This window comes from Candidatus Bathyarchaeota archaeon (assembly GCA_029882535.1).
Lineage (GTDB): Archaea > Thermoproteota > Bathyarchaeia > Bathyarchaeales > SOJC01 > JAOUKM01.
Genome location: JAOUKM010000001.1, coordinates 114,346 through 167,878, shown reverse-complemented (window position 1 = coordinate 167,878; position 53,533 = coordinate 114,346). Strand labels below are relative to the sequence as shown.

Annotated in this window: 59 protein-coding genes, 2 tRNA genes and 2 pseudogenes (1 of these 63 cut by a window edge); 27 read left to right on the top strand and 36 right to left on the bottom strand. The window is 43.2% G+C overall.

Annotation, left to right across the window (positions count from 1 at the left end; genetic code table 11):
• Positions 1 to 27: 27 nt before the first annotated feature.
• Positions 28 to 459, top strand: coding sequence for an NUDIX hydrolase (locus OEX01_00965; GenBank protein ID MDH5447563.1), 432 nt, complete (start codon positions 28 to 30; stop codon positions 457 to 459).
• A gap of 52 nt (positions 460 to 511) precedes the next feature.
• On the opposite strand, the gene OEX01_00960 is transcribed toward OEX01_00965, so the two are convergent.
• Both OEX01_00960 and OEX01_00955 read right to left on the bottom strand, forming a co-directional pair.
• The gene (locus OEX01_00960; protein ID MDH5447562.1) at positions 512 to 673 is read right to left on the bottom strand and encodes a hypothetical protein; all 162 of its coding nucleotides are present in this window, start codon (positions 671 to 673) and stop codon (positions 512 to 514) included.
• Between the two features lie 381 nt (positions 674 to 1,054).
• Positions 1,055 to 1,246: a hypothetical protein gene (locus OEX01_00955; protein ID MDH5447561.1), complete on the bottom strand. Its 192-nt coding sequence runs from the start codon at positions 1,244 to 1,246 to the stop codon at positions 1,055 to 1,057.
• Between the two features lie 191 nt (positions 1,247 to 1,437).
• Between OEX01_00955 and OEX01_00950 the strand changes: the two genes are divergently transcribed.
• Positions 1,438 to 1,938 carry a hypothetical protein gene (locus OEX01_00950; protein MDH5447560.1) on the top strand — a complete coding sequence of 167 codons (501 nt, stop codon included), beginning with the start codon at positions 1,438 to 1,440 and terminating at the stop codon, positions 1,936 to 1,938.
• Between the two features lie 116 nt (positions 1,939 to 2,054).
• Positions 2,055 to 2,750, top strand: a complete 696-nt coding sequence (locus OEX01_00945) for a TIGR00266 family protein (protein MDH5447559.1) — start codon at positions 2,055 to 2,057, stop codon at positions 2,748 to 2,750.
• A gap of 58 nt (positions 2,751 to 2,808) precedes the next feature.
• Here the strand turns inward: OEX01_00945 and OEX01_00940 are convergent, their stop codons facing one another.
• The 8 genes from OEX01_00940 to OEX01_00905 all read right to left on the bottom strand — a co-directional run bounded on the left by OEX01_00940 (position 2,809) and on the right by OEX01_00905 (position 10,029).
• On the bottom strand, positions 2,809 to 3,972 hold the full coding sequence (locus OEX01_00940; protein MDH5447558.1) for an SIS domain-containing protein: 1,164 nt from the start codon (positions 3,970 to 3,972) through the stop codon (positions 2,809 to 2,811).
• Between the two features lie 185 nt (positions 3,973 to 4,157).
• On the bottom strand, positions 4,158 to 5,186 hold the full coding sequence (locus OEX01_00935; protein ID MDH5447557.1) for a 6-phosphofructokinase: 1,029 nt from the start codon (positions 5,184 to 5,186) through the stop codon (positions 4,158 to 4,160).
• A gap of 20 nt (positions 5,187 to 5,206) precedes the next feature.
• Positions 5,207 to 6,127 carry a class II fructose-1,6-bisphosphate aldolase gene (gene fba, locus OEX01_00930; GenBank protein ID MDH5447556.1) on the bottom strand — a complete coding sequence of 307 codons (921 nt, stop codon included), beginning with the start codon at positions 6,125 to 6,127 and terminating at the stop codon, positions 5,207 to 5,209.
• Between the two features lie 304 nt (positions 6,128 to 6,431).
• Entirely contained in the window at positions 6,432 to 7,310 is an 879-nt protein-coding gene (locus OEX01_00925; protein ID MDH5447555.1) for an Mrp/NBP35 family ATP-binding protein, read from the bottom strand.
• 89 nt (positions 7,311 to 7,399) lie between these two features.
• On the bottom strand, positions 7,400 to 7,930 hold the full coding sequence (locus OEX01_00920; protein ID MDH5447554.1) for a flavin reductase family protein: 531 nt from the start codon (positions 7,928 to 7,930) through the stop codon (positions 7,400 to 7,402).
• 85 nt (positions 7,931 to 8,015) lie between these two features.
• Entirely contained in the window at positions 8,016 to 8,504 is a 489-nt protein-coding gene (locus OEX01_00915) for a GNAT family N-acetyltransferase (protein ID MDH5447553.1), read from the bottom strand.
• A gap of 89 nt (positions 8,505 to 8,593) precedes the next feature.
• A complete protein-coding gene (locus OEX01_00910) occupies positions 8,594 to 9,853 on the bottom strand; it encodes an MFS transporter (protein MDH5447552.1) in 1,260 nt (419 codons plus the stop codon).
• A gap of 88 nt (positions 9,854 to 9,941) precedes the next feature.
• Positions 9,942 to 10,029, bottom strand: a tRNA-Leu gene (locus tag OEX01_00905).
• An 86-nt stretch (positions 10,030 to 10,115) separates the two neighbouring features.
• On the opposite strand from OEX01_00905, the pseudogene OEX01_00900 reads away from it, so the two are divergent.
• The 5 genes and pseudogenes from OEX01_00900 to OEX01_00880 all read left to right on the top strand — a co-directional run bounded on the left by OEX01_00900 (position 10,116) and on the right by OEX01_00880 (position 13,346).
• A pseudogene (locus tag OEX01_00900) lies at positions 10,116 to 10,411 on the top strand (hypothetical protein).
• 138 nt (positions 10,412 to 10,549) lie between these two features.
• Entirely contained in the window at positions 10,550 to 11,359 is an 810-nt protein-coding gene (locus tag OEX01_00895; GenBank protein MDH5447551.1) for a hypothetical protein, read from the top strand.
• Between the two features lie 6 nt (positions 11,360 to 11,365).
• Positions 11,366 to 12,196 carry a metallophosphoesterase gene (locus OEX01_00890; GenBank protein MDH5447550.1) on the top strand — a complete coding sequence of 277 codons (831 nt, stop codon included), beginning with the start codon at positions 11,366 to 11,368 and terminating at the stop codon, positions 12,194 to 12,196.
• 65 nt (positions 12,197 to 12,261) lie between these two features.
• On the top strand, positions 12,262 to 12,858 hold the full coding sequence (locus OEX01_00885) for an Hsp20/alpha crystallin family protein (protein MDH5447549.1): 597 nt from the start codon (positions 12,262 to 12,264) through the stop codon (positions 12,856 to 12,858).
• Between the two features lie 77 nt (positions 12,859 to 12,935).
• A complete protein-coding gene (locus tag OEX01_00880; GenBank protein ID MDH5447548.1) occupies positions 12,936 to 13,346 on the top strand; it encodes a hypothetical protein in 411 nt (136 codons plus the stop codon).
• A 198-nt stretch (positions 13,347 to 13,544) separates the two neighbouring features.
• On the opposite strand, the gene OEX01_00875 is transcribed toward OEX01_00880, so the two are convergent.
• Positions 13,545 to 13,787 carry a DUF131 domain-containing protein gene (locus tag OEX01_00875; protein MDH5447547.1) on the bottom strand — a complete coding sequence of 81 codons (243 nt, stop codon included), beginning with the start codon at positions 13,785 to 13,787 and terminating at the stop codon, positions 13,545 to 13,547.
• A gap of 21 nt (positions 13,788 to 13,808) precedes the next feature.
• The gene (locus OEX01_00870; GenBank protein ID MDH5447546.1) at positions 13,809 to 14,069 is read right to left on the bottom strand and encodes a DUF131 domain-containing protein; all 261 of its coding nucleotides are present in this window, start codon (positions 14,067 to 14,069) and stop codon (positions 13,809 to 13,811) included.
• An 89-nt stretch (positions 14,070 to 14,158) separates the two neighbouring features.
• On the opposite strand from OEX01_00870, the gene OEX01_00865 reads away from it, so the two are divergent.
• Positions 14,159 to 15,307, top strand: a complete 1,149-nt coding sequence (locus OEX01_00865; GenBank protein ID MDH5447545.1) for an OB-fold nucleic acid binding domain-containing protein — start codon at positions 14,159 to 14,161, stop codon at positions 15,305 to 15,307.
• Positions 15,308 to 15,372: 65 nt separating this feature from the next.
• On the top strand, positions 15,373 to 16,674 hold the full coding sequence (locus tag OEX01_00860; protein ID MDH5447544.1) for a TrpB-like pyridoxal phosphate-dependent enzyme: 1,302 nt from the start codon (positions 15,373 to 15,375) through the stop codon (positions 16,672 to 16,674).
• 153 nt (positions 16,675 to 16,827) lie between these two features.
• Here OEX01_00860 and OEX01_00855 read toward each other — a convergent pair whose 3' ends face one another.
• Both OEX01_00855 and OEX01_00850 read right to left on the bottom strand, forming a co-directional pair.
• Positions 16,828 to 17,409, bottom strand: coding sequence for a potassium channel protein (locus OEX01_00855; protein MDH5447543.1), 582 nt, complete (start codon positions 17,407 to 17,409; stop codon positions 16,828 to 16,830).
• Between the two features lie 2 nt (positions 17,410 to 17,411).
• Positions 17,412 to 18,080: a potassium channel protein gene (locus OEX01_00850; protein ID MDH5447542.1), complete on the bottom strand. Its 669-nt coding sequence runs from the start codon at positions 18,078 to 18,080 to the stop codon at positions 17,412 to 17,414.
• Between the two features lie 43 nt (positions 18,081 to 18,123).
• On the opposite strand from OEX01_00850, the gene OEX01_00845 reads away from it, so the two are divergent.
• Positions 18,124 to 19,041: a hypothetical protein gene (locus OEX01_00845; GenBank protein ID MDH5447541.1), complete on the top strand. Its 918-nt coding sequence runs from the start codon at positions 18,124 to 18,126 to the stop codon at positions 19,039 to 19,041.
• A 501-nt stretch (positions 19,042 to 19,542) separates the two neighbouring features.
• Here OEX01_00845 and OEX01_00840 read toward each other — a convergent pair.
• The 7 genes from OEX01_00840 to OEX01_00810 all read right to left on the bottom strand — a co-directional run bounded on the left by OEX01_00840 (position 19,543) and on the right by OEX01_00810 (position 25,593).
• Entirely contained in the window at positions 19,543 to 20,754 is a 1,212-nt protein-coding gene (locus OEX01_00840; GenBank protein MDH5447540.1) for a magnesium transporter, read from the bottom strand.
• 199 nt (positions 20,755 to 20,953) lie between these two features.
• On the bottom strand, positions 20,954 to 22,291 hold the full coding sequence (locus OEX01_00835) for an acetyl ornithine aminotransferase family protein (GenBank protein ID MDH5447539.1): 1,338 nt from the start codon (positions 22,289 to 22,291) through the stop codon (positions 20,954 to 20,956).
• Positions 22,292 to 22,458: 167 nt separating this feature from the next.
• A complete protein-coding gene (gene albA, locus OEX01_00830; protein ID MDH5447538.1) occupies positions 22,459 to 22,740 on the bottom strand; it encodes a DNA-binding protein Alba in 282 nt (93 codons plus the stop codon).
• Between the two features lie 238 nt (positions 22,741 to 22,978).
• Positions 22,979 to 23,542 (bottom strand): 2-oxoacid:acceptor oxidoreductase family protein, encoded by a 564-nt coding sequence (locus OEX01_00825; protein MDH5447537.1) that lies wholly within the window; start codon positions 23,540 to 23,542, stop codon positions 22,979 to 22,981.
• Positions 23,543 to 24,298 carry a thiamine pyrophosphate-dependent enzyme gene (locus tag OEX01_00820; GenBank protein ID MDH5447536.1) on the bottom strand — a complete coding sequence of 252 codons (756 nt, stop codon included), beginning with the start codon at positions 24,296 to 24,298 and terminating at the stop codon, positions 23,543 to 23,545. It abuts the gene before it with no gap.
• A gap of 3 nt (positions 24,299 to 24,301) precedes the next feature.
• Positions 24,302 to 25,360, bottom strand: a complete 1,059-nt coding sequence (locus OEX01_00815; protein ID MDH5447535.1) for a 3-methyl-2-oxobutanoate dehydrogenase subunit VorB — start codon at positions 25,358 to 25,360, stop codon at positions 24,302 to 24,304.
• Positions 25,360 to 25,593 carry a ferredoxin family protein gene (locus OEX01_00810; GenBank protein MDH5447534.1) on the bottom strand — a complete coding sequence of 78 codons (234 nt, stop codon included), beginning with the start codon at positions 25,591 to 25,593 and terminating at the stop codon, positions 25,360 to 25,362. Before OEX01_00810 ends, OEX01_00815 begins: the two co-directional genes overlap by 1 nt.
• A gap of 247 nt (positions 25,594 to 25,840) precedes the next feature.
• Between OEX01_00810 and OEX01_00805 the strand changes: the two genes are divergently transcribed.
• From OEX01_00805 to porB, 4 genes are read left to right on the top strand one after another with little or no spacing between them, the layout of a single operon-like run.
• Complete coding sequence (locus OEX01_00805; GenBank protein ID MDH5447533.1) at positions 25,841 to 26,392, top strand: 2-oxoacid:acceptor oxidoreductase family protein; 552 nt, start codon at positions 25,841 to 25,843, stop codon at positions 26,390 to 26,392.
• Positions 26,389 to 26,676 carry a 4Fe-4S binding protein gene (locus OEX01_00800; protein ID MDH5447532.1) on the top strand — a complete coding sequence of 96 codons (288 nt, stop codon included), beginning with the start codon at positions 26,389 to 26,391 and terminating at the stop codon, positions 26,674 to 26,676. Before OEX01_00805 ends, OEX01_00800 begins: the two co-directional genes overlap by 4 nt.
• Before the next feature lie 3 nt (positions 26,677 to 26,679).
• Complete coding sequence (gene porA, locus OEX01_00795) at positions 26,680 to 27,906, top strand: pyruvate ferredoxin oxidoreductase (GenBank protein ID MDH5447531.1); 1,227 nt, start codon at positions 26,680 to 26,682, stop codon at positions 27,904 to 27,906.
• A gap of 15 nt (positions 27,907 to 27,921) precedes the next feature.
• Positions 27,922 to 28,887 carry a pyruvate synthase subunit PorB gene (gene porB, locus OEX01_00790; protein ID MDH5447530.1) on the top strand — a complete coding sequence of 322 codons (966 nt, stop codon included), beginning with the start codon at positions 27,922 to 27,924 and terminating at the stop codon, positions 28,885 to 28,887.
• 6 nt (positions 28,888 to 28,893) lie between these two features.
• Here porB and OEX01_00785 read toward each other — a convergent pair whose 3' ends face one another.
• The gene (locus tag OEX01_00785) at positions 28,894 to 30,645 is read right to left on the bottom strand and encodes a DUF2070 family protein (protein ID MDH5447529.1); all 1,752 of its coding nucleotides are present in this window, start codon (positions 30,643 to 30,645) and stop codon (positions 28,894 to 28,896) included.
• A gap of 248 nt (positions 30,646 to 30,893) precedes the next feature.
• Here OEX01_00785 and OEX01_00780 point away from each other — a divergent pair, with 248 nt between their 5' ends.
• Positions 30,894 to 31,178, top strand: a complete 285-nt coding sequence (locus OEX01_00780; protein ID MDH5447528.1) for a hypothetical protein — start codon at positions 30,894 to 30,896, stop codon at positions 31,176 to 31,178.
• Positions 31,179 to 31,187: 9 nt separating this feature from the next.
• Here OEX01_00780 and OEX01_00775 read toward each other — a convergent pair whose 3' ends face one another.
• The gene (locus OEX01_00775; GenBank protein MDH5447527.1) at positions 31,188 to 31,355 is read right to left on the bottom strand and encodes a preprotein translocase subunit Sec61beta; all 168 of its coding nucleotides are present in this window, start codon (positions 31,353 to 31,355) and stop codon (positions 31,188 to 31,190) included.
• A 118-nt stretch (positions 31,356 to 31,473) separates the two neighbouring features.
• Here OEX01_00775 and OEX01_00770 point away from each other — a divergent pair, with 118 nt between their 5' ends.
• Together OEX01_00770 and OEX01_00765 are read left to right on the top strand one after the other, a co-directional pair.
• On the top strand, positions 31,474 to 32,787 hold the full coding sequence (locus OEX01_00770) for a serine hydroxymethyltransferase (protein ID MDH5447526.1): 1,314 nt from the start codon (positions 31,474 to 31,476) through the stop codon (positions 32,785 to 32,787).
• Positions 32,788 to 32,917: 130 nt separating this feature from the next.
• The gene (locus tag OEX01_00765) at positions 32,918 to 33,220 is read left to right on the top strand and encodes a nucleotide pyrophosphohydrolase (GenBank protein MDH5447525.1); all 303 of its coding nucleotides are present in this window, start codon (positions 32,918 to 32,920) and stop codon (positions 33,218 to 33,220) included.
• Here OEX01_00765 and OEX01_00760 read toward each other — a convergent pair.
• The 6 genes and pseudogenes from OEX01_00760 to OEX01_00735 all read right to left on the bottom strand — a co-directional run bounded on the left by OEX01_00760 (position 33,217) and on the right by OEX01_00735 (position 39,216).
• The gene (locus OEX01_00760) at positions 33,217 to 33,489 is read right to left on the bottom strand and encodes a hypothetical protein (GenBank protein MDH5447524.1); all 273 of its coding nucleotides are present in this window, start codon (positions 33,487 to 33,489) and stop codon (positions 33,217 to 33,219) included. The genes OEX01_00765 and OEX01_00760 overlap by 4 nt on opposite strands.
• Positions 33,490 to 33,528: 39 nt before the next feature.
• Positions 33,529 to 35,676 (bottom strand): annotated as a pseudogene (gene polC / locus OEX01_00755) (DNA polymerase II large subunit).
• Positions 35,664 to 36,938, bottom strand: a complete 1,275-nt coding sequence (locus OEX01_00750; protein MDH5447523.1) for a hypothetical protein — start codon at positions 36,936 to 36,938, stop codon at positions 35,664 to 35,666. Before OEX01_00750 ends, polC begins: the two are co-directional and overlap by 13 nt.
• A 198-nt stretch (positions 36,939 to 37,136) precedes the next feature.
• Positions 37,137 to 37,886, bottom strand: a complete 750-nt coding sequence (locus tag OEX01_00745; GenBank protein MDH5447522.1) for a geranylgeranylglyceryl/heptaprenylglyceryl phosphate synthase — start codon at positions 37,884 to 37,886, stop codon at positions 37,137 to 37,139.
• 9 nt (positions 37,887 to 37,895) lie between these two features.
• Positions 37,896 to 38,159 (bottom strand): hypothetical protein, encoded by a 264-nt coding sequence (locus OEX01_00740; protein ID MDH5447521.1) that lies wholly within the window; start codon positions 38,157 to 38,159, stop codon positions 37,896 to 37,898.
• 76 nt (positions 38,160 to 38,235) lie between these two features.
• Positions 38,236 to 39,216, bottom strand: a complete 981-nt coding sequence (locus tag OEX01_00735) for a hypothetical protein (GenBank protein ID MDH5447520.1) — start codon at positions 39,214 to 39,216, stop codon at positions 38,236 to 38,238.
• Positions 39,217 to 39,284: 68 nt separating this feature from the next.
• Here OEX01_00735 and OEX01_00730 point away from each other — a divergent pair, with 68 nt between their 5' ends.
• Both OEX01_00730 and OEX01_00725 read left to right on the top strand, forming a co-directional pair.
• The gene (locus tag OEX01_00730; protein MDH5447519.1) at positions 39,285 to 39,875 is read left to right on the top strand and encodes a DUF429 domain-containing protein; all 591 of its coding nucleotides are present in this window, start codon (positions 39,285 to 39,287) and stop codon (positions 39,873 to 39,875) included.
• Complete coding sequence (locus OEX01_00725) at positions 39,872 to 41,419, top strand: DNA-directed DNA polymerase II small subunit (GenBank protein MDH5447518.1); 1,548 nt, start codon at positions 39,872 to 39,874, stop codon at positions 41,417 to 41,419. The genes OEX01_00730 and OEX01_00725 overlap by 4 nt, the downstream gene beginning before the upstream one ends.
• On the opposite strand, the gene OEX01_00720 is transcribed toward OEX01_00725, so the two are convergent.
• Positions 41,416 to 42,666 carry an ORC1-type DNA replication protein gene (locus OEX01_00720; GenBank protein MDH5447517.1) on the bottom strand — a complete coding sequence of 417 codons (1,251 nt, stop codon included), beginning with the start codon at positions 42,664 to 42,666 and terminating at the stop codon, positions 41,416 to 41,418. The two genes, OEX01_00725 and OEX01_00720, sit on opposite strands and share 4 nt — an antisense overlap.
• Positions 42,667 to 43,408: 742 nt before the next feature.
• Here OEX01_00720 and OEX01_00715 point away from each other — a divergent pair.
• The 3 genes from OEX01_00715 to OEX01_00705 all read left to right on the top strand — a co-directional run bounded on the left by OEX01_00715 (position 43,409) and on the right by OEX01_00705 (position 46,417).
• Positions 43,409 to 43,828, top strand: a complete 420-nt coding sequence (locus OEX01_00715; protein MDH5447516.1) for a hypothetical protein — start codon at positions 43,409 to 43,411, stop codon at positions 43,826 to 43,828.
• 71 nt (positions 43,829 to 43,899) lie between these two features.
• Positions 43,900 to 44,886 carry a DNA double-strand break repair nuclease NurA gene (locus tag OEX01_00710; protein MDH5447515.1) on the top strand — a complete coding sequence of 329 codons (987 nt, stop codon included), beginning with the start codon at positions 43,900 to 43,902 and terminating at the stop codon, positions 44,884 to 44,886.
• The gene (locus OEX01_00705) at positions 44,879 to 46,417 is read left to right on the top strand and encodes an ATP-binding protein (GenBank protein ID MDH5447514.1); all 1,539 of its coding nucleotides are present in this window, start codon (positions 44,879 to 44,881) and stop codon (positions 46,415 to 46,417) included. Before OEX01_00710 ends, OEX01_00705 begins: the two co-directional genes overlap by 8 nt.
• On the opposite strand, the gene OEX01_00700 is transcribed toward OEX01_00705, so the two are convergent.
• Positions 46,414 to 47,094, bottom strand: a complete 681-nt coding sequence (locus OEX01_00700) for a MarR family transcriptional regulator (GenBank protein MDH5447513.1) — start codon at positions 47,092 to 47,094, stop codon at positions 46,414 to 46,416. The two genes, OEX01_00705 and OEX01_00700, sit on opposite strands and share 4 nt — an antisense overlap.
• 309 nt (positions 47,095 to 47,403) lie before the next feature.
• Positions 47,404 to 47,886 (bottom strand): hypothetical protein, encoded by a 483-nt coding sequence (locus tag OEX01_00695; GenBank protein ID MDH5447512.1) that lies wholly within the window; start codon positions 47,884 to 47,886, stop codon positions 47,404 to 47,406.
• Positions 47,887 to 48,006: 120 nt separating this feature from the next.
• Between OEX01_00695 and OEX01_00690 the strand changes: the two genes are divergently transcribed.
• Entirely contained in the window at positions 48,007 to 49,218 is a 1,212-nt protein-coding gene (locus OEX01_00690) for a pyridoxal phosphate-dependent aminotransferase (GenBank protein MDH5447511.1), read from the top strand.
• Between the two features lie 100 nt (positions 49,219 to 49,318).
• Here the strand turns inward: OEX01_00690 and OEX01_00685 are convergent, their stop codons facing one another.
• Both OEX01_00685 and OEX01_00680 read right to left on the bottom strand, forming a co-directional pair.
• A complete protein-coding gene (locus tag OEX01_00685) occupies positions 49,319 to 50,152 on the bottom strand; it encodes a carbon-nitrogen hydrolase family protein (protein MDH5447510.1) in 834 nt (277 codons plus the stop codon).
• A 1-nt stretch (position 50,153) separates the two neighbouring features.
• Positions 50,154 to 51,002 carry an NAD+ synthase gene (locus OEX01_00680; protein MDH5447509.1) on the bottom strand — a complete coding sequence of 283 codons (849 nt, stop codon included), beginning with the start codon at positions 51,000 to 51,002 and terminating at the stop codon, positions 50,154 to 50,156.
• Positions 51,003 to 51,167: 165 nt separating this feature from the next.
• Here OEX01_00680 and OEX01_00675 point away from each other — a divergent pair.
• Positions 51,168 to 51,282 (top strand) — tRNA-Ser (locus tag OEX01_00675).
• Positions 51,283 to 51,336: 54 nt separating this feature from the next.
• Positions 51,337 to 51,921 (top strand): HD domain-containing protein, encoded by a 585-nt coding sequence (locus tag OEX01_00670; GenBank protein MDH5447508.1) that lies wholly within the window; start codon positions 51,337 to 51,339, stop codon positions 51,919 to 51,921.
• Positions 51,922 to 51,945: 24 nt separating this feature from the next.
• Here OEX01_00670 and OEX01_00665 read toward each other — a convergent pair whose 3' ends face one another.
• Both OEX01_00665 and OEX01_00660 read right to left on the bottom strand, forming a co-directional pair.
• Complete coding sequence (locus tag OEX01_00665; protein MDH5447507.1) at positions 51,946 to 52,644, bottom strand: hypothetical protein; 699 nt, start codon at positions 52,642 to 52,644, stop codon at positions 51,946 to 51,948.
• A gap of 29 nt (positions 52,645 to 52,673) precedes the next feature.
• Positions 52,674 to 52,946: a hypothetical protein gene (locus OEX01_00660; GenBank protein MDH5447506.1), complete on the bottom strand. Its 273-nt coding sequence runs from the start codon at positions 52,944 to 52,946 to the stop codon at positions 52,674 to 52,676.
• A gap of 155 nt (positions 52,947 to 53,101) precedes the next feature.
• On the opposite strand from OEX01_00660, the gene OEX01_00655 reads away from it, so the two are divergent.
• A protein-coding gene (locus OEX01_00655; GenBank protein MDH5447505.1) for a trypsin-like peptidase domain-containing protein crosses the window boundary here: on the top strand, positions 53,102 to 53,533 show its start. The gene runs 708 nt beyond the window's last position; 432 of the gene's 1,140 nt are visible here — the first part of the coding sequence; the start codon lies at positions 53,102 to 53,104; the stop codon falls past the right edge of the window.

Sequence of the window (53,533 nt, the reverse complement as noted above, 5' to 3'; positions counted from 1 at the left end):
CTATCTTAATCTTTTTGGTGCTATGACATGAAGTTTAGCGGCAGAACAGTAACAGCCATAATAGAATTTCCAAACAACAAAATCTTGTTAGTCAAAAGGGGAACTGTGGTTTTCAAAGGCTATTGGGCTTTGCCTGGTGGAAGAGTGAAGGCTAGAGAAACTGTTGAACAAACGGTCGTGCGGGAAGTACAAGAAGAAACGGGACTTCATGTTAAGATAGTGAGAAAGATAGGTGAATACCACGAGAGCGGAGTTCAAGATGAAATGGAATACGACTATTACCCCACTTGTTTTCTTGTGAAACCCACTGGAGGAAAGATTAAGAGACAAGAGAAGGAGATCGAAGAGATTAGGCTGGTTGACCTCAAAGACATTCCAGAAAAACTTGCATTTGAACATTCAAGCATGATAAGAGACTACATAGGAACTCTCAAAAAAAAACTAAATGCACACGCGTAAGTTTAAGGTCCTAATCCCGTCCTACATTCACCCAAAGTTTTTCACCCACCCTTCAGTAGTCAATTTTCTCGTAAACCTTAATCGCTGGGTAGTTGTCTGATTTCACGAGGAAAGCTGCTGTTTCCGCATTTCTTAACACATCCTCCGTCACAACTGATGTGGCTAAAGTTGCATAAACCCTTGCCTCTATAATTCGGATGCGTATGCACCCCACCTATCATCCAAATTTATGGCAGATGAAGAAATGAACCAGCGTAAGAAGCCAGCTCATCATTTACGAAAACGCCGTAAACTGGCATTTTGTCTATCCATTCTATGTATTTCTTTGTTATTCCTCTAGGACGGCTTTCTGGGTTGATAGAAGCATGGAAAACTTGGAGGTGTCGTCTTCAGAGCGTAATCTACGCCCAAATTCTGACTGAAAAGAGTTAGCTTGACCCTTTTTTACTAACATCCAATTTTCAACGTAATGCTTCGCATCTGGGAATCTTCTCTTTATAACTGGTAGGAGAATTGGCGGAGCGTGCATAATAAAGCGGTTTTCAGGTGCCTTGTTTGACTTCTCATCCATCTCGCTTTCACACTCAAACCACACTTAAAACTCCAAAACCGTGTAGATAAGAATGTATCCTCTCAAATCTTCATCTTTAAAAGCTGCATACACAGTTGTGTGTTCAGGCTCATGTTGAGTATCATGGAAAGCGAAAACATGTCTAACAATGTTTGATTTTAAGAAACCGATTACGCGTTGCTTGTTGTTCTCATCAACTTTCTCCACCTTTAACATCAAGTTTCGCCCCTTTCTTCACTACTCTCCTTATGAAACGCGCAATTTATAAAAAGAAATAGAGAGACGTCTATATGTATAGACGTAGTGTTGATTTTCAATATCTATTCCTTGTTCATAAGACATTTTCACCTCTTTCCGAATCCTGTTAATGAAGCCTGTTCATAAGCGTCTAGACGAGGTGAAAGATGTTGACAGCCTCATTACCGTTTCAGGAAGCCATTGAAATGTATCGAAGAATAAGCGAAATACTCATAGATCCTTCTTTGCTGCATCGACTCGGTGAATTCTTTAAGAAAAGGCAAACTTTGCCAGAAATGCTCGAATGGATTCACACTAGAGTCAAGTTCAACAAAGGCGATATTATTCGGCATAATGACCCATTTGAAATAATTAAGTATGGCCAAGGCAAATGTAGGGAGTTCTCTGTCTTGTTCACAGCTCTCTGCTTAGCGAACGGTTACCGCGCTAGAATAATCCTTGACATGTCTGACCACGCGTGGACAGAGGTTTGGGATGCAACACTAAACAAGTGGATTCACGTTGACCCTTCGGAAAAGAAGATAAATGATCCCGAAATGTACGAGAGGGACTGGAAGAAGAACCTAATAGAAGTATACGCTTTCGAAAAGGGCAAACTTGAAGACGTGACTAAAACCTACAAAACTGCAAAACAAAACCTACCAAAATAGTAAAACGCGAGTTTCCGGAGTGTTGGCAAAGAACGTTACTACAGTGTCATAATGTATTTTATTAATAAGTTAATTAATAGAAATTGGAGTTATGCACGTTCGAAGAGGGAAAAGAAGTGGAATATGAAATTAAATACAAGCCGTCTTATTCGATGCTCGTTGTCAAGCTGAAGCCTAGCGAAATTATAACTGCAGAATCTGGAGCCATGACCTATATGGACCCAAACATAGATGTCCACACAAGAAAGCGTGAAAAAAGCCTTCTTGGAAGCATTGGCTTAAAGTTGCTCGGACGCCAATCTTTCTGGGTCAATGATTACAAAGCAACACAAAGCGAAGGGGAAGTCGCCTTCGTTTCTGCTCCAGTGGGCGACATTGAGACTTTAGAAGTTAAACCAAACCAAGGCTACATAATACAAAAAGCCGCCTACATTGCATCTACACAAAGCGTAGAATTAGACGTCAAATGGCAAGGCTTCACGAAAGGGCTTTTTGGACAAGGATTATTCATGATAAAAATTACAGGCAACGGAATCCTGTTCATAAACACTTTCGGCGCCATAGACAAACACACGTTGAAGCCAGATCAAACCTTGATTGTTGATAACTTTCACCTTGTTGCCTTCAGTGACATTTGCAACTACAAAGTCAGAAAATTCGGAGGATTAAAAGAAACTCTGCTAGGTGGAGAAGGACTAGTTACAGAAATTAAGGGCCCAGGCGACGTATATATACAAACTAAGAACTTGAGAGAATTTGTGGAATGGCTTTGGACGTTGATTGAACCAAGAGTTAAGGCAAGAGCGAGATAAAAAACTGTCATGTCATACGACTAACGGTTGCAATTTATGTCGCCACGCACAATAGTTTCTATTGTGTAACGGAGTGATACCAACTGATTATGTATTCTGGCAGCTTCAGCCCTCTTTCACTCAATCTTTCAGCAATTTTGACTGGTAACGGGCTTAAAACGTATGCTGCTCTCATGTAAAACCTTCTAGGTTGGCCTGGCTTGACTGTTTCTTTTAAGATTATTTTGAAGTCCGACTTTTTGGCTAGAGTTGATTTTTCTGTTTCCGTGATTGACAGGACAGTTCCGTTCAGTTTTTTGAAGACGTCACACCAGTTGACAACAGGCTTGGTTTCTCCAGAAAACGATACTAAGATCTCAAGATCTCCAGCTCTAGGATGTGGAGTATTCACACCTCTAGCTATGTAGATATTGTCCCCCAAGAAACCCTTGATGTGAAAAAGTCTTACACCAGCCATTTTAACAATTTCGTTAGCTGTGCCTTTCCCTCCTAGAAATACGTTTGTCCGTCTTTCCAGCAAATCAACTAGGTGAGTGTAAGTTTCCGACTCTACATTTAAGTCGATTATAGACCCTAGTTTAGCAAATTCTTGCTCACAAAGCTGAAACACTCCGCCTACCTGTAGATTTCGAAAGATTGCTTCAGTCATCATGTACAGAAGAAGGAGACTTCCAAGCTCGAACATGTCGCCCATGATGCCTACCTCGCTGTACTCAAAGGAAGGCTTTGATTTTCCTCGGCCTTTCAGCTCAATCACGTGCCCGTTTTTGCGAACTAGCTGTGCTAACGGAGAGTTCAAGTTAGAGGTTACAAGTCCTATGGAGAACTTAGAGGATTTTTTGTCTTCAACATACCTTACCAAATCTTGTACCATCGCCAAGGGATCTTCAGAAATTCCGCTCCCAGAGTTAATCAAGAGCAGAGTTTTTTTGTAACGTCTTTCGAGTTCAGCTGCGGCATCGTACATGTTTTTCCCAGGAAAACCTGGATCGTCAGGAGTCAACACAACTTTGTTTCTCCAGCCTATCTGGCTCATTGCGATTTGGCTCATCGCAGCGTTCAAGGAATACAGTGATCTACCTGACCCGCTGCAGACCACGCAGTTAGCAGATTTTAGATCTTCATACAGAGGCAACAGTTTTTTTGGTTTCAGGCTGAGAATGTTGTCTCTGATTCTGTTGACGTATCCTATGTTGCTGATCTTGGTTCTGATCTCACTCACACCACGTTCAAGAAGTGCCTTTGCCGCTTTTAAATCTTAGACTACGCACTAATGGCATGTGGAATTTTTGGTTTGTGTCGGCTTTGCTTGATCCTTTGTGCAGGTTTAGACTTACAATGAAAAGCAAGCCCATAATTCGCAGCTGTCCGGAGAGATTTAGCGTCAGCGCAGTAAGGCAAGTCTCTCTAGCCGAAGAACACTTTTGCTATTTCATATATCTTCAAGTCAACAGTCTTTCGCTTGCCAACGACATCTTTCAACGAAATAAAAACAATCTCATTTCCTCGAAGAGCAACCATCTGCCCAAACTTGCCTTTGTGAACAAGGTTTATGGCTGCGATTCCATATCGGGTAGCTAAAATTCTGTCAAAAGCTATGGGTGAGCCACCGCGTTGAAGGTGACCAAGGTCCACAACTCTCGTCTCAATATCCATTCTCTTTTCAATTTCTTTTCCAAGATAATAGCCTATGCCGCCGAGTCTGACGTTTCCAAACTCGTCAACTCCGCTACTGTAAACAATTTCTTTGCCTCCTTTAGGCTTAGCACCTTCAGCGGCAACAACTAGGCTGAAGTTTCTACCGCGCTTTTGCCTTCGTCTAATGTATTCACAAACCTCGTCAACATCGAATGGTTTCTCTGGAATCAAAATGGTATCTGCCCCTCCGGCAAGTCCTGCCCATAACGCAATCCAACCGGTATATCTCCCCATTACTTCAAGAATTATTACTCTGTGATGCGATTCGGCTGTTGTGTGAAGCCTGTCAAGAGCTTCGCAAGCGATTGAAACTGCTGTTTGGAAGCCAAAGGTGTAGTCAGTGCCAGCTAGGTCGTTGTCAATTGTCTTGGGAACCCCGACGCAGGGAAGCCCCATTTCATAAAGCTTGTAAGCCACACCTAAAGTATCGTCTCCACCAATAACAACCACTGCTTCAATCCCGTATTTCTCAACGTTTTTCAAAATACGTTGTGGTCCGTCTTTGCGCTTAAAGGGATTAGTTCTCGAAGTTCCCAGAATGGAACCTCCTCGAGGAAGCATCCCTGATGTTTTCTTCAAGTCTAATGGGATAAATTCGTCGTCAATTAGCCCACGCCACCCATCTTTAATTCCAACAGTTTCATAACTATAATCCTGAATTGCCTTCCTAACAACAGCCCTGATTACAGCGTTGATTCCCGGAGCATCCCCCCCTCCACTTAAGATTCCAACTTTCATTCTTTTTCCTCGCCCTCTTTCTAGGGTGATTTGCCTGAGCTTCCAAATAACCGCGTTTTTCCTTTAACAACCTCTTTCATGGCCTCTTTTGCTGGACCCAAAATCTTTCTCGGGTCATACTGATTTGGCGAAGTGGCTAAGACTTCGCGGACTGCACCTGTGAAAGCCAGCCGTAAGTCGGTGTCGATGTTTATTTTTGATATTCCCAAGGACACGGCTTTTTTAATGTGGTCCTCTGGGATTCCTTTAGCTCCAGCTAATTCTGCTCCATACTTTGTGGCTTTCTCAACTATCCAAGATGGAACACTGGAAGCACCGTGCAAAACCAGCAAGACATTCGCTTTTTCTCTGATAGCTTTCAACCTTTCAAAATCCAGTTTTGGTTCCTCTTTGAATTTATAGGCTCCGTGAGAGGTGCCGATTGCAATCGCCAGAGCATCCACCCCAGTGCGTTTCACGAATTCTTTGGCTGCATCTGGATCTGTCAACACCGCGTCTTTTTCTTCAACTGTTGACTCTTCAACGCCGGCTAGTTTTCCCAGCTCTGCTTCGACGGACACGCCTTTCGGGTGAGCCAAATCTACAACCTGTTTTGTTACAGCTATGTTCTCTTCAAAACTGAGGTGAGATGCATCGATCATCACAGAAGTAAAACCCGCATTGATACATCTTGCTACCGTTTCTATGTCTTTTCCATGGTCGAGATGGAGAGACATGGGTTGTAGAACGGCTTTCGCCGCGACTTTCACTATCGCAGCCAAATTGTCCAGTCCAGCATATTTAATGGCACTAGGAGTAGCTGCGACGATTACTGGAGATTCTTCTTCAACGGTTGCTTCAGTGATAGCTAATAGGGTCTCTAGGTTGTTTATGTTAAAAGCGCCAACAGCGTAGTTTTTGGCTACGGCGGCTGACATTATTTCTTTATTTGTAACAAACATTTTTTGGCCCTGGAGATATGTATTAAACTACGACTATTAAAAATGATAACTGGTCAAATGCTGATTTACTGAGGATTTATGTTTTCTTTGCTGTGAAGCCAAAAAAAGATTTCTCTAACATTTACCTTCTTGCGGCAGCAGCCATGTTTGGAATTGCCTCAGCCATCATAGTTTCGGAGTCTACGATCAAAGTATGGGCATCTTCCAAATCTTCTATCTACTTGAGCGTCTAAAGTGTTTCCAGCAACGGACACAGCTATCTTCATTTATTCACCTCCTCTCCAGAGTCTGCTGTGTGTTTTTTTTAAATTGCCTTCTGCTTTAAAAACTCCTCAACTTTTTCAACAATTTCCATAAACGCCTTCGACGCTGGAGAATCTGGATGTTCAATTATAAAGGGCATACCCTTGTCCGAATCCTCACATATTACCGGGTCAATTGGAATAATCCCGAGAAAAGGAATCGCCAAATCTTTCGCTATCGTTTCTCCACCCCCAACTTTGAAAATGGCGACTTTTTCACCGCACTTGGGACAAATGAACCCACTCATATTCTCTATAATACCAATGACGGGGATATTCAACTTCCTAGCAAAAGTTACAGCCTTCTTAACAACAATCTGGGAGACTCCCGAGGGAATCGTTACAATAACCACGCCGTCCATGTTAGGGAGAAGCTGCATGACGCTAAGAGACTCATCACCTGTGCCTGGAGGGAGGTCTATGAAAAGAAAATCAAGTTCTCCCCATACAATGTCGGAGAGAAACTGTTGAATTGCCATCATCTTAAGCGGTCCCCGCCAAATAACCGGCGCCTCGTCGCTTGGAAGCAGAAAATCCATAGAAACAACCTTTATCCCTAAAGGACCTGTCGCTGGAAAGATGCCGGGAGGACCGGCTTGAAGCTTTTGGCCTTTTGTTCCCAGGATTTTTGGTACGCAAGGTCCGGTGATGTCTGCGTCTAAGATGCCTACGCTGTTGACGTGGTCGTGAGTGGCGAAGGCCATCGCCAAGTTCACCGCCACTGTGCTTTTGCCCACTCCGCCTTTACCGCTTATTATGGCAATTTTGTGTTTAATCTTGCCCATCTTGAGATTGATACTTCTTAATCCTTCTTCATAGCCTCGTTTTCTTGGATCGGCAGAGCCTTTGAAATTCTTACAGGGATCACGTTTTTCGGTCATGAATATTCACTTTCTTTGGTTTCTAACACTATCACCTTTTGATTGCCAGTTTGTCTCAAAAGTCTATTTTGTACCATTCGCGCGCATATTCAGTACTTCCCCAGCTGTTTTCCCACTTTGTAGTAGAACCCGTCTTTTCCTATCCACTTGAATAGTATACCTTGCTTCCAATCATAATCTTTGTTGACATTGGCAGCTTGTACTTCGCCAATGAACCATACATGGTCACCTATGTCAACTTCTTGAACGACTTTGCATTCGATGTTAACTGGAGATTCTTGAATGTATGGAGCGTTAACCTTAACCCCCTTTACAGGGGTAAGCCTTGCCAACTTGAATTTATCTGCATCTCTACCTGAATGTTCTCCGCAAATTCGTACTGCTTCCATTAGTTTTTCGTCAACTACGTTGACAATGTATTCTCGGCTTTTTCGTATCAAGTCGTAGGAGTGCCTTTTTGGTGCAACACCAACTCCGACTAGAGTAGGATTTCCTGAGAAGAAAGCAAACATACCTATGGTAATAATGTTTTTCTTTCCGTTATGTTCCATTGAGACCAAGTAGACTGGTCTAATAGGTAGTTGTCTTAATCCTTCACGAATCGATTGTTGTGTTTTCATAACAACCCAAATTCCTTATGCGCATTCAATGGAAACTAGTTCCATAAAGGTTTTTTCTCCTTTTTTATCAGCATGCACTAAAGTCTTAGAAGTTGAAGTTGCACTCAAAGATTTGAGGCCCTTGCTTCCATGAATATTCACAGAAGTCTAAGCATAGTTCAATGTGTCCAAGGTTCTTGAACCCTTTTTCATAAAAGAATTTTATTGCTTGGATATTTCGTGCCACAGGTTTAACATTGAGGAACCTTACGCCCAAGTTGCACGCTTCGGAAACAACCGTTCTGATTAATTGTTTCCCTATTCCCTTGTGGCGGTAGACTTTGCTGACTATTAGTGGCTCAATTTCAGCTTCTTTGCCTTTGACGATCAGTCCTACAAGTCCAACTGCTTTAGAGTCTTGAATAGCAACCCAAAGTCGGTCAGATCCAACCTCCGCCAAATGTTCATCAAAATAGTCTTCCGGATACTCTCCACCAATAGTCGAGTCTCCATAGATCTCACGATGCCACTCGGCAAGCTCCCTCCATAAACCACGACATTGTTCTCTGTCAGTGGGTTGATATTTTCGAATCATAAGAGTAGCGTCATCCTTTTATCATCATTGAGAGTTCAAATCCTTATTGCCGATTTAAGTGATTTGCTTTGAGCTGGTCTGTCTCTCAATTATCTTCGTCTTGGTTCTTCTACTAATGCAAGTAATAGAAACAGCGAAAACAGTCCGATGGCGCTGCTGACAAGGAATGGGATGCCAGCTCCCCTTACAACCAAGTTGCCAAGCCATGGAATTTCGAAAGCTTGAAACCTGTAAGCGTCATAAATCCATGTGGACAGAACGGGCCCCAAGATTGCGCCGAGACTGAAAAAAGCTGCCAGTCTTCCAAAGAGTTTTCCCCTCACCCTTTCAGGTATTAAATCAGCTCTCAAAGCTCGAGTTGCTGGCATAGCCACATTGTGGCCAAAAGATCGAAAGATGGTTATTCCAGCTGCAGAGAAAAGGTCTGGGGCGAAGGGAAAAGCTATGGTGGCTAATCTTGAAGGGAGGCTGCCCAGCGCTATGATGGGTTTCCTACCAACCCTGTCTGAAATTCTTCCAGCGTAAAGGTTGCACGTTAAACCAACGAACCCCGATATGGATAGTATGATGCCAATTTGGAGTGACGTCGCATTAAAGATGTCTCCAAAGTAGAGTACACTTATGGGGATGATGAAACCGACAGCGAACCCTGTTGCCAGTGAAGAGACGTATAGTATCTTGAGGGAGAACTTCAATTTCTTGCTTAGTACAACATTTCTTTCTTGTTGGGTCACTCCCTTGGATGAACCTTTTCCCTTCGTTTCTTCGACACCCCACCACACCAATAAGAAAGCTATGAAGGCGAGGAGGGAGTCAACGAAGAAAGGGACTCTATAGCTCCACTCAAGCCCAATTCCAAGTATATCATTGCATAGAAATTGGATAGCTCCTCCGAAGACCGGCCCCATGTTAAATCCTATCATGCTTAGGGTCAAATAGAATCCCAAGGCCTCCCCCTTTCTATCTTTGGGAACTTGGTCTACCAAGGAAGCTTCAGCGGGGGCAGCCACAGCCGCGGTAGCCACTCCGTTCAATACTCTTACTATTAATAGCGGGGCCCAGTTCCAGATAATGCCAGTTAAAGTTCCTAGAACAACGTCGGCAAGTAAACCAGCTTGGATTAGTCTTTTTCTGCCAATTCTGTCCGATAAACTCCCGAATTTTTGGGAGAGGGTTGCATTGGCTGCGGTGAAAGCGGCGGTAAACAGGCCGATGTAGACGACTGATGCCCCTAAAAGTTGAACATAATTTGGAAAATAAGACATGGGTAAAGCGTACGCTAGGTTTTCCACTAACGAGGATAGGGAAAGAATTACAACGCTGGACGTATAGAGCTTCGAAGTTCGCATATACCTCATGCCTGAGTAAAGCTTCAGATAAACTCTAAGAAGATAGGGATATAACTTACCTTTCCACGCCTGCAAATCTTACGCAAAGTGGTGCAGGGAGTGGGATTTGAACCCACGAAGGCCTACGCCATGAGGACCTGAACCTCACCCCTTTGACCTAGCTTGGGAACCCCTGCCTAAACAACTACACAAAACACATTACACAAAATTAACTCTTACCTACAAACAAACACTCAGACACACTCCTAGCACGAATTGCGCGGGAGAACAACAAAGAGTTGCCATCGCATGAGCATTAGCAAACTACCCAGCCATAATCCTGTCAAACGAACCTACAGGCAACTTGGACGCAAAAACCAAATACGAAATCGTTAGCTATTAGCTAAATTAAATATTGACCAAGGAACCACAATCATCATAGTGACCCACGACCGCCAAGCAGCTTCCTGCACAGACAGAACGCTATTTCTCAACTACGGAAGACTAACAAAGGAAAAGCGAGGAACACACCTCACAAAAGACGCGCTCAAATGTCCCAATTGTGGCAAAAAACTATGAACCAAAAAAAAGAAAATAACACAATGTCCAGACGCCACACCAAGATCAAAGAGACATTCACACTCAAAACCTAATAGAACAATCTAACCACCATGCCTAAGACACACTCTTAAAAGCCACAACACACCAGCAATAACCATGGACTGGCTAGAAATCCTCACCGAAACCACCCAACACATAAAAGCAGTAGTAACCCCCCTCATCAAAACCCCCATCGCCCAAAAAACCTATGGCATGGGAGCAGGCGGCGACCCCAAAAAATACATAGACCTCCAAGCAGAAAAAGCACTAATAGAAACACTAAACGAACACAACCTAAACTTCACCCTCATCAGCGAAGAAACAGGCACAAAACACTACGGCCCAAATCCCACTTACTATGTCACAACAGATCCCATAGATGGAACCACCAACACACTAAGAGGTATACCCTTCGCCTGCACAAGCATTGCAATCAGCAAAACACCCCGCCTTGACGCCATCCAAGCAGCGGCAGTCGCAGACCTCTTCCACGACGCCACTTACCTAGCCCAAAAAAACCTCGGCGCCTACCGCAACTACCAAAAAATCACCCCAACACAAACAACCAGTCTAGCCGAAGCAGTCATAGGCATAGACCTCAACACTTACAAAGTTGCAGAACTGTCAACAAAACTCAACCAATTACTAACACAAACCAAACACACTCGCCACCTCGGAGCCAACGCGTTGGAACTCTGTTACGTAGCCGACGGTACCACAGATGCCTTCATAGATATCCGAGGCAAACTCCGCACCACAGACATAGCTGCAGCCACCTTCATAATCCGAGAAGCAGGCGCCACCATTACTACACCTCAAAACACACCCTTAACAAATCCCCTAAGCCCCACAGAAAAAGTATCGTTTATCGCCACAGGAAACACCAGCCTCCACCAAACTATACTAAAAACCCTAAAAAAGGCATAACAACCCATGCTAACACCCGTAAAAAACTATCCCGCCTTCCTCCACAAACAAAAACAACACAAAACCCTCATCATCACAGACCTTCACCTCGGCTGGGAAATAAACCTCGCCCGAAAAGGCATCCACGTCCCATCACAAATGTCAAAAATCTGTCAAAAGCTCCTCAAACTAATAAACGTAACAAAACCAAACGCTCTCATAATTCTAGGAGACGTAAAACACACCATAGCAAAAGCAGAATCAGGCGAGTGGCGAGACATACCAGAATTCTTCAAAACCATAGAAACCAACATCGAAGACATCCAAATAATCCGCGGAAACCACGACGGAAACCTTGAACCACTACTTCCCCCAACCGTACAACTCCACCCCTCAACAGGCATAACCCTAAACACCGTAGGTCTCTTCCATGGACACACATGGCCAGCAAAAAAAACCTTAAAATGCTCCACCCTCGTAATGGGCCATGTCCACCCAACTGTAGCCTTCCGCGATCCCTTTGGATTCCGAATAACAACACCAGTTTGGATAAAAGCCAAATGCATCACCGAAAAGCTTGCAGCCGCAATTTTGAAAAGCAAACATATCAAAACAGCCAGAAACTCTTTCACGACTATTGAAAAACACTTTAACGTAAAACCAAAAGTCAAGCAACTATTCATAATGCCTTGCTTCAACGATTTTCTTGGAGGACGCCCAGTCAACAGAAAAAGAGAGCAAAGACACTACATTGGTCCGGTTCTCCGCTCCGAAGCCGTAAACATCAATAGTGCAGAGGTGTACCTTCTCGACGGAACGTTCTTAGGAACAGTAGAACAACTCAAAGCGTTAAACTAAACACATAAAAGGAAAAATTCTTATTAAATTCATTCTGCAGTTTTAAACGGAGGTGAGACAAAACATTGTCTTGGGACGACGATTTTGAAAGATGGTTTAGAAGAAAAATGAGGCGACCATTCTCCAGCGGATGGTTTTTCCAAGATATAGATGAAATGCTTCGCGATATAGAAGAAATGATGAATAAAGAACTGAAAGAATTCACTTCTCGTATACCAAAAGACTATGTACGAGAGCGCAAATTGCCGAACGGTAGTAAGATTCGTGAATTGGGGCCTTTCGTCTACGGTTACTCTGTGAGAGTTGGTCCTGATGGAAAACCAGTGGTAAGAGAGTTTGGAAACGTCCAGCCTACCAGACGTGGCCCAAAAATAAAAGAAGAACGTGAACCCCTCGTTGATGTAATAAGCACGGATGGTGAGGTAAAAGTAGTTGCTGAATTACCAGGAGTAGACAAGAAAGACATCAAACTCAACATTTTGGACGATATGTTAACAGTTTCTGTTGATACACAAGACCGTAAATACTACAAAGAAATTAAGCTGCCAACTGGGGTTGAACCCAAAGGCGTGAAGACATCCTATAAAAACGGAGTTTTGGAAGTAACGCTGCGGAAGGCTAAGAAACACAAACCAAAAGGAAAACCGATAAAAATAGAGTAAGCCGCCCAGCTTATCTTCCTTTTTATAACCATCCTTTTATGTCATCTTTGTAAATAGCAGTTAGCGGCGAAAAGCAGTTGGCAAAAACTTCAGAGCTTGAAACGCTTAGACAGGTCTGCAAAAAAGCGGTAACAGCAAAGAGAATTGAAGATGCTGATTTAGACAAGCTTTCAGTTGCTTATGGTCAACGTTTCACAAAGGCTTGGAAGGCGGTTGAAGGTAAACTCGTAAAGAAGTACGTTTTCAAGCCCAGCAAACGTGTCGTCTGGATTGTTGTAGGGAAAGGGCGGGACTATCTTATAATGCCTGCTGCCGATTTTTGCACTTGCGACGACTTCTACTTCCGAGTAATGGATAGGCAAATACACTTGTGTTATCATTTGATAGCGCAGAAGCTTGCAGAAACATTAGAAAGCTATGATCTATATGAAGAGGAAGATGAACTCTACGATGTTTTAATGAAGGAATGGAGAAAGGCGATAGCTTAAATAACCAATTCTATTTACTATGGAAAACGGTGAAAACTCAGATTGGGCATAAACGAGTTCTTTCAAACGCTGACTTACATCTTGATGGTTACCGCGTTTATAGCTTTAGTGATAATTTTTCTCCTAATGCTTCGTGGCCGAGAAGAGAAAACTGAATAACAAAATGAATTTTCACATTATTTTATTATTTTATCTATTCTATTTGTGTCTTATGAAAAAGAATAAAATTAAGCATAAAACCGTCAAAACTGCAGCAAGAAAGATGGTGAAGAAAGCATGAGGCCCTGTTCCAATTATTATGGGAATAGGGCCGACCAGTATTATTATGCCCGTGCTAACATTGTTATCTGAAGCAAAAGAAGAAGCTATGATCAAAATGATCCCCATGAAAATTAGGAATAGCCCAACCAGAAACAGTTTGAATCCAATTGACTGAGACACTGCCATGTTTCCATCTCTTCTCTACAGATAATTAAAAGCAATATTGGCAAGAAGGACAAACACCATTAAAATAATAGATAAAATCAAAAGTATCTTTACAGATTTCCTGTCGGTTCCAAACACTATGGGAAAAGGCCCAATTATTATTGCGCTCCCACCTTTGACTCTCTTTTCATCATTTGCCGATGAAAAAAGCAGAAGGATTATCGCGACAAAAACTACTATGAATCCCATCAGAATAAGCGCGAATCCCAGTGTAGCCAAAAATGCAGAATCACTCATTTGGGCTCATCAGTTTCTACAGTAAAAGGGTTAAAATAAGGTTATTGCAGACTATCTATGTTCGCTTCAGATATTGTCGTGAAAGAAGAATGAACGTAGAAGAGATAGTGCAGTATGTTCTTTCGCACAGTCACGGTTTGACTCGTGAAGAAGTAGTGATTGCTATAGAGAAGAAGAAAGCAGCTAGCGGAGGATTCTTGACAGATGAAGCTGCTGCACGGCTAGTTGCTGCAGAGCGTGGAGTGGAAATTCAAATCAAAAAACAGCTTCCAAAAATTTACATACGGCAGCTAGTTTCTGGCCTAAATGATGTAACTGTTTCCGGTCGCGTGCTGCTTGTTACAACGCCGCGAGTATTCCCACGGCCAGATGGAAATGGTCAAGTAGCATGGCTGCTAATTGCAGACAGGACAGGAACTATAAAGGTTGTTTTATGGAATGACAAAACAGAACTTGCTAGAAAAATTCAGCTAAGACAGATAGTGAAAGTCTTGCATGGATATGTTCGACAGGGTAGAGACGGTGAGATGGAACTACATATTGGACAGCGAGGCGATGTTCAAATTGCTCTTTCTGGCGTAAAAGAAAAAAACTTTCCTTCGATCAAGGATTTCTGCGAAAAAATTGCGAATATAACTAAAGTGCATAGAAAGGTCAATGTGGAAGGAGTGATTAAAACTATATGTTCAGCGTCCACATTCCAGCGGCGTGATGGAGCACAAGGCAAAGTTATTCGGATAGTGCTTGAGGACGAAACTGGGCGGATTCCAGTTGTGTTTTGGAACGAAAAGACAGAAGAAGTAGCTAAAGCGAAAGAAGGGATGGCAGTTTTGTTGATGAATGCAAAGGTGAGGAAAAATCATCAGAATGAACTGTTAGAGTTGCACGTAGAAGGTTTCACTAATGTAGAAATTCTGACTCCCCTTGAAAGTTCTTCGTACATAAAAGATTTGAAGGCAGGAATGAGAATAGCATTTATTGAAGGAACAGTAGCAACGAAACCTATGCTTACAGAAGTTACTACTAGAAAGGGTGAAAACGTGTCTGTGGCATCTTTTGAATTAAGGGATGATAGTGGGAAGGTTTGGGTGTCTGCTTGGAGAAAGCATGCCGAGAAAGTGGAAAAATTAGCTGAAGGCGTTAAAGTTAGGTTGAAGAATGTTTATGTGCAAAAAGGGTTTGGAAGTCGGCTTGAAATCACTAGTAATGCTTCTACAGAGATAGAAGCTGAGCAGTAATTGTGGAAACATTTATTTCAAGAAGCTATGCACAATATAACCTCTCTCAAAGTTGGTAAGTTAGCATGAAAACAACTCAGATTTCTCTTCCTGTTGACGCTTTGCCCAAAAAATGGTATAATATTGCGCCTGATTTGCCGGCGCCATTACCTCCTCCTAAAGAACCCGAAAGTGGACCGTCACGAATGGAGTTCTTAGGAAAGACTATGGTTCATGAATGTTTAGGACAAGAGGCTTCTACTGACCGTTGGATTCCTATTCCTGAGGAAATCAGGGAACTATACATTCAAGCCGGAAGACCTAGGCCTTTGTATAGAGCAATAAGGCTTGAGAAACATCTTGGACTGAAGAAAGTGAGGCTGTATTATAAACGCGAAGACTTGTCGCCAACTGGGTCCCATAAGGTAAACACTGCCTTGGCTCAGGCACATTTTGCGGCGAAAGAGGGGAAGACAGCGCTAGTGACAGAGACTGGTGCTGGACAGTGGGGTAGTGCGTTGTCTTATGCAGCAAGTTTGATGGGATTAGATTGTGTAGTTTTTTGGGTTAGAGCTGTTTATAGTTGGAAGACTGATCGGAAGACGTTTATGAAGCTTTTAGGTGCAACGGTTCATGCTTCTCCAAGTAAAGAGACAAAAATTGGCAGAGAGTTGTTGGCAAAGAATTCGAATCATCAAGGTTCATTGGGAATTGCGGTTTCTGAAGGATTGGAACATGCGAGTTCGCACGAGGGCTCTGTTTATTGTCTAGGATCCGTGCTTAATCATGTTCTTATTCATCAGTCGATAATCGGCTTAGAAACTATTGAGCAATTCAAGCTGGTGGATAATGAACCTGACTTGATTGTGGGCTGTTTAGGTGGAGGTTCGAATTTTGGAGGAATCGCGTTGCCTTTTGCAGGTGAAGTGTTGCAAGGCAAGCGTGAGTGTGAGTTTTTGGCAGCGCAATCTGAGGCAGCACCCAACCTTGTAAAGGGAGAGTACAGATATGACTTTGGAGATGTCGCTGAGCATACTCCGTTACTTAAGATGTTTACGTTGGGTCATCGCGTGGAAATGGTGCCGATTAGAGCTGATGGATTGCGGTATCATGGAGCTGCGCCGTTGGTGAGCGCGTTGCGGAATCATAACATTGTTAAGGCAGTTGCGTATGCTGCAGATGAGAGGGTGTGTTTTGAAGCGGCGAGGGTGTTTTTGCAGAGTGAGGGATGGTTGATTGCGCCGGAGTCGGCGTATGCGGTGAGGGCTAGTATTGATGAGGCTTTGAAGGCTGAGAAGGCGGGTGAAGAGAAAGTTATTTGTATGAATATTAGTGGGCATGGGTTTTTGGATATTGAGGCGTATCGGGACAAGCTTGGTGTTGGCTAGTGCTGTGTGTGTTCTCTGCGCAGAGACTAGACCGTTCTATTAGGCTCCAAATAGGTTGTGGTGTGGAGTAACTGTGTGGTTTTTGGGGAGAATGGGGTTTAGACACAAAAATGTGTAATTCGATGCGCGATGACAGAGTTTTGAAGGTGCTGCTCATTCTTTTGGAGACGCCAGTTTCTCCAAATCCTCTTCTCCTTCTGCGTATCCCGAGGTGATTAAGATATCGTTTTGTTCTATTGTTGTGCTGGGTTTTGGGCGTAGCCAGACGCTGCCTCTTCGTATGGCTAGGATCCACAGTCCGGTTTCTTCGTGTATTTGGGCTTGGCGGAGAGTTTTTCCTACTAGTGGGGAGTTGGGGGATACTTGGACTCTAACGACTGTTTCTTCTGCCTCTTCGATTACAAGCTTCAGAATGCGATGTGGCTTTAATCCTCTCAAAACTACCTCCGCTATCTCGGCTCCAGCATCGGCAATTTGTTCTGTAGCGACCCCCAATCTGATTAGTCCTAGGAAGTCTTTGGATTCTTCAGGTTTGAAGCCGCTTGACAGTACAAGTTGTTCGAATTTTGTGTGAAGGTCGTCCATGCGTTCTTCTAGGGCTTGCACTTCTTCAGCTAAGTGGCGGTTGTTCAATAAGAGGGAGGAGTAAGCCAAGTCAATCATTAATTCAGAGGTGTCCTTCAACTCTGCAAGCTTGTCAACTATCACCTTAAACTGTTCTTTCCTTTTAGCCAATGCTAGTCCTCCAACTTTCTAATAGCCCCTTCGGCAAGCTTCTTTAGCTCATCGATACCGTGAGGCGCCCCGCGGGCAATCAAAATGTCGTCTTTCTCAAGTTTTTCCGTTTCTTTCGGGTTTATAATCCATTCTTTGTTTCTTCTAATTGCTATTATGTCCACGCCGATTCTTGCAGCTAACTCCAATTCATCAAGTAAAGTGCCTACTAAGATTGAGGTGGGGCTCATTTTTACGCGAATAAGGTGTTCTTCAACTTTTTCAAAGGCTTGACGAACTATAGGGTGTATACCTATGTTTTTTATTACTATGGTTGCGATGTCTGCCGCTGCGTCAGAGATTTTGTCTGCAGCGGATGCTACTGCGGAAGCGGCTATGAGAAGCTCAGCGTCTTGGGCGTCTCTGACTGCAATCATAATATTCATGTTTAAAAGATACGCAAGCGTGTCTACGCGTTCTTCGAGTTCCAAAACTTCTTCTGCCAACTCTTTGCTGTCGAAAAGCGCTGCGGAGTAAGCCAAGTCAATCATTAACTCGGATAAGTCTTTGATTTCAACGAGCAAGTCTCTGACTGGTATGGGTTTGTATTCAATCTTCTCCAACTTCACCATGTGGCGAAGGACACTCCAATGTGGGGTGGAAGCCACCACAATAACATACCGGACAAGCATAGATAATTCTTGCTGTTTTCAAAATTAACCTATTAAACCTAACATGACAAACAGCGAAACTGTGACTATTGCTCGGCTAAGAAAACTCCAAAAGGAATTAAAAAATTGTCCACGTGTACTAATAACACTAATCTTAAATTCTTGGTCGGTGCTTGATGCAATTATGGTCATATACGTAGTGTACTTGGCTTCAAAAAACATCAAAGACAGAAGTCTGACACCTCGTCGCTTGCATGCTCTTGGATGCAGAAAAATACATAAATGCTTCTGGGAGATAAACGAGAAGAACCTTTCAAAAGTTACGCAACTACTTCAAGGAAAGCAGCCAGTCCTTCTAAAAAAGGCAAGAGAAATCAGAAGACCCCTCTCAGTGCGCACTTTAAAGGAAAAAAAATTTCGTGAACTTGGAAGCCTAGTTATTGTCATACATAATATTGATAAAGAAACTAAAAGAGAGAAAGCAAGCCATTTCCTGAAAAAAGCGCCATATATCCGCTTACGTCGTTCAGTATATGCATTTCTTCAGAGGCATTCACTCTTCGACAAGAAGAATGAATTAGTTGACTGGCAAAAATTCGTTACATTCCTCAGAGAAAATGGAGAGGATTTTAAAGTCATTACACGAGTAGTGATTCTAAACCAAAGTTGCATTGTAAGACTTCTGGAAGAAACGAAGCAACGTGTTGAGGCAGAACTCCTCAATATTGCAGAGTCGTGTAAGCGATTTCAGGTGAAATTTTCCAAGGAAGGATGCGACCCACAATTCGCTAAAGATGCACTTTCTAAACTCAAGAGAAGGTTTACAATTATTAAAAACGTAGCTTCTTTCTATGAAAAGTGGATGGAAGTCGATTTTTCGAAGAGCCTAATGAAGTCTTACAGAGCAATCAAAAAGATGCAATCCTTTATTGATAGCAATCGGGCAAATGCCAATGTGTATCTCGAGTTAGTTGTTTCATAAGTAATTCTTTCCGAAATGGAGATTTTGCCTTTTTCCCGTTGAAAAAGGTAGAAATACAGTTATTATCGACATAAAGCCGTAAAACCCGTTTCATATGGTTTTTAAGGTATTCTAAGTTCCTAATTCTGTTAGAAAACCCTTATTTTCCATTCTTCTTTCCTCTACAAAGTCTTAAGTGAATCCATATTATGCTATGGTTTTCTAGGAGGGCTTCGTGTGCGTTTCGAAGAGGAAGAGGAAGAAGAAGAGGAATGGACTGAAGAAGGCTGGTAAAAACGGTAGGTAGCAACGCTTTCAAATCACCACAAGGGAGGTGACAACAGTGACAGAGAAAAAGAAGAAGGGCAAAGGCAAGAAGAAGAAAGAGGAAGAAAAGGAATATTAGTCCTTTAGCTTATCATGACATACTCGTTTAATTCTCCTTTCTTATTTTTGGCTTATTTAATAGTTTGAACAATATACTATAGATGTCTATGCAGTGTCGTTTACACGCAGTTGTTTCTATCCAATCAAACTCAACATGGTTAGCAGAGAAATAGTTGTTATTGTATCAGCCAATGAGCTTTCTATAGGAATGACAAAATTATCGGGATCAAGCCCTTTCTGAAAAGTGATGATGGCCGCATTGAAAGCTATCCAAGTCATGAAAACTGAGGCAGGAATGTTTGTAACTATAAGCAAGCCAATAAATCGCAATATTGCAAAAAAGCTTATAGGAGCTTGAAAAATTGATGAAATGAGCGCAAAAATCACATACATTGTCACTGAAGCAAGCCACGCTCCAACTATCTGGTTTCTGTGGTTTTTTATTGATTTGAAGGAGGAACTAATGGTGCCTAAAGCAAGTTTTGTTGTAGCCGTTGACCCCACAATAGCTCCAAAATCCCCCATCGTATCAATAAGGGCTGGATAGACAACATAAATCTCCGGTCTGCGACTCACAACTTCGCTAATTCGAGAAAGCACAGACCCTGTAACGTTCACTATGAATGCCACGATAACCATAGTGTACATAGCTTCTTTAATGGTTCTTGCAAAACCTACATTGGACATATTTTTGTAGAAAATAATTAAGGCAATACACGTAAAAACGACACAAATCAAAAACACAACAAACTGACCTGCCCCACCCATCAAGAAAAGCATATTCAACACCAAAACATAGCATAAAGTGACTAAAATGTCAGCTGTTGTTGACGTGATTGGGTAGACTATGATGTCGGGGTCTAAGCCTTTCTTGAACGAGGAAAAGGCAATAGCTATCGTCAAAGGGGAGATCACAAGTAGCGATATGCCCATGGTTGCAATGAGAACTCCAAGGATACCCAATCCAGTAAAGACGTTTATTCCCCAAAAAATTGCGCCGAAAAGTAACGCTACAACGCCCAACAAAATACTGCTTGCAAACGTCAATACCGCAATGGCCCCCCACAATATATGGATGCTCTTCGTGTTTTCTCCAAGGATGTTTGTTTTAATGGTACCCAAGTGTAAGCCTGTGCTTAAACGACCAGAAAAGAGACCACCTATAACGCCTCTCATGCTAAGAATACCTGGGTAAAGAGCAAATATCCAAAGCTCACGTGAAAAAATACCTAAAGAAGCAGCTACAGTTAAACCTGCAAAAATGCCGCCTAGGTTAAAAACAAGGGACAGTAGTGATTGCCCAGTTGTTTTGGCGAGACTAAGTTGTTTAATGTTGTCTGCGCCCACGCTAGCTCCCTCTCTGCTCTCTTACGCTCCGGATCGCCATCACTTTCACCTTCCATCCTCAAACTCCTCCAAGGCAGAGCGGCGTCATACTGCCAAACGTCTCGCCAATGCTGCAACTATGCACTACTCTGTCTTCTTAGTCTGCAAAAATTAGACACTACGGTTTAAATAGGTTTCCAGTAAAAAAGGAAAAAAGGTTTTAGCCTTGCTTTTCCACTTGCTTGATTGCATCTTCTACGATATCCAACCCGGCGTCTACAAGTTCCCGCGTTATAATTAGTGGGGGAACTATCCGTACTGTTGACTTGCCACAAGTTATCACTGCAACGCCGCGTTTCCAGCTTCGCGTCATAACCTCTTCTGCCTTTTTTGGTGCAGGTTTTTTGCTCGCCTTGTCTTCAACCAGTTCTACGCCAATCATTAAGCCCTTTCCACGCACGTCGCCGACAATCTCGCTTTCTTCCTTAAGCTCCAAGAGCCGCTTCATAATGTAAACGCCCTGTTTTGCCGCATTCTCTCTCAATCCCTCATCTTGAATCACGTCGATAACTGCTGACGCAGCAGCACAAGACACTGGGTTGCCGCCGAAAGTGCTTGCGTGAGAACCCCCTTCCCAGTCCATTATCGAGGCTTTTGCAACCATGGCGCCTAGAGGCATTCCAGCCGCTATTGATTTAGCGATACATATTATATCTGGCTCAACACCCCAATGCTCAATAGCAAACCATTTGCCCGTTCTCCCCATCCCCGCCTGCACCTCATCATCCATCATCAATATACCATACTTATCTGCCAACTTTTTGAGCCTCTGAAAGTATTCAGGGGGAGGCACAACATAGCCACCCTCACCTTGAATCGGCTCAAAGACGAAGGCAGCAACCTCCTCGGGAGGAATATATTTTTGCAGCACTTGTTCGTCTATGAAGTCTACGCACCAATAGCGACAGTCTGGATAGGTAAGCTTGAAGGGACAGCGGTAGCAGTAACCGTAAGGCACATGTGTAACGCCGGGAACCAAAGGAAAGAAGTGACGTCTCTGAACCGGTTTGCTAGCTGTAAAAGACATCCCGCCGAAGGTTCTGCCGTGGAAAGCGCTGGTAAAAGCTATGTACAATTGTTTCCGCGTATGCCACCTTGCAAGCTTCGCCCCAGCCTCAACCGCCTCAGCACCGCTGTTACCGAAAAAAACCTTCTTCTCCCACGCGCCAGGAGTAATTTTGACCAGCTTCTCAGCCGCGTCCACAACTTGACGATACAGAAAGTCAGTAACGGAATAGTGTAGAAAACGGTCCAACTGGCTCTTTATCGCCTCTACCACCCTAGGATGACTATGTCCCACGTTAAGACACACAAGGCCAGAGTTGAAGTCTATGTATTCGTTGCCGTCCACGTCACGAATTATACAGCCTTTCCCGCTTTGTATCGCAAGAGGATACCATCGCACAAACGACTGCGAAATCACCCTTTCGTCTCGTTTTGCAAGCTCTCGAGCTTTCGGTCCTGGAGGAGTAACAACTATTTTTGGATAATCTGACATCAAGTTTCACCTTTGTTGTAAAGACTACTCAATAGTGAAAAACAGATTTTTATAGCTATCTGTTAGGGTTTAAGATAGAAAAAGGGTGTGGGTCAGGCCCTTGTTCTGTCGTTCGGGGACCTGAGACCCGACTTTTGGGTTGTTGGATTGAGGGAAACCTTTCAGGTCTATGGTCGAGCCAAAGTTATCTCGATGGTTGAGACGTTGCTTTTTCTTCCCTCTTCTCTTTGTACCTCTTCGGTGCCGATGGCGATGTCTTTCAGTTCCACGTCTTTTATGAAGGCGCGTCGCAACAGTTCGACGGTGTCGACTGCAGTGCTGATTGCCCGTCCTCTGGCTTTGACGCAGATGTTTTTCTCACCTGAGTTGAAGAAGGTGAGGCAGGCAACCACGTAGTTCATCACTGGTTTTCGGCCGATGAGGACCGCGTTGTCGCTCGTCTTTACCACCTTTTTAGGTTTCTCTTCTTTTTTCTCTGCTTTTGGTTTTATTTCTGGTTTTGCAGCTTTTTCTTCTTCTGTCACGTTTTCTACCTCCTCAAATTACTTGAGGACCATAATGACATATGATGGCATCTGTACTCAAGATGTTGAATGGTGCTTCATAAATTTCGTTTGGGGTCTCTTATAGTTTTCTCACGTTTCATGCCTGACAGATAGAATCTTTGGAATTTTGTATTGTATTCTCTTAGCGTTTGCCGTATTCCATTCCTTTTTCAAAGGCCTTCGTGTTTACGTCGAGAAATTGAATTTTCTTTCCAAAGAATTCTTTTAAGCCTTCAAGAATGCTTTCTTTTGAGGCGATTTTTGTCCGCGCTACATAAGCTCCAAGCATAACCATGTTGGCTGTTCTTTTCTCGCCAACTTCCACTGCAATGTCGTTTGCAGGTATCGCTATGACTTTAATATCCTTTCTTGTAACTTGGCGGGTGATTAACGAACTGTTGAAAAACAGTGTCCCTTGAGGTTGCAGGCGGGATTCGAAAGCTTCTAAGGAGGGGTTATTCATAATTATCAATGCTTGTGGTGAGGTTATGACTGGTGACCCTATTTCCTTGTCCGATATGACGACTGTGCAGTTGGCGGTTCCTCCACGCATTTCTGGACCGTAGGACGGTATCCACGTAACGTGCTTTCCAGTTTTCATGGCGCTGTATGCTAAAAGTTTTCCAATAAACATCAATCCTTGACCACCGAAGCCAGCCATTATGACGTTGGCATAAACCAGTTTCTCAATTGTCTTTTCCATCATTCAACTCTCCTTTGGAGCTTTGAATTCCCTTAATGGATAATAGGGCACCATTTTCTCTTCAACCCATTTCGTTGCCTCAATTGGAGTCATGCGCCAGACTGTCGGACACTGCGAAAGGACTTCCACCATAGAATAGCCTAAGCCTTTTATTTGCGTTTCAAACGCCTTCTTTATGGCTCTTTTGGCTTGTATAATGTGTTTCGGACTGTTTACGGCTACCCTTGCAATATACGTCGCACCATCAAGAGTTGCAAGTAGCTCAGCCATCCTAATTGGAAAGCCAGCTTGCTCGGTAGTCCGCCCCATGGGAGAGGTCGTGGTTTTCTGGCCAATAAGCGTTGTAGGCGCCATCTGCCCCCCAGTCATCCCATAAATCGCGTTGTTGATGAAAATTGTCGTAATTTTTTCTCCACGAGCAGTCGCATGAACCGCTTCCGCAGTCCCTATAGAGGCGAAATCGCCGTCACCTTGGTAAGTGAACACAAAAAGTTCGGGATGCACCCTTTTACAGCCGGTTGCAACTGCAGGCGCACGACCATGCGCGGCTTCATACATGTCAATGTCAAGATAGTTGTAGAGAAGAACCGAACAACCTACGGGTGCAACTCCGACAGTCTTTTCTCGTATTTCCAGCTCGTCTATTACTTCTGCTATTAAACGCGCTGTAATTCCGTGTCCGCAGCCGGGGCAATAATGTGTCGTCACTGGACGTAGCGTTCTTGGTCGTTCAAAAACTTTCTCAAGTTCTACTTGCACTTTTCAGCTTGCCTCCTTTACGAGTTTTTCTGTTTCAGTAACTATTTCATCATAGCTTGGAACCATGCCTCCAGTTCGCCCATAAAAGCGAATTTGAGCTTTGCCACACACTCCAAGTTTAACGTCTTCAACCATCTGCCCAAGACTCATCTCAACCACCAAAAACTTGCTCACTTTATCAGCCATTTTTTCAAAGGCTTTGTAAGGAAACGGAAAAACGGTAATCGGTCTTATCATTCCTACTTTGATGCCTTTCTTGCGTAGAACTTTGATTGCAGTTTTTGCAATTCTCGCAACCGTTCCATAAGCAGCAATGACAACTTCGGCGTCGTCGGTTTGATAAGTTTCGACACGCACCTCGTTCCTAATCATTTCTTGAATCTTGCGGTTTATTTCCAAATTGTGTTTTTCTAAAGCTTCGGGATCAAGGTAGAGACTTTTAACCAAGTTCTTAGGACGCCCCTTGGTGCCTGTTAGAGCCCATTCCTTTGCAGGAAGCGTCGGTGGAGCTGTCTTTTTGAATTCAACGGGTTCCATCATCTGTCCCAAGTAGCCATCTCCCAAAACCATCACAGGATTCCTATACTTATCAGCGAGGTCAAATGCTTCCATAGTAAGCGAAGCAGCCTCTTGCACGGTGTGAGGCGCCAGCACAAGCAGGTGATAGTCGCCGTGTCCTCCGCCTTTAGTGGCTTGGAAGTAGTCGGATTGTGAAGGCTGTATACCTCCCAGCCCAGGACCCCCACGCATAATGTTTACAATTAAGCATGGAAGTTGAGCGCCAGCAATGTATGAAATCCCCTCCTGCATCAGGCTGATTCCAGGGCTAGAAGAAGACGTCATCACCCTCGCACCGGCACCAGCTGCGCCGAAAAGCATGTTAATCGCAGCCACCTCACTTTCAGCTTGAAGGTAAACTCCTCCAATTTCAGGAAGACGTTTCGACATGTATTCGGGAATTTCACTTTGCGGAGTTATAGGATAACCGAAAAAGTGTCTACAGCCAGCTTGAATCGCCGCTTCGGCAATCGCTTCGTTTCCAGTCATAAACTTCTTTTTCATTATTTCTCACCTCTAGCCTTCTTTTTTTCTCGATAAACTTCTATAGCGACGTCAGGGCATGTTATGGCGCACAAAGTGCAACCAGTACATTTTCCTTCCGAATCAATGAACTCTGCAGGAAAGTACCCATTAGAGTTAATTCGCTGGGAGATGCATATAAGATGAAATGGACAAGCGTTGACGCAGAGCGCGCAGCCCTTGCACGCGTTTTCATCAATTACTATTTTACCCATTTTGCCTTGCACCCCTTAATCATGGACCAGTACTCGTGCACATAGGATTTCGTTCATCGTGAGCACCATTTTGAGAAGTAACAAATACCAATAAGAAAGGAAAAGTGTTTCGCAAAACCATTTAAAAACAGTTCTCTAAACCCTCTTCAACAACCCTTTAGGTTACATTTCGCAAAATTTGGGGAAACGTGTATATTTAACGAGTCAAATGTAGAATGAAAGATTCGAGGAACATCAAATGTCACAAATTCAAGAAATACGATGGCATGGCAGAGGCGGACAGGGAGCATGGACAGCAAGCGAACTTCTGGCAAAAGCTGCTATTCTCGAGGGAAAACACGTTCAGTCATTTCCCGAATTCGGCCCCGAACGCATGGGCGCCCCTCTAGCAGCCTACACAAGAATCAGCAACAGACCAATCAGACTCCACTGCTCCATCTACAATCCAAACTTAGTAGCCGTACTTGACCCGACAATCTTGAAAACGGTTAACGTAACCAACGGACTCACCGAAGACGGAGCATTAGTCGTCAACACCAAAGAAAGCCCTGCAGAACTGAGAAAAAAACTGGATATTTCGTCTCAAAAAGTCTGGACTGTCCCAGCAACTGATATCGCCATCAAAATACTAAACATTCCCATCACAAACACTGCCATGCTTGGCGCTGCAACTCGCGCAGCATCCCTAGTAAACCTAGAAAGCATCGAAAAAGCCATCAGAGAACGCTTTCGACAAGAATTAGCGGAAAAAAACATCGCCGTGATAAAGGAAGCGTACAAGGAGGCAAAAATGGAATGAGCCAAAAACAAAAAGGCTGGAAGGAAGTCCCGATAGCGGGAGTTTGTTGGAAGCCTGCTACAGAATACCTCACAGGGGATTGGAGAACCTTCAGGCCAGTTCGTGATCCTGAAAAATGCACACGATGCTTACTTTGTCCCATGATTTGCCCCGACTCAGCCATTACATGGAATAAAACCACAGAAGACATCGAGTTCAACTATGATTTCTGTAAAGGCTGCGGCATATGCGCCAACGAATGTCCCGCAGAGGCTATAAAGATGGTGAGAGAGGGGGAGGCTTAAAGGATGACGACTGTTCAGCAAAAGGTTCTTGCATTAAACGGCGACGAAGCAGTTGCTCTCGCTGTTAAACAGTCAGACGTAGACGTTGTAGCAGCATACCCAATAACGCCGCAAACAATTATCGTGGAAAGGTTCAGCGAATACGTGGCAGATGGAGAGGTGGATACCGAATTTGTCTGTACAGAATCGGAACACAGTGCCCTCAGTGCATGTTTAGCTGCCTCTGCCACTGGAGCGAGAACGTTTACTGCGACAGCTTCAGCTGGTCTTGCTTTGATGCATGAGATACTCTTCGTTACGTCAGGTTGCAGAGCACCGGTGGTAATGGCTATCGCAAATCGGGCGTTGTCTGCGCCGATAAACATACACTGTGACCACTCGGATAGCATGGCGGAGAGAGACAGCGGCTGGATACAGATTTACGCTGAAAACTCGCAAGAAACTTATGATTCGATTATTCAAGCCTTCAGGATAGCTGAGCATATAGACTTGCTTCTTCCAGTAATGGTTTGTCTTGACGCGTTTTTCCTCAGCCACACTCTGGAAAACGTTGCTATATTATCAGATGAAATTGTGCGAAAGTTTGTTGGCAGCAGACTGATTCCTCTTGTAATTGGTCACGAAGGCAAAAAAGTGCCCTTCAAACTAGACCCGGATAATCCGTTAACTATGGGTCCCTTAGACCTTTATGATTATTATTTTGAGCACAAGAGACAACAGGAAGAGGCAATGCGAAAAGCTTCGCAGATAATTACACAAGTTCACGACGAGTACGCTCAGCTAAGCGGACGCCGATATGGAAACGGTCTTGTTGAAGCTTACCGTCTTGAAGACGCCGACGTCGCAACAGTATGTGTCGGTTCAACAGCAGGCACCACCAAAACTGTTGTGGATCAGCTTCGCGCTAGAGGAGTAAAAGCTGGACTCTTACGTCTCCGCACCTTCAGACCGCTTCCAGTAACAGAGATTACAAAAGCTTTAGCAAACGTGAAGGCAGTAGCGGTGATGGATCGAAGCAACAGCTTCGGCGGATATGGAGGGGCATTATTTCATGAAACCCGCCACATCCTCTACGATGCCCACTCACAGCCATATGTTGTGAATTACATATACGGTCTTGGAGGAAGAGACATGCCTCAAAACATCATCCGAGACATTTACAGAGACTTACAGGAAATCCTTGAAACCAAACGGGTGAAAAGGTATGTGCAGTTTGCGGGAGTGCGATAATAGGAGGCGATGAAAATGGCAACAACCCCTTGGAGATTCACCGCAAGAGAAATCGTGGAAAAACCAGAACTTTTCACGTCGGGGCATCGAGCATGCGCAGGATGTGGTCCAGCAATTGCTTTGCGGCAGATAATGAAAGCCACGCGAGGACCCACAATAGTCACAAACGCGACAGGATGCATGGAAGTAGTATCGACTATATATCCCTACACGGCGTGGAAAGTTCCATGGATTCATACAGCCTTCGAAAACGTTGCAGCCAACGCATCCGGCATTGAAGCTGCCTTGAAAGCAATGAAAAGGAAAGGACGACTTAAGTATGAACATGTTGACGTGATAGCTTTTGCCGGCGACGGAGGCACGTTCGACATTGGAATTCAAGCATTGTCTGGTGCAGTAGAGCGAGGTCATGACTTTCTGTATGTTCTCTACGACAACGAAGCCTACATGAACACGGGTATACAACGAAGCGGAGGTACACCCCACGGCGCCTCAACCACCACATCACCAGCAGGTAAAGTTATTCCTGGAAAGCCACAATTCAAGAAACCCATAGCAGACATCATAGTGGCTCATGAAATTCCATATGTGGCAACAGCTTCAATTGTCTATTGGCAAGACATGTTAAGGAAAACACGGAAAGCTCTAGAGACAGAAGGCCCAGCGTTCATGCACGTTTTTGCGCCCTGTCCCAGAGGGTGGCGCTACGACACAAGCAAAACCGTAGAAGTTGCTCGTTTGGCTGTGGAGACCTGCGTATTTCCGTTGTGGGAAGCAGTGAACGGCGAATACAGCTTGTCTCCTCAAAGCAAAATCATGGCCTTGAAACCGGAAAGCAAGAAATCTGTCACGGAATATCTAAAGATGCAGCGCCGTTTTAGACACTTGTTTAAACCAAAATTTGAAAACGTGATTGATGACATTCAGAAGATAACTGACAAACGCTGGAACAAGTTGCTTAAGAAATGTAACATGGCGTAGACAAAACTAGAGAATAATAGCCAACGTTATCAAAAGCAAACCTGCAGCCGCGAATAGTGGAACTGCCGTTTTCTTAGCCCGCTGTAACGCCTTATCTGCTAGAAGCGATATCTCTTTTATCTGTTTTTCCCCAATCACCCTCACATGGAGAACCTTCCCAACACGCCAATCAGCCGACGCAGGCTTCATATTGCTCAACGCTTCTCTGACTGCACGCTTAACGTAATTAATCAACCTCTCGTGGGGTATCGCTTCTCCTAGAGGACAATATCCACGCTCAGTCACGCCGATGGCGTTTACAACATGAGTGTCCGTGGTAAGAACCTCTCCTTCATCAACGCCTAACTCCTTTAGAGCATCAAGAATCTTTCTTCTCAGACCAGAAACCATGTTATTGCCGTCAATGGTAATGTAAGCGCATGTCTGCTCGTCAACTCTAATCACTAAGGCGCATATTCCACCAGACCCCATTCCATCCTCAAAACTAAACTCTTCTGGCACAACCTTTGCCGCCCCAACTTCAAAAAGAGAAGACTTTAGTTTAAATGCCCTTTTCAAAACGTCCAAAGCAGCCTTTTTTAAAGGCACCATAACCCTGCTTACGTCAAAGGGGCCATTAATACTGTTATGGGCGTTGATTATTATCACATGAGCCAAACCAAGCTTTGACGCTTCTTCAAGAATAAAATCACCTAACTCCCGCGGAAAATCTTCGGTTGTCTCAGGCGCCAAAGTCAAAGTAACAACTGCACAGTCTCCAAATATCTGGCAGCTTGCACCCGCGACGCCCTTTTGCGTTCTTACGAAACGCGTAGCTTTCGAACCGAAATTGGTAAAATCCGTTGAGTCTAGTATGCCTCTTAACACTTTTTGGTTTTGTCGCTGGGATGCAAGGTCAAACTCGTGTCCAAACAGGCCATGGGGAACCGCAGCAACACCGCCTAGCTTTTTCTCCAACGCTTCTTGGATCAAAAACGGAAGAGAACTACTTCCGACGTTTCTAAAGGGTCCAGGGTGAAAAGATGACACGGTAATTACAGATTTGACGCGGTTCTCCGCCTCAAACGCTAGAAGCGAAAAGTCTATAGTTTTTTCCCCTCCAAAGTTTTCAAAAAGACCCTCAAGCGGAATCTTTACATTTTCCATCCAGTTAGCAAGGAAAGCCTTCAGAACCGAGGTCGTAGGTATCTGAATAGTTTCAGTGCCTATTTTGTTCACCAAACTGATTAAAAGGAATGCTGTGAGAATCGATATTGGAATAGAAACGAGCAAATATGCCACCGAGGTGGTGCCAAAAGTATAGCCCGCAGAAGAAGATACGTAGTACATAGGTAAAAGGCAAATTATAGGGTGCATCAAAGACGAGCCTACCGCCCTCCAATAAGATACGAAAGAGATTGAGGAAAATACAATCAAACGAAGAATACAAACAGCAGCAAACCCTATTGAAAAAAGATCAACCCAAAAACTCCATGAATCGAAAAGAAGAGTTAGTGAAGAACCGACTATGAGAAAACTGAACCACAACAGAATAGAGAACATAGAGAGAGCAGCGCAACGCCTCGTGTTGTAAACCATGTCGGATTTCATGAAAACTTGCCTTATAATTAAGTCAGAAATTGTTGATAACAAGAAAAGAAGTAAGCTAAACTGCAAAGCCAAAACTATAGGCGCTCTCGCAAGCAAAAAAATCGTTAGAACACTGCCTATCACACATGACAGAAACGTGAGTGAAACAATTCTTCTATAAGACGGCAAAACAAACAGTTGAGAATAGTGCTTTATTGCTCTCTCAATTGAATATTCTAAACTCTTAGTAGAAGCCAATCAGATCGTTACTCCGCACATGAATCCAAGAGTAGCCTCTTCTCAAATATTAAAGTTAACAAACTTAAAGAAAACACTTCGCCAAACATGTTCTAGTAAAAAAGACTTCGTGAAGAAATTCTTGCAAAGACGAGATAAAGTTTTATCTTAGAACCGACATATGAAGATAGAGACTGTTTATGCCAGCCAACATAATTCCACCTCCCTCAATCTTTCATATGCTGGAAAAAAGCGTCGGTAAAAAAGTACTAGTGATTCTAAATCAAGCTTACGGTTTTGAAGGAAAGTTAGTAGCTGTAACATATGAGCCATCGGGAATTTGGCTTTCAAACGCTGAAGCGGTGATTTTCCGTGCAACCATTGCAAATCCCATACCACAAATTGCGGGTAGAGAGGAAAGAAGCGAAATATTTGTCAATTTAAACTCGGTTCAGCGAATAGAGGTTCTCCACGAAGAAGAATAGGTAAGGCTGTTAGAAAAGCTTCGCTAATAAACATACAACTATCAAAGCAACAGCAAGAACAACAATGAGTTCAGGCTTGATCTGTATACCTTTTGTCTCCTCCTCAAAGAATCGCAGTAAGCCAGCGCTTGCAGCAGGCATTGGTGCACCACTTTCCCGCTTTTTCTTTCTGCTCATACTGGTAAGCCCCTTCGATGTTATCGTATATTCATTAAACCTCAACTAATTAAGGTTATTGTCACTTCAAAGCTTTTATGCCAGCGCTGGACTTTCATAAGAACAGAGGTTAACACCATTGTCTGCCCGAGAATCATACAACCAAACATTCAAGCTACTCCAAAAACATCACAAATGGTTCCAAGAAAGCATCCCACTCATAGCAAGCGAAAACGTGTCAAGCCCAGCTGTGCATGAAGCATTAGCAAGCGACTTCGGTCATCGTTACGCTGAAGGCTGGCCGGGTGAGCGTGTTTACGCCGGATGCGTATATATGGATCAGGTTGAGCTTCTATGTATCGATTTGATGAAGAAACTGTTTAACGCAGAATTTGTTGATGTACGTCCAATTTCTGGAGTGGTTGCAAACCTTGTGGTTTACACAGCTTTCACCGAGCCTGGTGACGTTATGATGGCGTTGTCGATTCCATGCGGAGGCCATATTACGACAGGTAAGAAGCGGCTGGGCGGCACTGCAGGTGCAGTTAGAGGCTTAGACGTGCAGTACTTAGTCTTGGATTACAAAGAATTGAACATTGATGTAGATAAGACGAAGGAAAGAGTGCAAAAACTGGTGGATGAAGGAAAACGTCCTAAGCTTGTAATGTTTGGTGCAAGCGTGTTTCCGTTTCCACACCCAGTTAAAGAACTAGCTGAAACATTCCACAACTTAGGTGCCACGGTGGGCTATGACGCCGCTCACGTAGCTGGTTTGATTGCTGGCAGAACGTTTCAGGATCCACTGCGAGAAGGCGCCGACGTTGTCACCTTAAGCACTCACAAGACTCTTTTCGGTCCGCAACATGGTGGAGTAGTTTCATGGAGTAAACACGCAGATGCCATAAAGAGAGCTACGTTTCCAGGGATGGTTAGCAATCATCATCTGCACGCTGTAGCAGGCGTTACTGTGGCATGCACTGAGATGTTGGAGTTCGGAAAAGAATACACCCGGCAGGTGGTTAAGAACGCGAAGGCGTTGGCGCAGGCTTTGTATGAACGTGGTTTTAAGGTGTTGGCGGAGCACAAGGGCTTCACCGAGTCACACGTCATTCTTGTCGACATAACGCAACAAGGTGACGGAGGTACAATAGAAGAGACGTTAGAAAAGGCCAACATAATCATAAACCGTAACCTGCTGCCTTGGGACATCAAAGAAGGACGCCACTTCATGCACCCAGGCGGAATAAGACTCGGCGCCTCTGAGATAACAAGGCTTGGCATGAAAGAATCGGAGATGACTGAAATTGCAGAATTCATAAAACGCGTAATCATCGACGAAGAAGACTTTCAAAAGGTCAAAAGGGATGTTGCAGAGTTTAGAAAAGACTACCAAAAGGTGCACTACTGTTTTGAAGATGCTGCAGAGGCATATAAGTACATAAAACTTCGCTAAAATCGTTTATCCCATTCTTTTTGGCGAAAAGCGATCATGTTAAGGAAGTTGAAAGAGGAAACACTGATAACGGATGATCGGACATTTCAACATTTAGGTTTGTGAACTACTGTTATAAGAGGGAGAAAGTGTGCATGTCCGTGAGTTTCAGAAGATTATGCGACGTATTTATTTCCACCGAGACTCTGAGCGAGGAGCAGAAGGAACATACAGATGGCTCAAGCAGGAAGTTGACGAGCTTGGAGAAGCCATGCAAAACTCTAACAAAAAAGCCCTAGAAGACGAGTTCGCAGACGTCATAGCTTGGCTTGTATCACTAGCTAACGTTCTCAAAATAGACTTAGAAAAGGCTACACTAAGAAAATATGACAACTGCTGCCCAAAATGCCTTTCATCACCTTGTGAATGCGCGTTCATAAGGGAAAAGGATTAAACGGTTTTCAAACGTTGTTGGCCCATGCCTGTTAGCTCCCAAGAATAAGGTTTTTTCCTCCCCCCACGCAAAACAATCTTCTCAGTTTCTAAAAGTCGCAAATGATGAAGAACCACGCCGTAGTTCAACTTGGACTCCTTTGCCATCATGTTTGCAGTAGCGTTTTTTCCTTCAAGAACTCTGAGGATTTTAGTACGCGAAGCCAGCCCCTGTCGAACGTTTCTTGTTTCGCTCAAGTAGGCATTTGGATGAAAAACCAGCTTTGCCATAATCATCAATTACATTTCTGCATTTCGGACAGAAAAGGTTTAGGCAAAGTCTACAAGGCTTATCTGCCGGGGCTTCTTACCTTCAAACAGAGTATTGACCTCTTCCTGCACCAACGCGAGACGGTGAAGATAATATTTGGGTAATTCATACTTTTCAACAAGGTGCCGTGCAGCATTCAGATATTTTTCGATTCCGCCACGGTACACTGTCAATGATAAGGTTCCTCCGCATTCTGGACACTTTCCTTTAAGCGGTATACGCCGGAAACGTTTGTTGCACACTTTACAGCGAAAGCCTTGAGTTGAGAATGCACGGAGGTTTCCCGAGATGTCTTTGAGAAAATGGGTCGTTAATACTTTCAAAGCTACCTGTTTGGCGTCAACAGCTTCAATTTTTTCCGCAAGCTCTAATTGACTGTTTAGCTTGTCGGTCATCTTCCTAAGCTTCTTATACATGCTTTCACGATTTCCCATGTTAATGTTCGAAACGGGAGTTGTATAGCCAAAACCCTCAAACTGCGCTTCGGTTCCCAACTTGTGCGCAACCAAATCAACAAGGTTCGTCGCTTTCAAAGGAGCAGCTTTTTCTAACGTCTTTTCGTAAAAATCTAAAGGATACTGGCCAGCAATGTCAAACTCATGCGCCTGCCGCTGCACCTCAGCTGGATTAACAATTGGAATTAGGAAGAGAGGCGCATCCATTATACCGCCAATTTGAGAAGGAAGGTAAGCTCTTGAAAAGTTTAGCAAGGTATCAAGAGCAAGCATCAAAGCATCTTCATCTCCATCACAATCACGCCGCTTCGCAGAATGCCACAATGGATGGGCATAGCAAACATCAAGGTCAGTGAATCCTATAATACGACCTAAAATGCCCACAGACGTGTGAGGGGCCAAACCAATGACAAGACGGCCAACCAAGTCTTCAGCTTGCTTCACGTTGTAATATCTTGGAAGCTTGTAGACCTTTTCTAGAAGTCGGTCAATAAAGTTTGCCACGCGAACAAAATACGTTGCGTTCTTTCGTGGAATAACAATGTCTTGCACTTTCAATTCGCAAATTTGCTCTTCACTAGTCAGAGGCTTACCTTGGAAGCCCACAGCGTAGCCTAACTGCTTAAGTTTCTCCACAGAAACTTTGACTTCAACAGGTTTGAAGTGTGTTAGCGGGGCGTTTGTGGCATCAAACCGTATCGTTCCATCTTTATAAACAGACAAATCTTCCCTAGCACGGAGAATCCCCTTCTCAACAATTTCAGCGGCCTTGTGTTCGTTTGACAATCCTTTCACTCCCTTAACAAGCTCAGGTGGGTTAACCTCTAACTGGTGACAAGCATCAGAAATCATGGCTTTTAGGTCGAGCTTTTGTCGTTGAAAACCAGAAGCAGGGATTTTGCAAGCGGGACAAACATCTTCATCAACTTTTCTACCACACCGCGGACAAGTTGTCTCAAGAACCGTTTCAATGTGGCATGAAGGACATTTAGTTCTAAAAGTTAGCTCTTGACACTTTGGACAACGCCGATTCACCAAGTCTACGTGAATTGGCCCTTTTTGCGCAGCCACAATCAAATTGCGCTTTGGGCCACCAGCCAATCCTACAGGGAAGAGGAAGTGGACACGAGGCCTCATTTCCCGCCTTTTTGCCTTCTCAGGTCTACCCATACGTGCTCCTATGGTGGTAAGCGCCTTTGCCCGAACAATGATGCTGGAAAGACTTTTTAGAGCCTCGAAAGGAGAAGTCGTAATATCCACTTTTGCTGTTGGTAAATCAAGACCAAGGCAGGTAGCCAAGACAAAAGCTTCATCGTCTTCAATGACTATTTGGTTCTCAGCAACTTTGTGAGGAAGGCATAAATGTTCTAGTATTTTCTTCAATGTGGTGTTTAGTTTACCGGTGATCTTTGAAATATGTTCGTCCTCTTTTTGAGCCTGAGAATTGAGTAACCATTGGCGTAGTTTTTGCAATTCTTCGGTTGTTATTTTAGACCAAAAGAAACTATAGTGTGGATGAAGAGGGACATTGAGTTTTTTGGCTATTGCAATGGCTTCTCTAGCGTCTGGTTTGTTGTGAAAGGGGTGCGAAAGGAACATTTCTAAGCGTTGCGCCGAAACATTTGCTGTTGTTGCTGCTTCCTCAATGTTGCCGTTGAAGTGTTGTGTTATTGATGATTTTAGTTCCTCGCTCCACCATTCTTCTGTATATCCTGAAGGACGAAGCTTTTTATTGTTGTATAAGAAATCGCCGAACTAATGAGTAGGTCGCCTAGAAAAAGAATCTTGTCAATTTTATTTTTTATTTGAATGAAGTTTTGTCTTGAAACATGGGTCACTGAGCCGTCTTTCAACAATACAGTAGGCGGTTCAATAGAGTCTACAGGCATGACCACCCCTCCTTTACCAGGCAACTCTAAGCGAATCTGTGTGCCCCCAGCAAGGAATTGATTTAGAACTATCATTGTTAAGGGATGCACCCCGACAGCAGCCAAACCAGTGTTTCTTGCCCGCCCGTAGCGAAGACGAAAACCACCTGGTTGCGAAGGAAATGAAAAAATGGGGCGCCCGGCAATTATGTCTTCCATAAAGCCAGCAGTCTTTTTCTTATCTTGAGCCCCACATGCTCCACCTATGTGTTTCAGCCAATCCCAACCTTCAATGCCTATTTTTTCAACAATGGTGACGACCTTTGCTGCCCGACCTATCACACCATCATTTACTACACGCAGAGCTCCCCCGCGAACGCAGTTTGTCTCTATTCTCGGCAAATTGCGGAAAGACTGCACTTCAACGGGGTCAGACTCTGTACCTGTTACCTCGATAGGTATTGACTCAATAGCCATTTGAAGCTGCGCATCAGTGACGTGATATTGGAACCGACCCACATTTCGCTCGTAAAGCCGCATTTCTTCGATAAACCGGTTGATTTCTTCCTCTGTAGGTTTGTAACGGTCCAAGCCGAGAAGGCTACGTACAAAGTCGCCAATGACAAGCGTTAACGCTTGATCGGTGCCTCCAGCGGACCGAATAGGCCCTGCGTAGTATATAGCCAAATACTTTGTCTTGTCAAAGTTGGTTTTTATGGATACCTTTGCCACTCCTTGAAGAGGAGCAGCTGTGATTCCCTCGGTTAGTATGGCGAGGGAGGTGCGAACGGCTTGTTCTGCGACAGTTTGAGTTTCCATGTGGCTAAACTTACCGTAAACGATCTCTTCGGCGATTTTAAAAGCAAGTTCTTCGCGGGGAAGTTTTTCGGCTAGTTCCCTTATGCCTTTTGCAACACCAGCGGGTCCTACCAGACCTTCCACAAGTTCGGCAAGGTCTTTTGCAACTTCTGACTCTGGGCCCAGTGTAGGGTCTAATCCTTTCTCTCGCGCCTTCTCGGCAATCGTGTAGAGTCTCTGCAGTTTGTTTTCAAGGGATTTTGCATATTGCCCATATTCCGTGCTCATCTTGACGCCCAAAAAGCTCACCTAGTAAATGCAATTACAGAAGTGTATTTTGGGCTTTCTGACACAAATAAGGTTAAAAACGTCAACAACGTGGACGCCGTTATTGTGTTTATAGACGGCAACTTGTTTATTTTATATGTACTCTGCACAACATCATTGTTGACCGTAAATATCGTTCAAAAGCAGTAGTCATCTAGACTATCCATTCTTTCTAATAGTTGTCACAAGTTTTTTGAACTTATTTTTTGCGCCTGTTTCTTCAATTATGTTTCCAGTGACTACGATGTCTGCGCCAGCCGCAACAGCAGTTTTAGCTTGTTTGCTGCTGCGGATTCCGCCTCCAACGATCAAAGGAATGTTTGTTACGTGTTTTACGGCTTTTATCATAGTTGACGGAACTGGTTGAGTTGCTCCTGATCCAGCTTCTAAATATACGAATCGCATGCCAAAATATTGTGCTGCTAATGCGTGTACCGCGGCAAGCTCTGGTTTCGTGTAGGGAATTGGAATAGCCCTTCCCACAATTCCAGCTGTGCCGCCTTCCCCCACGATAATATAGCCAAGCGGCAGAGCTTCCAAACCGTATTTCTTAACCATAGGAGCTCCTAAAACTTGAGCGCCAATGAGGAAATAGGGATCAACTGAGTTCAGAAGTGACATAAACCATATTGCATCAGCATATTTGCTTATCCCAGTCACGTTGTTTGGAAACAAAATTACCGGAATCTTTACTGTGCGCTTTATCGCCTTTATAATACTGTTTAGATGAGTTGTAGAAGTGGAAGTGGAGCCGCCTACCATAATAGCCGCTGTTTTGTATGACTCTACCCTTTTAGCTAGGCGAGAAGCTAAAGAAGATGTAGCTTTTTCAGGATCAACAAGAGTAAGATGAATTGCACCTTCTTCACAAATACGCTTAAGAAGATGTTTTTCTACAGGGCCAACCATGTGAAACCCCTACTCTGCAGTTGCTGTAGCTTTTGAAGTTTTTCTCTCACTGTAGTATTTGTCAGTGAATCTACAATAAACATCAATGTCTTTATCGTATTGTTCAATAGACAACTCGTCGGCTAAGCCACAACCGCCACAGCGTACCATGGCTTTTCCCTCTTCTTTTGCAAGCTCAACTCGTATAGTTTTTTTTCCACAACGAGGGCAAAGAAAGACTTGTGGCAGACGTTTTTTTGGAATGCGAACGACTTTCCTCCGTCTTCTCCCCATGTCTTCAAGCCTCTACTCTTCTACATCTACATTATTATTCCTTAAATACTTACCCAAAGAGCTTAGAGGCTTATACTCACAATTCTCTCGGCATCACCAGATCCGCAATGTCTACGCTATGACCAAAAATTCGGTACACCAAAGATGCTGCTGTTAAAATTAGGGGCACAACCTCCGTGGACTGTTTCTTTACCGCTGATTCTATGTCGTGGAACACAGATTCCATCTTCATCCTCTCATCCCGCACCTCTTCCGCTAAAACTACATCATGCCCAAAAAACGCTTTCAACGCATTATCTTGAACCTCAAAAACCATAGAATGAAACCTACCTATCAGTTGTGAAACCTCTCCAGAAACCTTCACGTCCTTTAACGCTAAGGCTTTGTAAGCAATTTCTACTGCTCTATCTCCTATTGTTTCAACCAAGCTTGCACACAAGCGATAGTCAAGACAATCAATAGAACGAATCCCTAATTTCTCGCCTAAACTTGGATTTTGAATTACAGTTCGCAAAGTTCGCACTAGAAGGAAATAAAACCTATTCACTTCAACGTCACGGGAAATCACATTCTTGGCTAAATGTACGTCGCCTTCTAGAAAGGCGCTCACAGCATCTCGGTGCATGCTAGCAGCAATATTGTACTCACGCCTCAAAATCTTCTCAGGTGAAGACGCAGCGGGTTCCAACAAACACTCTAAAACAATACGAGCATAATCCTCCTCCACAATCTCTAAACCAACAAGACGATCAGAAGTTTGCTTGACCATCGCTCTTTCCTCGGGCGAAATGCGGTTTTTAGCCTCGACGCAAATTTCGTCGTAACCAAGCAAATATTTGCCCACGATTTCTCTGTCTAAATAGGGAGTTGGCTTTATCACAACGCTTAAAGGTTTACGTTCAGCATCATAATGAGGATCGAGACATAAACGTCCGTCAATAGACTCGGACACTGCCAAAACCGTTCCTTTACCAAGTCCAATACGTTCCGCCCAATCTTTAGGTAAAGAAACAAAAAAAGTACCGCTATTGGTACGCTGAACTTTACGAAGCTCCATAATACTGCCTCAAACCGTTCATTAGAAGTCAAAAACAAGCAAGCAATATATAAATATAGGTGGCAAAAATGGAAGCTGGAAAGGAAGTTATAATAGGTATAGACTTGGCAGCATTGGAAAAAAACCCAACCGGATGGACATATTGGAAAAACAGACGGGTTTCCACATGCCACCTACATAATGATGAAGAAGTGATAAACTCGACAGTTCACCACAAACCCCTTATTGTTGCAATAGATGCACCTTTAACGATGCCAAAAACGGGCACTACACGTAAAGCAGACAAAGAAATGCTGAAACACGGTTATCCCGTCTTCCCACCACTCATGTGCTCAATGAAAACCCTTACAAAACGTGCCATTTCTCTAACGCATGCGCTAAGAGCAAGCGGGCAAAGCGTTATTGAAGTTCATCCTGCATCAACAAGAAAAGCCCTTGGAATGCCGACGAAAGATTGGCAAAAAATTCAAACTTTGCTAAAGCAGATAGGTTTAAAGGGAAATCTCGAAATACGCACTCTCACACCACACGAAATTGATGCCACAACTGCTGCAATGACAGCCTACCTCCATTTACGAGGAAAAACTAGAGAGATAGGCGACAAAGAGGAAGGCTACATCGTGATTCCGAAAAGAAATGATTGGAGACGTTTAAAATGAGTGAACACGAAAAAGTACGTCAGGCAGTCTCCCTCTCGCTAACAGCAGGCTACCATCTCGACAAAGAAGCCTTCAACCTACTCACTATAATATCGAAGGCAGAAAATCCCATAAAACTCATTGAAGCGGCTCTAAAGAATTTAGAAATACGTACCGAAAAGCCGCTTTTTATAAGCAAGAGTCTTCTCGAAGAAATAGCAAAAGAAACCTTTCTAGAAACAAAACCACTTACTGTTCCCATTTTACCTGAGCCTTCTCTAGTAACAGGAAAAGCTAAAAAAACCTTCCACCCGCACGCGAAAGACATAAAAAAAGACATAAAAATATTGGAGGATCCAACTGGCAAAATTTGCTCAACTGGCTCAATTGACCAATACCTAGAATACTTCCAAGATCGGTTTAAGCGGATAAGAAAACTTCTGCGGCAACGGATGGATTCCAGAAATGCTGCATCAATAAAAGATGCGTTCCGAGCGGCTTCTCGTTCGAGAGTCAAGATTTTTTGTATGATTACAGGAAAGCGTGAATCAAAATATGGAGTCTTTTTAAAAATCGAAGATCTGGAATCCAGTGCTACAGCGCTTATTCCACGAAATGCATCCCAAGGGCTTTTAAAAAACACAAAATCGCTACTACCTGATCAGGTTGTATGTCTCAGCCTAATGAAAAGCAGAAAAAACTTGTTAATTGTCGAAGAGCTCATCCTCCCAGATATTCCTAAAAAGAAGCCGCGTAAAGCCAAAGAGATGGTTAGTGTAGCACTTATATCCGATCTTCATGTGGGAAGCAAAGAGTTCATGCGAGAAGAATTCAATCGTTTTGTGTTGTGGCTTAACGGAAAATATGGAAATGAGAGCTTACAGGAAGCTGCTAGCCATGTCAAGTATGTTATTATCGCTGGGGACATCGTAGACGGTATAGGTATTTATCCAAATCAAATAAAGGAACTAGCTGTACAAGATATCTTCAAACAATATAAGCTAGCAGCAAAATTCTTTGAACAAATTCCAGACTACATAGAGTTAATAATAATCCCTGGAAACCATGACGCCTCAAGGAAAGCACTGCCACAACCCGCCATCCCAAAGGTGTACGCAGAGCCCTTATACGAGACACGAAGCATATTGTCGCTAGGTAATCCGGCAACTGTAACCATTCATGGCGTAGAATTTCTCATATATCATGGGCGAAGCTTGGATGATGTCTTGGCAACAGCAGCGGACATGGACTTTCACTCGCCAGAGAGAGCTATGCGCTTGTTATTGCGAGGCCGACATTTAGCACCCACATACGGTCAGCGTACTTCAATATCGCCAGAGAAGCGGGACTTCCTTGTGATAGAACGTGTTCCAGACGTTTTCCATGTAGGTCACGTACACGTTATGAAGTATGAATCTTATAGAGGGACTCTTATGGTTAATTCCGGCGCTTGGCAAAAGCAAACTAACTATCAGCGAAATTTGGGGCTAGAACCTACACCAGGCATCATCCCAGTTGTAAATCTTCAGACAATAGGTGTCTTACCTATAGACTTCAACGCCTAGTTTTTGCCGAGTTTTAGTTTCAAACATTTTGGTGTAAAATGAATTAGCCGTCCCAAGTGGTCATCGTTTGCGTACACTTCGTTAAACGGTGTCCGCGGTATTGCGAGGCTAATCTTTTTTGTGCGACCGTAGCGGCCTCTACTTACGACTCTTGCATTTAGCAACCCGATTGCGTCAAGCTCATTTATAAGCCCGCTCACCCGCCTCTGTGTCAACGGTGAAGCCCCGATTTCTTTACACAGTTCAGCATATACCTCATATATATCGCCAGTGATAGCGGAGTAAATGTTGGCTTTTCCAAGGAGGTATATGCTGTAGAGTACAAATTTTGAGTGTGGTGTCAAATTTGTTAAAGCATCAATTATTCTATCATGCTCGATTCGCTTCTCAGCCTCTCTAACGTGATCTTCAGAAATTACCTTTGCATTCTCCCTCTCAGCCACCTCACCAGCCACACGCAACAAGTCAAGTGCACGTCTTGCATCCCCATGTTCTGCAGCAGCCAAAGCCGCACATAAGCTTACTGCACCCTCAAGCAACACATCTTTATAGAATGCTAACTCTGCCCGTTCCCATAAAATATCTTGAAGCTCAGAAGCATCATAAGGTTTAAACACAACCTCCTCTTCGCTTAGGGAACTCAAAACACGCGGCTCCAACAACTCTTTAAAACGCAAATCGTTCGAAATTCCAACAATAGAGACTTTGCTATTACTGAGAGACTCATTTACTCTTGTCAGCTCATATAAAAGCACGTCGCCTCTAGCTTTAATTAACTCGTCAAGCTCATCCAAGACAACAATAAATGACAGTTTTCGCTTTTCCAATCCTTTTTTAAAGCGATCAAAAACTTCACCAACCGCAAGACCAGTAAAGGGCACAGTAATATCTAAAGCAGCACATAAGCTTGTAAAAACCCTATATTCTGTTCCTGCTAAGCGACAATTTACATATGCTATTTTAACTGGTACACTAAATTCTGCTGCTTTTTGTGATAAGCGATTTAGCACATACCTCATAACAGCAGTTTTTCCGGTTCCTGTTTTTCCATAAATAAAAACATTTGAACATCTCTCTGTTTTCAAAAGCGGAGCAGCTATCATTCCCAAGTATCTTATCTGGTCTTCGCGGTGAGGCAGTTTTTCTGGAATGTAATCATGGCGAAGTACATCTCTATCTCTAAAAAAATGAGTGTTGCTTAAAAAGCGCTCAAAAACAGCATCAAGTATGTCCACTTTTTTTTCCATAGTAATTTTCTCCCTTCAGCAAACGCACTTGTAGAGCCTTGGTTTCAACTGGAGAAGATAAACACTCTCCTACAAAAAAACAAAGAGTTACTATACAACTCAAAAACAGAAGGTGTAATGTTGAGGCATATGTTTAAAGAAATGAAAAGGTGTTAACCCATTTCAAAAGTAGCCCCTACACACACCCCTCGGTTTCTAATAGAAACTCTATTATTTAAAAAGAAATGATGGCATTTCTTTCTTATAGAAATATACTCTAAAGGCTTAACCTAAAAAACTAACTTTATTATTATTGCTACAAACATTTCGAGTGAAACACTTGTTTATTTTTAAATACTATACCTAAAATATGAACTAACAATATTGATCTACTTTTAGGTTTTGCAGTGGAAATACAGGGGTTGGTGAAGATATACGCCACTGTCATTTTGTGAAGCATTTGTAAAATTTAATTTATCGTGGAACTTTTAGCAAATATTTTTGATTTTTTTTGGGTATTTTTGCCTATTTCACAGTGAATAGAAGACCCCTACGTTTCCTTTGGAAATATAGAAACTATTACGCCTTTTCCATTGTTCGTTGAAGAAATAGTTTGTGAACACTGTTAAATCAAAATATTTGCAGAAAGAAGCCCTTATCAATATACGCCGCCATTTTTTGCTTATTTTTTTAGGTTGCCCCATCATAACAGCTAATAACTTGTGAAGTGTAAAGTGTTAAGGCTTCTGTTATGGTGTGTACGATGCCTGCAAAGAAAATACGTATGGAAGTCTTTGATGAAGAAGGCAATCGTTACACTATAGCTTTTGAGGGTAAAGTTACTAGGAAAAAGGCTTTGTGTTTGCTTGATATTGTTGAGTTGCTTGGCGGCGCACATGACAAACAAGAATTAAACCGTAGTGTGTCCAAGGCTTCAAAATATGACAAGATCAAATCTATTGTTGAAAAACATTTTCCTTTTACATGGTTTTCTTCTAAGGAAGTTCTCGCGACATATGAACAAGAATTTAATGAACCTATATCGCTCAGCACAGCCTCTACATATTTGGCAAGAATGGCCGACCGTAGTTTTCTTTTAAGAAGAGGGCCAGCTAATAACAGGAAATATCGGATGATGACAGAATTGGCGCAAAGCACCATAAAGATTGGAGAAGATAAATAAGTAAAGCTATTGCAAAAAGATTTACGCTACATTTACAATCTTAAACTCTAAAGAATGCAGGAGCGTAGTGGATGAATAAAGAGTTGCAAGCAGATTTTAACGAGATGAAGGAAATATTGAGAAATTACGTTGAAAAAGGTTGCATGGTTAGTTTTAAAGATGTAAAGGATGAGCCGTCTATAGCCGTCAAACTAACTCCAGCTAAGATTGCTCCCCTTACGAGGATGAAGAGTTGTGACGTACATTTCTTCGCGGTGGACTGTTCAACTAGGACCTTGAAGAGGGCAAACAACTGGGGTGTATATGTCTTTCGAGTCTCATCTGCCACTGTCAGAAACCGTAACGTGGACTGGAGCTTTAAAGAGAGAGTTCAAACAATTAGAGGAGATTCCTATGTACGTCGCAAAATTCTGCAAGAAATACGACTTCAACTAGAGAGTGAGATGGCCTTAGGATTACTCAATAAAGCAAACGAAAACGACTACATACTTCTAGATGGTGCAAGCTACTTTGGCGGCGAAAGAAAATTTAACGCCATGCTTTACGAAAAATGTGAGAAAAAAGGAATAAAGCTACTTGCCATAAGCAAGCAGTCTCCTATGCTCCATGACGACAAGGGCCATGACCTTATTGCTGCGATGTGCATGATTACGCCTCAAGGGTGCTGGGTTTACTACCCGGTCAAAAAAGCTAGCATTCACGGCCACCTTTACGGCGACGTATCTATCGTTAGGTTGTGTGAGGACAGTCCACGAGCTTTTCGGTGTGACATAATGGGCTATTTAACCAGCCAAGATATCCCTTCGCTGCTTTCGCCTCTTTCTACAATTTCTGAAGATCCTCGCTGTTTAGGTTATCCTGTGGTGTTGTGGCTGGCACACGACTTCTCAGGCGTTGCTGAGGCCAAACTGCTTCAATATCATGTCCAAGTTGAAGAGGAATTGGCGAGCGTTGGGCTTCTTGATGTACTTCGCCAAGAGGAGCTTGCCTGCAATTTCGCGGATGAGCTTCACGGGGCAAAATACGCTTTTAATTTGGAGTGGATTGAACATGTCTAGCCATTTAGGTTCAATATGCGAGGTAAAAGGCGACAAGATTTCCTTTTTCCTAAACAAAAATATTAGCCTCTCTTTTGGGCAGATAGTTCGCGTAGACTCTGGTGACAGTAGTTTTTATGCTAGGGTTGTGAATGCTCAAAGCAAGTCTACCTTAGATGCTGGTGAGCAACTTCGCGAAGCAGAGGGAAAAGAAACATTTGGCCCGTACTCTTGCTACAAGAACATCGAAGCAATTCTCTTTCTTGAAAGAAAAGCTGGAAAAACTCGGTCTCCCACTTTCAATCCTAACTATATGGACAAAGTATACCCAACAACCACAGAAGACTCTACCGTGTTGAAACTTGCAGGAGAGCTGGAAATAGGGCATCTACGCTCTGGAGGGCAATCACTTGGCTCTGTAGGCATAAACATCAGCGCTGTACCACGGATGATGGGCATGTTCGGCATGACAGGCTCTGGAAAAACCAACACGGAATTACTAATAAACGCACAATTAATCGACCAAAGCCCAAAAACTGCAGGATTAATTTTTGACTTCGCCGGGCAATTGCTAGAAGGAAAGGAGCTGAGCCACAAGGGCTTGTGCAACCACCCGCTTTTTCATAGTAGGGTACGTTTTTACAGCACAAAAGAGGAAAAACTACGTGTCGGGCTTCGAACACTGCGACCTTGGAAGCTGCGTAGTCTGTATTCTGATATTAGTCCTCATCAATATCGTTTTGCTAGGAAGCTGTATGGGCAGCTTGGAGAACAATGGATTGAAAAATCATGTGAAGAATATGAGCTGAATGGACGTGCTGGTGTAGCAAAGATAGCTAGTGCGCATAGAGAAACGATTGATGCTTTTATGCGGAAGCTCCTGTCTTTAGATCCAAGACTTTTTCCTCCTTCTAGGTATAGCTTTATTGATGATACTATTGAAAACATAAGTCAAGGAATCACATGTCTTATTGATATTTCTGGAATCACCGCTGAGGAGCAACACCGCGTCGTTTGTTTAACAGCATCAGGTGTAGCAAACCATTACAAACACATGTGGGAAGAAAAATATGAAGAATGGCAGAGACTCCCTACGTTGTTGATAACGCTTGAAGAGGCCCACGAGTTTCTAGACCCAAGCAAAGAAAGGACAATTTTCTCTGCCATCGCCTTGATGTACCGAAAATATCGTGTAGGATTAAACGCGGTGTCACCGCGGCCTTCTCGAATTAACCCTGACGTGTTTGCAGAACTTTGGACCAAAGTCATCATGAAAACCGAGTTGAAGACCGACAGGGACTACCTCACTAGAAATACGCCATATCTCGAATACAGCGACACAGAGGTGAAAATGCTTGACATCGGCGAAGCATTATTAATATCTGAGCCGAAGATTCGATTTGCCGTTCCAGTGAAAGTGACGCACTACCCCGAATACTTGGATACCCGAGAAAAAGTGAACTACAACCTTTCACCATCTAAGACTCTTGATGTAATGGACGAAAATCTGAAGCGGCTACAAAACGCAGGTAAAAATCTCGGCATCAGCTAGCTTTTTTGCTCCGGTTTCTTCAGAATTTTCTGCATCTCTTCGTTTAGGCGGTATGTAAAAGGAATTTTGTTTGCGCTACGTTCTAAATACCCCTTTTCATAAAGTTTTTTCATTAACCGCGCTGTGTGTTCCCTGCTAAGTTTTATTTGCTCCTTTATTTCCGGTGCGGTCTTTTCGCCTTCAACGGCGAGAAATTCAAGAACCGTAAGCTCAGTTGCAGTTAACGGTGCCAATACTCTTTCTCGTTTTATTGGAATTGCAGATTCAATTTCTGCTGCAGAATCTTTTCGGTGAAGCCGTTGTTTCTCGATTTCAGCAATTTTCTTTAACAAAGTACCTTTCATTGACGTAACTTCGCCCAGCTTATTTTCCAAAACATCAATTCTTGTTGTCGCCTTTTCTAGATAAGAGAAAGACTCCACTCTATCCACAAGCGCCTGAACCTTTTTTTCTTGATTTTCCAGTCTTTCAGCAAAAAGTTCATCATGAGTAAAAAGAACGTTGACTTTGTGAGTAGAAGTCTCAACCCGGTCTTCCTGCTTTTGCAGCTGCCTATTAAAACTCACAATAATGTCATCAACAACGTTCTTAGCCTCTACATACTTATTGTGAGCTTCATTTATGCGTTTACTGTATAAAATTGCAGCACTCAAAGTGAAGATTGACAAGGTGCTCATAAGAATAACTATTTCAAACATTTTCTGGCATCAACCGTGATTCTAGTGTGATTAGTTGTGACCTATATGACGTCACAGTTAGTATCACAATATTACAAGAAGAAAACTTAAATTTTATGGTGAAAACATGATTAATGTGACGTCACAAATCACATTACTGTGAAGCCCTTTCAATGATGTTTTAACGATATCACCAGAGGAGCGCTATTTTAGTTGTCTAATTCGAGATTAGGGCTCTTTTTGGGGGAAAAAATAACATCTTTCTACCCTGCAAATTGAAAGTCTCTGTAACCTATGTGATGTGTGATATCACGGTTTAGATGAAGTCCATGGTTTTGATAGGTTATTAAGCATTGTTTCAAGTTCTTCACGTAACATACTTATAAGCTGTAAATGTTCCTTTACTCCCTTATGATTATTTGAAAGATCTCTATACGCTGTTGTGTATGCTTTTAGTTTGTTTGCTGCTTCCAAATAAGGGGTGAGACTTGTGTCTTCAAGAATGCCAAAATAGCCGAGAAGAAGGATGGTGTATATTGATTGTATAGTGTTACTTTTTGCTTGTTTTAGCGTTCTGTTGAAGGAACCGCGGCTTATTGCTGCCTTTGTTTGCCTTAATTTGGCTTTTTCTTCGTATTTTAACGATTTTGAGGCTAAATTTTCGGCTAAAACGTCTATAAGTAGTGTTTCAAGCTGTGTTTTAGTTAAATTGCTGTTTTTCGCAAGTATTTTTGCGATAGGGTCTTCTAATGAGCGTTTTAGCCAGTTTTGAACGCTTTTTTTGAAGGACAAGATTCTTCCCCGGTTTTCTATGCTGGTTGGATACAGTTTTGTATACAAGCTGAATATAGTTTTTACGCTGAAGAATTGAAGTTGTGGTTGTATTTCTAGGTTGACAAAAGTAAACGTTTTATGTTAGGAAAATTAAAAGAAGACGAGGAAAACCTCTTGCAAACGCACAACAAGGCAGAAAGATTAAAAGAAATTAAATCCTCCAGTATTCGCCGTCTTTTTGCATTAACTCCACACAAAGCTGGCCTCATAAGCCTCGGTATAGGAGAGCCAGACTTTACACCGCCAGAGCATGCGTTAGAAGCAGCTAAGCAAGCGATGACTGAAGGAAAAACCCACTACACCACTTCAAATGGAATTTCAGAATTGCGCGAAGCTCTTTCTAAGAAATTCACGCGGGAGTATGGTACTTTCTATAATCCAGAAAATGAAATCTTAGTTACTGTGGGCGCAACAGAAGCGGTCTCTCTTGCCTTATTGGCTTTCATAAATCCTGGTGATGAGGTGCTAATACCCGATCCCGGCTTTGTATGTTACGTGCCTGCGGTGTTGATTGCTGGGGGCACCCCTATTTTGATGCCGCTACTTGAGAATAATGGCTTTAAACCAGACATAGAGACCGTGACGTCACTTATCACAAAGAAGTCACGTGTGATTATTATTAATTCGCCTCATAATCCTACAGGCTCCGTTTTGACCTATGATGAGTTAGCGAAATTAGCGAAGCTTGCGGTTGAGAACGATTTAATTCTGGTTTCTGACGAAGTTTATGAAAAAATTACTTACGATGATGTGAAACATTATTGTTTAGCAACGTTTCCTGGTATGCGTGAGCAAACAATTGTCGTAAATTCTTTTTCTAAGACATATGCAATGACTGGTTTTCGTGTTGGCTACGCGTTAGGACCTGAAGATTTAATTTCAGCCATGTTACTGGCTCACCAATTTACAGTAGCGTGTGTAGGTGGACCAGCGCAATACGCTGCTACAGCGGCTTTGGAAGGTCCACAAGACTTTGTGGCAGAAATGGTTTCTGAATTTGATAAGCGTCGTAGACTTATTTATAGGCGTTTAAGTGAAATTGAAGGTCTCAGTTGCTCTCTTCCAGAAGGTGCGTTTTACGTGTTTCCGAATATGAAGGCATTCACAGCGACTTCTGCTGAGTTTTCTGAGTTTCTTTTGAAAGAAGCCAAAGTTGGTGTAACACCTGGGTCTTCGTTTGGTAAGCATGGTGAGGGCTTTTTGCGGCTGTCGTATGCTACATCTTATGAAAAAATTAGTGAGGCTTTGGATAGGATAGAGAAGGCTGTTAGAAAATTTCCGAAATCTTAGCTCTAAGGAAGTCGCAACGCTTTTCGATGCGTTTTCACCCTGTTCTATATGCCTTGCTCAATATCACACAGACATCACGTACGTGATGACTTATGTGACATCACAGTTTTTCCGAGAGTTCCTTTAATGTGACATAAAGCTCTGGTCTTAAATCGCGGAGGGTAGGCACAAAAGCTTCTATCGGTCTTAGGTCTTCGTAGTTTACGTTTCCGAATGAAATGTCTTCTTCATTATACCTTGACTGGGTAATTATAGTACCGCTTGGGCTTATGAGGCGGCTTCCTCCCCAAAACTGCAGGCCGTTTTCTATGCCGACCAAGTTTACGTATGCTAAGAAGCATGTGTTTTCTATTGCCCTTGCGGTTGTAAGGGTTTCAAAGAATTTTTTCCTTACGGCGGGGGAGGCTGAGATGCAAATTATGATTTTTGCTCCTTGGAGGCGAAGTGCACGTGTTATTTCTGGGAAGAATATGTCGTAGCATATTATTATGCCGAGTTTTCCGATGTTCGTTTCGAAGACTGGTGTTTGATATCCTAGTCTGAAATATCTCTTTTCTTCGAAGACGCTGTGGGTTGGCAAGTGCATTTTTCTGTACTTGCCGACGTAGCCTTCTGGGCCTGTAAGAGCTGCGGTATTGTAGAGTATTGCTTTTCCTTTTTCACTTCGCTCTGGCATGCCGTAGATTATGTAGAGATTTTCTTTTTTGGCTATTTTTCCGATTTTTTTGGTGGAGGGACCTGGGATTTCTTCGGCTAGCTCGTATGTTAAGTCTCGTGTGGTGTAGCCTGTTAAGGACATTTCGGGGAAGATGATTATGTCGGCTTTTTGTTTTTTGGCTTGTTTGGCGTATTTTGCTATTTTGTTGATGTTATGTTGTTTGTTTCCGATTTTGCATGGGAATTGTACGAGGGCTGTTTTGAATTCTTCTTTCATGTTATATTGCCTCTGTTGTGCGGGTGAGTCTGAAGTCGGCGTTTATAGTTCGATATTCGAGTTTGGTTGTTAGGGGCATTTGTCTTTTGTGTTCTGTTTGTAGCCATCTTTTTTTAACGGTTGCGATGGTTTTGGTTAGTAGGTGGAGTTGTTTTGCTATTGTTTGGGTGGGCATGAAGTGTTCTATGCCGTAGAGGATTAGGTCGAGGGTTTCGTACTTTAAGCCTATTTCTTCTTCTGCTGTTTGGTTTGGCCAGAGAGCAGGGGTTGGTGGTTTTTTGATTATTGCAGGTGGTATGCCTAGGTGGGGGGCTAGTTGGCGGACTTGGGTTTTGTAGAGGTCCATGATGGGAGTGATGTCTGCGGCTGCGTCTCCCCATTTGGTGTAGTAGCCTATCATTGTTTCGCTTTTGTCGCTGCTGCCGGCTACAAGTAGGCGTTGGTGGTTTGCGTAGTAGTACCAGATGAGCATGCGGGTTCGGGCTTTGAGGTTTCCTCGGCTAAGTTTGTCTTTGGGGTCGTAGTCTGGGATGGTTTTGTATATGGTGTTTAGGGTTTGTGTGAGGTTGATTGTTTTTAGTTGGAACTTGAATTTTTTGGCGAGGAGTTTTACGTGTTTGCGGTCGGTTTTGTTGTAGGTTTCTTTTTCGGGCATGTATAAGCCGAGGACTTTGTTTGCTCCTATGGCTGTTGTGGCTAGGGCGGCTGTGGTGGCGCTGTCTACTCCTCCTGAGATTCCTAGGACTATGCCTTTTGCTTTTGCCTTGCTTACATAGTCTTTGATGAAGCGTGTGATTTTTTGCTGTGTGGCTGCCGGGTCGATTTGAAGTAGTTTGTTTGTTAGCTTCATAGCGGGTGTTTCCCCTGTTGTTTGTTTGTTGTTGGTTGCTTTTATCTTTAAGTGGTTGGCGGTGTGTTTTTGGTGTTTGGATAGACTGTTCTATTAGGCTTTAAATGTGGATGGGTGTGAGGCAAAACGCTTTTAGACACGTTGCTCTTTTTTGACTTTGTTGGTGCCGGGGTGGCAGAGCGGTAATGCGCCGGCCTCGAGATCCGATGATGTCTAGAAGCGGGCCAGTTAGCCGGTGGGTCTTTGGCCCTCAGGGGTTCAAATCCTCTCCCCGGCGCCAAACTTTTTCTAGAGATCAAAATACAATAATTGTGTTTCAGAGAGGTGTAGGGCTGTGGGTTTAATCGTAGAAAATCTTGAAAGCATTGTAAAAGAGAAAATGTCAGTAATAAAAGGAAGCGTTCATTCATTCGAGCATGTTAAGAGAGTTTTCAAGATAGCAACGTTTTTTGCTAGAGAAGAAAAAGCTGACGTAGAGTTGGTACAAGTAGGAGCGCTTTTTCATGATCTTGGATGGATCATGGGTAAACCACATCATGAAAATGGGGCAGAATTGGCTAGCAGAATTTTGAAAGACATCAACTATCCTCAAGGAAGAAGAGAAAAAATCGTTAAGATAATATTGCGTCATCCTCTTGACTTTAGAGACGAGTTGGAAACCATAGAAGAAAAGATAGTTTGGGATGCTGACAAAATTGATTTACTAGGAATCGTAGGTGTGGTTAGAGCGTTTCACTGGCTTGGTAATGCACCATTTGATTCTGTTGTAAAACGCTCTTTCAAAGAGTTAAAAACCATCTATCCTTTACTGAACACCGAAACTGCAAAGAAAATCGCAAAGAGGAGGCACAATGAAATACTTTTTCTCCTTTCAGCCTTAAAAAGGGAGCTTTCCCTAGAAGATTTGGATTTGATTTAACATTTGGTCTTCTCTTTATAGATGCTAAGCATCTCTATGCATTCTCAAACGATTAAAGAACGGGAAAAGCGGCAGAGACAGCAAGCTTGGAATCAGAGAAACAAGGAGTAAACCGAAAATCAATTCGAAAGACACGGTATGTTCAGAAGCCATAAAGAAGATTACTTGTATTGGCATTGTGAGCCAAAACTCAAACAACAAAGTTTTCTCTCTGTATTCTGCGAACAAGCAGCTAACTTCAGAAATAAACAACACCGAAACTGCTAGATAGGCAATCAAAAACAAGCCGAACCCGAGAAGCCTGAAGAAATCTAGTGGGACTCCTGCCAATGATGCTAACGCCCCAGGATCGCCATACCCTGTAGACCCTCCCAACAATAAATAACTTGCTTGAGTTATCATAGTCCAAAACCCCAACCAAAAAAGAGAAAACCTCACGTAGAATCCGCACTTTTTCGGCATTAAATATAGGAATGCAAAAATCATAGCGCCTAATACGAAGGTGTTGATGAGTCCTCCAACCATAGCCATAACTTTAGCAAACCCACTAAGAGGAGGATCCCATTTGCACCATCCAAACCCCAGCCAAGAAACATAAACCTGAACACTGTCTGCCCCGAGAATCCACGCCCAAAAACCGTGACCCAAAAGCTCGTGAATGCCACAAGAAACCAGCCTAGCGAAATACGCCGCCAAAATGACAAGAAGAACTCTCGTCCCCAACGACGCTTTTGAACGAGCCTTAAGGCGTTTCACAGGTTTAATGTAATGAAAGAAATCCCTAGAGACAACGCCAGATAAAAAACGATGTCGACGCACAGTTCAAACCATAAGATGGTGTATTGTGCGGGAGCCAGTGGCAGAATGACTGTTGTTGCTCTGAGCCATGTCATTGGAAAGCCGTAACGGAAAATCTTAATTTCAGGCATGGAAGAGTCAACTATGCTATAGCCTAACGTAGAAATGGCAAAACACAGACTAAAGACACCGACCGTAATGGCTGCGAATTCATAAGCCGTTTTCAATTCTCTATCTTCTATACACACCCTATATTGAATACGGTTGCCCATGTTATTTAAAAACAGAGTTTAGAACAATCGTTCACTTTCGCATTTAGAGAATACTTATAAGAACTGTAAAAGCTAGCACCATACAACACGATTCTGGAGAGTCATAAAACTTGTATAACGAATATGAACCCCGCTCAAACCGTCTTTCACTTATAACAGTCACAGTAATCGCCGTCATAGTAGTCGCCAGCATCGTTGGAAACATCTACACATACCAAATATTCTCAAACAGCGTCAAGAACCTAGAACACAAAGTTGACACCCTTCAAACCCAAATCTCTGCACTGACGGAAGCTCTAGGAAACTACAGCCAAACCAGCGTAGGCAACATATCGCTTTCCGAACTCTACGAAAACATCAAAGACGCTGTAGTTCTGATTCGTGGACAAACACCTCAAGGAGCAGTGGCAGGCTCAGGATTCGTCTATAACTATACAAGTGATACTTTTTCGGGTCAGATTGTAATCACAAACTACCACGTAGTTCAAGGCACAACAAGCCGTTCAGTTACCTTCACGAACGGCAGCGCATACTCCGCCAGC

Excerpts from the sequence above, each read along its gene's own strand:
- OEX01_00740 (MDH5447521.1), bottom strand. The coding sequence starts at position 38,159 with ATGGGGAGAAGACGGAGGAAAGTCGTTCGCATTCCAAAAAAACGTCTG.
- OEX01_00920 (MDH5447554.1), bottom strand. The coding sequence starts at position 7,930 with ATGAAAACACAACAATCGATTCGTGAAGGATTAAGACAACTACCTATT.
- OEX01_00745 (MDH5447522.1), bottom strand. The coding sequence starts at position 37,886 with ATGGTTGGCCCTGTAGAAAAACATCTTCTTAAGCGTATTTGTGAAGAA.
- OEX01_00690 (MDH5447511.1), top strand. The coding sequence starts at position 48,007 with ATGTTAGGAAAATTAAAAGAAGACGAGGAAAACCTCTTGCAAACGCAC.
- OEX01_00810 (MDH5447534.1), bottom strand. The coding sequence starts at position 25,593 with ATGGGTAAAATAGTAATTGATGAAAACGCGTGCAAGGGCTGCGCGCTC.
- OEX01_00910 (MDH5447552.1), bottom strand. The coding sequence starts at position 9,853 with ATGCGAACTTCGAAGCTCTATACGTCCAGCGTTGTAATTCTTTCCCTA.
- OEX01_00955 (MDH5447561.1), bottom strand. The coding sequence starts at position 1,246 with ATGTTAAAGGTGGAGAAAGTTGATGAGAACAACAAGCAACGCGTAATC.
- porB (MDH5447530.1), top strand. The coding sequence starts at position 27,922 with ATGGCAACAACCCCTTGGAGATTCACCGCAAGAGAAATCGTGGAAAAA.
- OEX01_00720 (MDH5447517.1), bottom strand. The coding sequence starts at position 42,666 with ATGGAAAAAAAAGTGGACATACTTGATGCTGTTTTTGAGCGCTTTTTA.
- OEX01_00775 (MDH5447527.1), bottom strand. The coding sequence starts at position 31,355 with ATGAGCAGAAAGAAAAAGCGGGAAAGTGGTGCACCAATGCCTGCTGCA.
- OEX01_00730 (MDH5447519.1), top strand. The coding sequence starts at position 39,285 with ATGGAAGCTGGAAAGGAAGTTATAATAGGTATAGACTTGGCAGCATTG.
- OEX01_00685 (MDH5447510.1), bottom strand. The coding sequence starts at position 50,152 with ATGAAAGAAGAATTCAAAACAGCCCTCGTACAATTCCCATGCAAAATC.
- OEX01_00835 (MDH5447539.1), bottom strand. The coding sequence starts at position 22,291 with ATGTCAGATTATCCAAAAATAGTTGTTACTCCTCCAGGACCGAAAGCT.
- OEX01_00735 (MDH5447520.1), bottom strand. The coding sequence starts at position 39,216 with ATGGAGCTTCGTAAAGTTCAGCGTACCAATAGCGGTACTTTTTTTGTT.
- OEX01_00705 (MDH5447514.1), top strand. The coding sequence starts at position 44,879 with ATGTCTAGCCATTTAGGTTCAATATGCGAGGTAAAAGGCGACAAGATT.
- OEX01_00750 (MDH5447523.1), bottom strand. The coding sequence starts at position 36,938 with ATGAGCACGGAATATGGGCAATATGCAAAATCCCTTGAAAACAAACTG.
- OEX01_00870 (MDH5447546.1), bottom strand. The coding sequence starts at position 14,069 with ATGAGTGATTCTGCATTTTTGGCTACACTGGGATTCGCGCTTATTCTG.
- OEX01_00715 (MDH5447516.1), top strand. The coding sequence starts at position 43,409 with ATGCCTGCAAAGAAAATACGTATGGAAGTCTTTGATGAAGAAGGCAAT.
- porA (MDH5447531.1), top strand. The coding sequence starts at position 26,680 with ATGACGACTGTTCAGCAAAAGGTTCTTGCATTAAACGGCGACGAAGCA.
- OEX01_00925 (MDH5447555.1), bottom strand. The coding sequence starts at position 7,310 with ATGACCGAAAAACGTGATCCCTGTAAGAATTTCAAAGGCTCTGCCGAT.
- OEX01_00890 (MDH5447550.1), top strand. The coding sequence starts at position 11,366 with ATGCTAACACCCGTAAAAAACTATCCCGCCTTCCTCCACAAACAAAAA.
- OEX01_00725 (MDH5447518.1), top strand. The coding sequence starts at position 39,872 with ATGAGTGAACACGAAAAAGTACGTCAGGCAGTCTCCCTCTCGCTAACA.
- OEX01_00935 (MDH5447557.1), bottom strand. The coding sequence starts at position 5,186 with ATGAAAGTTGGAATCTTAAGTGGAGGGGGGGATGCTCCGGGAATCAAC.
- OEX01_00760 (MDH5447524.1), bottom strand. The coding sequence starts at position 33,489 with ATGGCAAAGCTGGTTTTTCATCCAAATGCCTACTTGAGCGAAACAAGA.
- OEX01_00895 (MDH5447551.1), top strand. The coding sequence starts at position 10,550 with ATGGACTGGCTAGAAATCCTCACCGAAACCACCCAACACATAAAAGCA.
- OEX01_00865 (MDH5447545.1), top strand. The coding sequence starts at position 14,159 with ATGAACGTAGAAGAGATAGTGCAGTATGTTCTTTCGCACAGTCACGGT.
- OEX01_00710 (MDH5447515.1), top strand. The coding sequence starts at position 43,900 with ATGAATAAAGAGTTGCAAGCAGATTTTAACGAGATGAAGGAAATATTG.
- OEX01_00845 (MDH5447541.1), top strand. The coding sequence starts at position 18,124 with ATGACAAACAGCGAAACTGTGACTATTGCTCGGCTAAGAAAACTCCAA.
- OEX01_00780 (MDH5447528.1), top strand. The coding sequence starts at position 30,894 with ATGCCAGCCAACATAATTCCACCTCCCTCAATCTTTCATATGCTGGAA.
- OEX01_00860 (MDH5447544.1), top strand. The coding sequence starts at position 15,373 with ATGAAAACAACTCAGATTTCTCTTCCTGTTGACGCTTTGCCCAAAAAA.
- OEX01_00915 (MDH5447553.1), bottom strand. The coding sequence starts at position 8,504 with ATGATTCGAAAATATCAACCCACTGACAGAGAACAATGTCGTGGTTTA.
- fba (MDH5447556.1), bottom strand. The coding sequence starts at position 6,127 with ATGTTTGTTACAAATAAAGAAATAATGTCAGCCGCCGTAGCCAAAAAC.
- OEX01_00825 (MDH5447537.1), bottom strand. The coding sequence starts at position 23,542 with ATGATGGAAAAGACAATTGAGAAACTGGTTTATGCCAACGTCATAATG.
- OEX01_00815 (MDH5447535.1), bottom strand. The coding sequence starts at position 25,360 with ATGAAAAAGAAGTTTATGACTGGAAACGAAGCGATTGCCGAAGCGGCG.
- OEX01_00680 (MDH5447509.1), bottom strand. The coding sequence starts at position 51,002 with ATGAAGCTAACAAACAAACTACTTCAAATCGACCCGGCAGCCACACAG.
- OEX01_00965 (MDH5447563.1), top strand. The coding sequence starts at position 28 with ATGAAGTTTAGCGGCAGAACAGTAACAGCCATAATAGAATTTCCAAAC.
- OEX01_00800 (MDH5447532.1), top strand. The coding sequence starts at position 26,389 with ATGAGCCAAAAACAAAAAGGCTGGAAGGAAGTCCCGATAGCGGGAGTT.
- OEX01_00850 (MDH5447542.1), bottom strand. The coding sequence starts at position 18,080 with ATGCTTGTCCGGTATGTTATTGTGGTGGCTTCCACCCCACATTGGAGT.
- OEX01_00700 (MDH5447513.1), bottom strand. The coding sequence starts at position 47,094 with ATGAGCACCTTGTCAATCTTCACTTTGAGTGCTGCAATTTTATACAGT.